The following is a 57,550-nucleotide window of genomic DNA, read 5'->3' on the forward strand; positions in this document are numbered from 1 at the left end:
AACGCGGCGGCGCAGCCGGTGAACCCGACCGCGACGCCACGCTCGAAGCTGCCCGGAGGCGCGCGCCGCAGCGCGTCCGCGGACCGTCGGCGCACCTCGCCGCCGTCAGGGGCGGGGCTGCCCGGTGAGGTGGGTCAACGAGCGGGCGACGAGGTCGTCGCGGGCCGCCGGGGGCAGACCCTCCAACCCGAAGCCCAGGTACACCGTGTCCCCGGTGACCACCACCGAGCCCTCCTCGAACGCCTGCTGGCTGCGCGACCAGTCGTTGGCGTTGCCGGCGGAGCCGGGCGGTGGGCCGGCCACCGTCCAGCCACCCAGGTCGGCCGACTCGAACGAGGTCTCCGCCACGGTGGACCCGTCGACAAGCACCCGGGCGTCGTCCACGAAGACGCCGAGACCCTGGGTGCCCCAGTCCGAGGCGTACGTGATCGACACCTCGACCTGCTTACCGGCGTAGCCCGACAGGTCGGCCACGAACTCCTTCCAGCCTCCCGATGACCCGCTCGCCGCGTTCCAGCTGCCGGTGCTCCCGGTGGGGGAGCAGTCAGCGCCCTGGTAGTGCGCGAGGAACGGGTGCAACTGCGACCAACCCTCGACGCAGCTGTCCCCGGTGACAGTGCTGGTCTTGCCGTTGGCGTCCGGCAGGGTCGTCCAGTCGTCGCTACCCACCTCGTGCGCCTCGACGAACATGAAGTCCCAGTCCTGCTCGATCTCGTAGGAGGTGAAGAAGCGCAACTCCGCGCTGCTCGCCCCGGTGAGATCCACAGTGCGCGTGAGCCGCTTGTACGACTCGTCGGTCTGCCCGCTGTACAGGTACCACTCACCCGTACGCGGATCGAACGGCGCGCCGCCCGGTCGGGTCCAGCCCACCGGCGCGGAACTGGCGAACTGCGGGAACTCGTCCGGCGGCAGGAAACTCGACGTGGTCAGGAACGAGGCGGTGTGCGCCTGGTTCTCCGCCGAGCCGGCGGCGTTGAGCTGCCCGTCGAAGCCGGTGAACGCCGCGTCGGTCCCGGCGACCGGGTACGGCTCCCCGTCCGGGCTGGTTCCGCCGTCGCTGACGTAGGTGTGCGCGCCCAGCCAGTACTGCTGGAAGTCGTTCAACAGCGGCAGACAGCTGGCGGCCTCGGCGTCGGCGCACTCCGGTGGCGCGTCCGGGTGATAGACGTACGACCCGTTGGCGCCCTGCGCGAACAACGCGTACTGGCCGCTGACGAGCAGTTTGCCGCCCTCGTTCAGGTAGTCCCGGACGGCCAGCTCGGTTTCCAGTGCCGCCCTGGCCGTCGTGCCGGCCACCTGACCGGGGGAGCGCAGGATCACGTCGTCGCCGGTCTCCCAGACCACCGCCTTGTAGTGCGACAGCACGCCGAGCGGGTGCGGCGCCTTGCGGCCCATCGCGTCGAAGTCGTACACGTCGCTGCTGCGCCCGGCGGCGCCCAGCGACGCCGCGACCTCGTCGGCGTACTTCGCGGTGGTGCCGGTCTGCGCGGGGCTGAGGCCGGTGACGTCCTCCACCGCGAGGACCAGCACGTCACCGCCGATGTCGTTGTGCACCCGATAGGTGAAGTGTTCGCTGGCCACCACCCCGGCACGCGGTTTGTTCCCGGTGAACCAGACCTCCACCCGGTCGCCCGGCTTCGCCCCGCTGACAGTGCCCCGTAGCTCGGCGTAGTAGTCGTCGTGGGTGTCGCCGTACCGCTCGCCACCGCGCCACTCGCGGACCGCTACCGTCTTCGGCCGCGCACCGTTGACCGTGTAGTGCATCCGCACGTTCTTCAGCGCCCGACGGGTGATCGAGGCGACCTGCTGGGTGCGCCCGTACGAGGTGTCGAAGGCGTCGACAACGAAGTCCGGGGTGCTCCGACCGACCACCGAGACCGGGTCGTCCGGGTCCGCAGCCGACCGGGCCACGGCCAACGCGAACGGCAGGTTCTTGCTCACCTCGCCAGCGATCAGCGCCTCGTCGTCGGGGAAGATGAAGCCGCTGACGCAGTCCTCGGGGCGCCACTGGTCGTCCGGGTCGACGGCCGAGGCGGCCTCGCAGGTGGACATCTCCGGGGTGAAGCCCAGCGTGCCGTACCTGACGGTGGCGTGACTGTCGGTGTCACCGTTTGTGGTGTACAGCTCCGCGGAGATGTCCGGGTCGTAGCCGGGCACCGCGGGGTGCGCGTCGTCCCCGACCATCGCCTTGTAGATCTCGTCGTCCGGGCTGGGGGTGCTCACCTGCCAGCCGATGCCGTAGAGCAGCAGTTCGGCCGCCGAGTGGTAGTTGACGAAGAACTCGAACCCGACCCGCTTGAAGAGCCGGTCCAGCGCCTTGGTCTCCGGCTCGGAGTTGGGGCCCGGGCCCCGGTAGGTCTCGCTGTTCGGCTCCGGCGACGAGCCCTCGTTGTCGTACCCCCACTTGTAGCTGAAGTTGCGGTTGAGGTCGACGCCGTCGCCGGAGCCGACCTGCCCGTCGCCGTTGTTGTCCCGCAGGTTCTTGCGCCACAGACGGTTGCCGGGGGTGAACGTGAAGTCGTAGCCGTCCGGGTTGGCGACCGGCAGGAACCACAGCTCGGTCGTGTCCAGCAGTCGGGTGATCTCCCGGTCGGTGCCGTAGCTGTCCAGCACGTGATGCATCAGCCGGCGGGTCATCTCCGGTGTGATCCACTCGCGGGCGTGCTGGGCGCCGGCGTAGAGCACCGCCGGTCGCCGGCCGTCAGCGACGGTCCGCGCGTTCTTGGTGACCTTCACGGCGACGATCGGTTGCCCCTGCTGGCTGCGACCGATCGTCTCCACCTTGGTCAGCTTGGGATACCGGGCCGCTGTGGCGTTCAACTCGTCTCGCAGGCCGCCCGGCTCACCGTAGGGCCGGAAACTCGTCCAGCCGGCGGCGGCCTGCTCCCGCAGCGCCTGCGACGCGTCCCTGCCTCGCACCTTCTTCACCGACAGCGGTACGCCCTTGTCGGTCAACCGCTTCGCCTGCCGTCTGCTGAGGACCGTCTCGACAGTGGTACGGCCGGACGCGTCCGCCTTCGCGTCGTGTCCGAGGTCGACCCCCGCCGCGCGCAGTTGCTCCCGCTGTTTCGCGTCGACAGTGCCGACGTACACCTCCAGGCCGTCGCGGACGCCCGGGTCGGACGGCGGCCGCGCGCTGGCCGGTGGGGTCAGTGCCAGTGCGCCGAGCAGGGTGACCACGCCGGCGATCGCCAGTCGTCTCGGTCTCATCGCGCCTCCTTGGGTGAAGGACCTGTAGGCGCGAGCCTTCGGTGTGCCGCTATCGATGTCAATCAGTCGATGGGAGCTTCGTTGCTGACCGTGTCGACTTTGGTGCCGGGTGTGACGCTCAACGCGAGGCGGACCCGCGTCGCGGGCGGTCGCTCGTCGGACCACCTCGCGGTGATCGAGTCGGCTCGGCAGGCCGTGCCCCGCAGGCGCGTCGAGGATCCATCCCCGGACGCCACCTGCGGGGTCGGCGTCGACTCAGCTCGCGCTGGGTGCCGGAGCTGTCGACTTGACGGCCTGCTGCGCGACGATGCCGGTCGACTGGCCGCACAGCCACGCCAGGCGGTCGATGATCTTCTCTGGGTCTTCGAACGGGTCCAGTGTGGTGATCTCGATGGGGTCGAGTGGGGGCACCGCCACGTGCGAGATGAGCGGGTGCAGCGGGCGGAGGTCCCGCTCGCCAGCGCCGATCAGAGCCTCGTGGAGTTTCTCGCCCGGCCGGAGCCCGGTGTAGACGATCTGGACCGGCCCGGGCGCCTGGCTCGCCAACTGGCGAGCGATGTCGTCGATCCGTACCGGCTCACCCATGTCGAGGACGAGCGCCTCGCCGTCGCGGCCGATGCCGGCGGCCTGCAGCACCAGGTGCACCGCCTCCTGCACTGTCATCAGGTAGCGCGTCACGTCGGGGTGAGTGACGGTGATCGGCAGTCCCGCCTCGATCTGGGCCCGGAACGCCGTGACCACCGACCCTCGGCTGGACAGGACGTTGCCGAAGCGGACGCTGAGGAACGTGCCGCCGTGCGTCGCGGCGGCGTTCGCTGTCAACCGCTCCGTGATCCGCTTGGAGTAGCCGAGAACACTGACCGGGTCAGCTGCCTTGTCGGTCGAGATGTTGACGAACCTCGCCACGTCGCGGCACGCGTTGAGCACCGTCTGCGTGCCGAACACGTTCGTCTTCACCGCCTCGCCCGGGTGGCGTTGCAGCAGTGTCAGGTGTTTCAGGGCCGCCGCGTGGAACACGATGTCGGGCCGGCGTTCCGCCATCACCCGCCGGATCCGTTCCTCGTCGCGCAGATCGGCGAGAATCAGCTCGGGGCTGTCCAACATCGCGCGACCCGACATCGACAGTTGCAAGGCGTGCAGGGCCGACTCGTCGCGGTCGAGCATCATCAGCTCGCCCGGATCGGCCCGCATGATCTGGCGGCACAGCTCGGAGCCGATCGACCCACCGGCGCCGGTCACCAGGATCCGGCGTCCGCGCAGCTGGGACTCCGCATCCCGGAGGTCGCCGATCACCTGTCGTCGTCCGAGCAGGTCCGCCATGTCCGGGTCGCGAACGTCGCTCACCGTGATCCGATGGTCGACCAGTTCCCGTACCGAAGGAAGGATCTTGAACGTCGCTCCGGTCTTCAGTGTGCTCTCGCGGACCTCGTTGATCAGTTCGGAGTCGGCGTTGGCGGCGGAGAAGATCACCATTTTCGCGCCGGTACGCCGCACGACAGTGTCGATGTCAGAGCGAGAGCCGAGCACGCGCACGCCCGCCAGCGACAGGTGGCGTTTCTGCGGGTCGTCATCGAGCATCCCGACCGGCAGGAACTGCCCTGCCGGATCACTCAGCATGGCTCGCAGGAGCCCCTGACCGGCCGAGCCCGCGCCGAAGAGCAGGACCGGTTCCGCTCGGCCGGCGTCCGGGCGCAACGTCCGGTCGCTGCGGCTGCGGTACGCCAGACGGGTGCCGAGCATGACGGTCAGCGCGATCGCCGCGCCGACGAGTGGCGTGCTCGCGGGCACCGGTCGGGACGTCATGGGCACGAGAGCGATCAGCAGGAGCACGCCGGTGGTCAGGGCCGTGTTGGCGAGCCCCTGCATCTCCTCGACGCTGCCCAGGGGGTGCCGGCCGGACAGGTTGCGGCGAACGGCGGACACTGCGACGTGCGCGGCCGCGGCGACCACGCCCATGCCGATCGCGCGGGCCAGGGCGGGGCCGGTGAGCGAGAACTCGAAGCGCACCCACGCGGCGACGGCGAAACCCGCGATCCAGGCGAGGGCGTCCGCTGCGAGGAGGCCGCCGGCCAGTCGGACGTGGCGATGCGACCGACCGAGGCGTGTGGACTCGCTGGGGCTTGTCCCCAAAAGTGGCATGTGGAAACTCCTGCTGCGATAGCGGCCCATCCCGGGGAAAACCACCAAGATGGTCTTATTAACGTCCTACCAAAACTAATCACTTTATGACTGGTTTTTGGTCATTCACGAAGTTTGTCCCGCTATTGACCTGGCCGGCTGTCGTGGCACCACCGCCCCCCGCAGCACGTCCTCGAACCGTTCGAAGAGCAGGTCGCGGTCGAACTCGTTGGCCGCGACCACCCGCGCCGCGGTCCGCGCCGCGGCGGTCCTGGCCGGATCGGTGACGAACGCGCCAGCGAGCGTCGCCGCGGCGGCGGGATCTCCCGCGGGCAGCACGATTCCGGCCCCGCTGCGGCGCAGGATGTCGGCGATCCACCCCTCGTGGTTGACCGCTACCGGCCGACCGGCCGCCCACCCGTCGAAGACCTTGTTGGCCGAGTTGGCGTGCAACGCGGGCTCGTCGCGCACCGTCGACACGGCGAGATCGCAAGCACCGAAGAACGCCACCACCTCGGCCTTCGGCACCTGGTCGACCATGAACAGGTTTCGGTCCAGGACGTCGGACGCGGCTGCCTGTGCGCGCACCTGTGCCGCCTCCGCGCCCTGCCCGACGAGAGCGATCCGCACGTCGGGGTGGTCACGACGCAGCGTCGCGGCCATCCGCACCAGATAACCCACGTCGTTGACGAACCCGAGCGTCCCCGCGTACAGGATCAGCGGACGGTCGCCCAACCACGGCGTGCGATCCCGTAGCGCCCGGCCGGCAGCGTCCGCGTCGGCGAACAACTGACGGTCGCAGCCGTTGGGAATGACTGTCACCGCAGCCCCGGGGTGCCGCGCCCGAACGCCCGCCGCCATCCCCGGCGACAGCGCCAGGATGTGAGCGGCATTGCGGTAGGCCCATCCCTCCAGGCCGGTTGCCGCACGCCGCGTCAGCGGCGACCGCAACGCGCCCAGCGCGATCGGCACCTCCGGCCAGAGATCGCGTACCTCCAGCACCATCGGCGTCCGGCGGCGGCGGGCGGAGTAGACAGCGGGCAACGCGATGGTCAGCGGCGTGCTGGTGGCGAAGACGACGTCCTGCTCCAGCGACGCCGCGCGCGGAGCCGCCAACCGGGCGAACTTCCCGAAAGCCGAGATGCGTTCCCGGATGGACATCGCGTTGCGATAGGGGACGGCCGCCCAGTGCACCACCACGCCCGCCTCGACAGTGGTCCGCCAGGTCTGCCTGGCGTCCGACGAGGACTCGGTGTCGCTGGTCACCACGTGCACGTCGTGGCCGTTGCGGACCAGACGCCTGGCGAACTCGTAGGACCGGGTGCCCCCGGACATGGCCGGTGTGCGGAAGTACTGGTGCAGGTAGACGATCCTCACCGGGCAGCCCCGTCCCGACGTCGTTCAGCTCGGTCGGCGCTCAGCCGCCGGTAGCACTCCTGCACCACGGAGACCTGGCGTGACCAGGACTCCGACGTCTCGATGAAGCGCCGGTTGCGCTCTTGCAGAGTCGGCTCCAGCGGGCGGGCGGCCATGAGCTGTTCCGCCAGCGCGGTCTCCAACGGCCCGCTGAGGATGTCGGCCGCCATGCCGTCCTCGACCATCTCGCGATACGGCGGCAGATCCGCGAGCAGAAGCCGGCAACCGGCGAGCGCCGCCTCCAGCACGGTGCAGCTGCGCTGGTCGAAGCGAGGAACCGAGATGCTCACCTCACTTGCCCGCATCAGCCGGAAGGTGTCCTCAGGTGTCAATGACCGGTCCACTACCGTGACCCGTCCGGGTAGGCTCGCGGCGAGTTCGTGGGCTTCCGCGACGCACCGCCGCTGCGCCTGAGCTGCCGCTGCCTCGGCCGGACGGTGCCCGGCCAGGACGACGAGGTGAAGGTCGGGACGAGCGGCGGCCACCCGGGCGAACGCCCGCAGGACCTCGGGCGTGCGGTAGACGGGACCGGCCGTCCGGGCGGCGAACAGCACTGTCGCGTCGGCCGGGATGCCGAATTCGGCCCGCACCGACGCTGGCGTCACGGTGTCCCGGAGCGCGAACAGCTTGTCGTCCACGCCCCACGACACGGTGCGGGTGCTCTCCGCCGGTATCCGGTAGCGCTCGATGATCTCCGTACGGACCGACTCCGCGGTGGGGAGGACGAGGTCGGAGCGGCGCAGGGCGGCCCGGGCGACCCATCTGCGGACCCTGGACCGGCGCGCTGACTGCAGGTCGACCCCCCAGGGCGTGACCACCCGGGCGGGTCGACGCGGGGCCAGCAGCGAGAGCAGACCCGCCATCCCTACCGAGTGCACGTGCAGCACGTCGGGGCGAGCCTCGCGAGTCTGCCGGCGCAGCCACCAGCCGGCGGCGGCGAGCTGCCACACCGCCCCCCACCGCCCGTTGCGGGTCCGGCCGGTCCCGGGCGCCACGCGCAGTTCGACGCCGTCGATCGGCTCCGCGTCGATCCAACTGACGGCGATGACCGGATGACCACGTTCCGCCAGTGCGACAGCCCACTTGCGGGCGTGCAGCGAACTCGCGCCGCAGAGCAACATCACTGACGGAAGTACGGGCGTGGGGGCCGAGCCCGGGACGGCCCGCTGCCGACGCGGCTGGTCGTGGCTCTCGACCCTCGGTGTGTCGGGACGCGTCGCTGTCACCTTCGTCTCCTTCATGATCACGTCAGGACCTTGTCGGCGGTGGACCGTCCGCGGCGTGCGCCGTAGCCGCTCTGGCCGGGCGTCCAGGCCGGTCTGGTCCGCACCGAGTGCTTCGCCCCGGCGGGACGCCTGTCGGTCACGCGTTTCGGCTCGGCCTGCGAACGGGCAGTGGCGACGGCAAGGAGGAGCACGAACGGGATGAGTACCGGGAGGGTGAGCAGCGGCTCTCCGAAGAGGCTGCACCCACCGACCGCGGCCATGCCGAGCACTGCCGCCTCGGCGCTCTGGTCGCCGTCGCGCAGGCGTCGACGGGTCTGGCGGATCACGATGAACAGGAGCCCGCCCACCAGGAGGACGCCGACCAGCCCGGTCTGGGCCAGCACCGTGAGGTAGGTGTTGTGCGCGTGGTTGAGGCTGTCGAGCTGGACGTCGACGGCGGCCACTGTGACCTCGGGCTGGAAGTACTCCGGCAGGTGGGTCCGGAAGTTCTGGAAACCCACGCCGGCGAGAGGATGGTCGGCGGCCATCCGCAGGGCACTGAGCCACAGGTCCAGGCGTACGCTGCTGGAGCTGTCCAGTCGTCCGTCCACTGTGGTGTACGCGATCCGCTCGGCCACCTGATCCGGCACCAGTTGCACCCCGGTCAGGCCGACGGTGAGGACGACGACGATGCCGGTGAGGGCCAGGGCCACCGTGCGCCGTCGCTGGATCACGAAGCAGAGCAGGAGCAGCGCTCCGCCGATGTACGTCGAGCGGCTGTACGACAGCACTACGCTGACGACCACGGCGGCGATCCCCGCGACTGTCAACACGCGGGCTGTGCCCGACACGCCCGGTCGCAGCCTGGCCAGCAGCACGGCGAGCGCCAGCAGCAACATCGGCCCCCACGCGTTGTGGTTCAGGCTGCTGAGGGATTCGGCGAGGGCCGGGTTCTCCTCGGCAAGCACCGGTGTTCCGATCAGGGCGAGCGCGGCGTGGAACAGGCCGACGCCGGTCGCCGCGACCGCGAACACGAGGAGGACGGACCGTGAGCGGGCTCGGGCGGTGTCGATCAGCGGTATGCAGGCCAGGGGTATCGCGATCGCGGCCACCGACCGGAACGCCTGGTTGGGTTGGCCGCCGACCGTCACACCGAGAGCGAGGACGCAGGTCAGGCCGGCCACGATGAGGACGGCGGGGGTGCTGCGGCGGGTGGTGCGGCCGCGGAGCAACGTGCCGACCAGAGTGCAGAGGATCAGCGCCAGCAACGGCGTGGTGCTGCTCGCCGCCGGGGCGATGGGCAACTGCGATGCGGGCACCGCCAGCGCGATGCAGTAGAGGCCGAAGCCGGGCACTGTGATGACGAGCACCACCACTGCGAGAGCGGCCAGCCGGAGCAGGAGCGACGTGTCCTGCACCGCCACCACACCGGCGGCCACCCCGGCGACGAGCACGCCGGCCGCTCGTCCCCACGCCGGCAGCAGGGAATCGCGGTCCCGTGTCGTTGGCCTCGCGTGCCGGCCGCCGCGTTCAGTCGTCATTCTGGTCGGACCGTTTCTCCGGCCCTGCACGGGCCGGTGATCGAGGAAGGCCCAGCCGACGACCAGGCCGTAGAGGACATATCCGGCCGACACGGCGAAGCCCGCGCCGAGCGTGCCGAAGCGTGGGATCAGGACGACCATGGCGAGCAGCCCGCCGATGGCGGCGCTCACGGCCGCCAGGGTTGGCGGGCCCGGACGGTCGACGGCCGTCAGGTAGCTCTGCGCGGTGCGGGCGACCGCGAGCACGATGAGGCCGGGCAGCATCGCCCAGAGCACCGGTACGGCCTCGGCGAACTGCCTGCCGAACAGCAGCGGGAAGGCCAGCGGCGCGACCGCGGCCAGCAGCCCCGCCCCGACGGCGGTGATGAGCAGTGTCTGCACCGACATCCGACGGACCGTGTGCCAGTCGGCGCCGCCGTGCGCGACTGCCGGCACCAGGATGAGGCTGAGCGCCACAGGGAGCACCAGGAGCATCTCGGCGAACGGCACCGCCACCGAGTAGACGCCGACGGCGCCCGCACCGGCCACCAGATGGATGGCGGGGACCTGGCTGCGCACCATCGCGAACTGGGCCAGGTTGGGTGCGTACACCCGGCGGGCGAACGCCCGGTACGCGGCAGCGTCCTGGGGTGTGCCGGGGTGGCGGCTCAACGGCAGAGCGCGGACGAGCAGCACCGCCGCGGCGCACACCTGGCCCACGAGGTACGCGCCGATGACGGTGTCGGTGTCCGCGCGGTCGGTCACCGCCAGGGCGACGAGCAGCAGGCCGTAGACGAGCAGCCCTCCGATGACTGTCCAGTTGTAGACCGAGGCGCGACTGCGGCCGATCTCGGCAGTGCCGAGCAGGGAGGAGAGCAGCACCACGGGGCCGAGGCTGAGCGCGAGGGCGAAGGTGACCGGGTCGAGCCCGATCCGAACGGCTGGCCCGACCACCAGCGCCAGCGCCCCCCAGGCGGCTGCCACGCCGACTCCCACCGTTGCGACGTGGCGCAGACTCCACCACACGGTTCGCCGGTGGGCGGCGACCGAAGCGCCCGCGTAGCGGAGGTTGGCCGTCTCCATTCCCACTGTGAGGAGCGCTCCGAAGATCGCCGCACAGGCGAGCACGACCGCCACCACGCCGCGGTCGTGCGGGCCGAGGACCCGGGCTGCCAACACCCCGGTCGCCAGGCTGATGGCCAGGAGCACGACCCTGGTTCCGACGGACCCGGCGGCAGCGGCCGACACACTCTGCTCCGAGACCCGCGCCGAAGCGCCCGGACCGGTGGTGGGTCGGCCGCTTTCGGCGACGTCCCGACCGCTTGTCACCGCCGGCCCGGCATCCGTACCGGGATTGGCGCTCGGACCGAGGGGCGGCGTCGCGGCCGTCATCGGGCCACCTCGGACAGGCGTCCGGCCCGCGGCAGTGGACGACCGTCGAGCGCCGCCCGGTAGATCGCCTCGACGTCGGCGACCGTCCGCTGAATGTCGAACAGGTCCAGGCAGCGGCTGCGCCCGAGCCGAGCCATGGCAGCCCGCCGCTGAGGGTCCTCCAACAGGTCGGCGACGGCGTCGGCCAGCGCGTCCGGGTCCGCCGGAGGCACCAACAGGCCGCTCTCGCCATGTTGCACGGTGTCCGGCAACCCGCCGACGTCGCTGGCCACCACGCCGCGCTCCATCAGCAGCGCCTCGATGGTGGCGTACGACGCGGACTCCTCGAGCGACGGTGTGACCGCCACGTCGAGACCGGCCAGAACGCCCTGCACGTCGCTCCGGCGACCGGTGAAGTGCACGCGCTCGGCCACGCCCAGTCGGACGGCGCGTTCCTCCAGCTCACGTCGGTAGCCCACGTCACCGGTGAACTCGTCGCCGACGACGAAGAGGTGGGCCGCCGGCACCCGGGCCAGCAGGCGCGGGGCCGCGTCGAGGAAGACCTCGTGGCCCTTGAAACCGATGTCCTGGAACGCCTGGAGTCGGCTGCGGTACATGTGGGCGAGCATTCCGACGGTGGGGGTGCCGGCGGCCAGCCCGAACTCCGCCCGGAAGGGTTCCCCGCTCGCGGTCGGGTCGAGCCGGTGCACGTCACACCCGTAGTGACTGACAGTCACCGCCCGCGCGCCCAAGCGCCGGTACTGTTCGGCGAACGCGTGGCACGACCCGATCAGGACGTCCACCCGGCGCACTGTCGCGCTGTCGATTCTGTTGAACAGTGGGCTGCGCAGGTGGACGACGCCGGCGATCTGGTTGACAAGCAGCGGTCGGCGGGCGGCCAGACTGGCCAACCGGCAGACGATGTTGGCCTTCACCAGATGGCCGTGCACCACGTCGGGGTCGAAGCGCCGGACCAGGCGGACGAGACGCAGTTGCGCCGCTGCGACCCGGGGGAGCTGCCGCGGGCGCCAACCCGACATCGACACGATCTCGGTGCGGACCCCGGCCGTCCGGAGGCGGTCGGTGAGCGGACCCTCGCCCGGTACGACAGCGCAGACGTCGTGCCCCAGCCGCGCCAACCCGGTCACCTGGTCGTAGAACCAGTCACCGCCGACGGCCGTGCTTGTCACCTGGAGAACGCGCAGTAGCCGGTTGCCGGCACTGCGGCGGTTTGTGCTCACGTCCTGCTCCTCGTGCCGGACCACATGGGCGCGCGGCGTCGGTGTCGATCCCGTCTGGTCTCGGTCAGTGCTGGTCAGCGCGCCGGTACGCCCTTGACCACGGCATCGGCGGGAACGTCTCTGGTCACGCAGGCGCCCGCGCCGACTGTGGCGTCGCTACCGACGCGCAGCCCCTGGAGCACTGCCGCGGTGGTGCCGATCAGCACTGCCTCGCCGAGCTGGCAGTCGCCCGAGACGGCAGCGAGTGGGTTCACCGAGACGAAGTCGGCGAGAGCGGTGTCGTGGCCGACCGTCACGTTCTGGTTGAGGTGCACGTGCCGGCCGATTGTCACGTTCGTGGTGACCCGTGCCCCGGCGAACGCTACGAACCCGGGGCCGTGTTCCGTGTCCGGCCCGATCGTCGCGGCCGGGTGGATGAGGCTGGTCGCCGGAGTCGCGTAGGCGTCGACGCGCTGGGCCACGGCCCGTCGGATCCGAGGGTCCCCGATGCCGATGACGTGATGGGTGTCGGCAGGGGCGTCGCGCAGCCACGGCAGCCCGCCGAGGTACGGCACGTCCAGTTTCTGCACCCGTTTGAGGTTTTCCTCGCTGGGGCGGTCGTCGACGAAGCCGACCAGGTGCCATTGGGGTCGGCCTGCGGCGGCGTTCATCGCTCGGGCGATGCCCAGCGCTTCGCGGCCGTGCCCACCGCAGCCGACGATCACCAGTGGAATCGTCATGCCGCCCGTACCCCGCTGTGGCTGGTCAGGAACTCGTCGATCGCCTCGAAGACCCGCCCGACCTGTCGCTCGGTCAGGGCGCTGCCGCTGGGCAGGGCGAGCCCGTTGGTGAAGAGTCGGTCCGAGGCCCCGGTGAGCAGACTTTCGGCGCCGGCGAAGACGGGTTGGCGGTGCATCGGATTCCAGACGGGCCGCGTCTCGATGCTGCCGGTGGCGAGGTGGGCTGCCAGGTCGGCGGCCCGCCAGCCACAGTGCTCCTCGTCCACCGTGATGACGGTGAGCCAGCAGTTCGAGTCGACGTCGTCGACGCCGACCAGCTCGACGCCGGGCACCGGTGCGAACACCTTGGCGTACTGGTCACGCAACTGGCGTCGGCGGGCGATCATCCCGTCCAGCCGGACCAACTGCGCCCGGCCGAGCGCGGCCAGGAGGTTGCTCAGTCGGTAGTTGTAGCCGGTCTCGCGGTGCTCGTAGTGCGGCGTCGGTTCCCGCGCCTGTGTGGCGAGGTGGCGGGACTTGGCGAGCAGTGCCGCGTCGTCGGAGACGAGCATCCCACCGCCGGAGGTGGTCATGATCTTGTTGCCGTTGAAGGAGAGCGCCGCGACCTGCCCGAAGGACCCGGCCGAGCGGCCTCGATGGTGCGAGCCGAGCGCCTCGGCGGCGTCCTCGACCACCGGGATACCGGCCTCGGCGCAGAGCGGGACGAGTCGGGTGTAGTCGGCGCAGCTGCCGAACATGTCGACAGGCACGACAGCGCCGACCCGCTCACCGCGGGAACGCAGCCGTCGCACCAGGTCGTCGACAAGGCCCACGTCCACGTTGCCGGTGCGGGGATCACAGTCGACGAAGACCGGACGGGCTCCGATGTAGCGGACCGCGTTGGCGGTGGCGATGAAGGTCAGGGTAGGCACTATGACCACGTCGCCGGGCCCGACGCCGACGCCGAGCAGCGCCAGGTGCAGGGCGGCCGTCCCGGAGTTGACGGCGACGGCCCCTCCGGTGCCCACCCGCTCGGCGACATCGTGTTCGAACGCCTGGAGATCGGGGCCGACGGGGGCAACCCACCCCGAGCGGAGGGCTGCGACCAGGTACGACTCCTCCAGCGGCCCGATGTCCGGCGGGGACAGGTACACCGTGTCACTCATCGGGCACCACCCGAGCCTGTGGTCGCGGTGTTCGAATTGCTGCGTGGGGGCGGCGACCAGTGCGGCGTACCCGTGAACTCGGGAGCCGTGACGAACCCTGCCGCGGAGATCCCCTCGCGACGCAGCACGGTCCGCACGGTCGCGGCGAGAATCGACAGATCGGTTCTCATGTTGTGGCTGTCCACGTACCGCACGTCGAAGTCCAGCTTCTCTTCCCAGCTGAGGCTGTTGCGTCCCCGCACCTGGGCCAGCCCGGTGATGCCGGGCCGCACCTCGTGCCGTCGGGCCTGGTGGGGTGAGTAGCGACCGAGGTATTCGGGCAGCAGTGGCCGTGGACCGACCAGGCTCATGTCGCCACGCAGCACGTTCCAGAGCGTGGGCAGTTCGTCAAGGCTGCTGGCGCGCAGCCAGCGTCCGAGCGGAGTGAGTCGGTCCCCGTCGCCGAGCAGGCCGAGGCTCAGGTTGGGTGGCCGCATGGTGCGGAACTTGACCATCTCGAAGGGCTGGCCGTGCAGGCCGGCGCGGCACTGGCGGAACAGCACCGGGCGACCGAGGCCCACCGCTACCAGCACCGTCACCACGATCAACGCCGGTGACGCCAGGATGAGAAGGACCGCCGCCACGACGATGTCGATGATTCGTTTTCCCCGCTCCGGGCTGGTCCGGGGCAGCGACAGGTCGTCGTCGACGAGACCACCAGGCACCGGCACGTTGTGACCTCCCACGCGATCCAAAAAAGGTATGTATTCGTCATACCAGGACAGACCGTACGTCGGTGCTGATTAGCGACGGTCGGTCCGCATTCCCCCGATCAACCCCGAAACCCCGTAGTCGGACACGGCCAGATCCGTGACCTTGTGCAGCTCCTGCCGCCAATGGACCGAGCGGTAGAGTCGCGGCGGCCGGTCGGGCGAGGGAAGAACTAGCCGGTCGGGCGAGGGAGATGACGTGCTGCACCTGAGGGTTATCGCCCCGGTGGACCGGTCGGCGGAGGTCGTCGACCTGCTCGCCGAGGAGGCTGGGGTAACTCACCTGGCCGTGCTGCCCGGTGCCGCCCGGCAGCCACCGGGCGACCTGATCCTCTGTGACGTGGTGAGGGAGAGCGCCGACCGCGTACTGCGGCAGTTGCAGCAGATCGGCGTCGACACCACCGGCGGCATCGCGGCCGAAGACGTCGAGTTGACCGTCTCCGCGGCGGCCGACCGGGCGGCGGACAGGGCGCCGGGCAGCGGCGCGGACGCGGTGGTCTGGGACGAGATCGCCGCGAAGACCGGCGAGCAGACCGAACTGTCCGGCACCTACCTCGTGCTGATCGTGGTGGCCACCATGATCGCCGGCATCGGTGTGCTGCTGGACCAGCCGATCCTCATCGTCGGGGCCATGGTGGTCGGCCCGGAGTTCGGCCCTCTCGCCGCGCTGTGCGTGGCGCTGTTGCGCCGCCAACTCGGGGTGGTCGGCCGCTCGGTGCAGGCACTCGCGGTCGGCTTCCTGGCGGCCATGGTGGCGACCGTGCTGAGCACCTGGGCGCTGACCGCCGTCGGTCTGGTCAGTCGGGAGATGCTGCTCGCCGAACGTCCGCTCACCGACTTCATCTGGCGGCCGGACGCGCTGTCCTGGGTGGTCGGGTTACTCGCCGGCGTCGCCGGCATGCTTTCGCTGACGTCGAAGAAGTCCGGCAGCCTGGTCGGCGTGCTGATCTCGGTCACCACGGTTCCGGCGGCGGCGAACGTGGCGGTAGCGGCCGCCTACGGAGTGTGGGACGAAGCGGGCGGCTCGGCCCTCCAACTGGTGATCAACCTGTCCGCGATCGTCCTCGCCGGCCTGCTCACCCTCGTGGTGCAGCAGGCCTGGTGGTGGAGTCTGGCCCGCCGGACCCGTCGCCCAGCAGCCGGTTGAGCAGCGTCCGCAGCGGAATCGACTCACCGTCGCGGCCACCCGCTCCGACGACCAACGGCGCCGGGCTGGGCTGCGGGTCGACGCCGAACAGCCGAGCCCGCAAACCGCCGGGCACGGTCAGCAGGTGGAACCGGCCGTCCACGTCCACCGCCCGGGTTTCGGCCCGGTCGACGTACCAGCCGGTCAGCCCGGTCCGGTAGCGCCCACGCCCGTCGTAACCCCGGGCGACCAGCCGGGTGGTGGGCAGCCCTCGCCGGGTCGCCTCGGCCACGAACCAGGCCACCAGCTCCGCCGCCTCCGCGTGCTCGGCGGCGCGCCGCCGAGCGTCCGCGTCGGCGTGCGCCCGCACCGCGTGCCGCTGCTGATCCCGCCACGTCCGGCCGTCCGGCTCACTCACGACGCCGACGGTACGCGAGCCGACTCAGTCGAGCACGGCCCGCAGGGTGTGCCGGGCGATGCCGGCCATCACCGGGTTGGTCTCCACGTAGTACGGCAGCGCGTTGATCGCCTGCTCCAGGGCCCAGCCGCGACCCCGCTCCCAGGTCGCGTCGTCCACGCCCAACGCCCGCCGGTACGTCTCCCGGGAAGCCGCGTCGAACAGGTTCCACGCCGGCATCAGGTCCACCGCCGGGTCCCCCACGGCCACCGAGCCCAGATCGATGACGGCGGCCAGCCGGCCGTCGCGGACCAGCAGGTTGCCCGGCATCAGGTCACCGTGGATCCACAGGTCGGCCGGGTCGTCCCGGGGCGCGTCCCGGCACCGCTCCCACACCCCGGTGAGCGCGGCGGTGTCGGTGAGCGCGCCGCTGACCGCGAGTGCCGCCCGTACGTCGGTGTCCGCGGCGGCCAGCCGCCCGCCGCGCCCGGTCCCGGACCAGACCCGCCCGCCGGTGTCGATGCCGCGCAGGGCCGTCACCACCTCGGCCAGGTCACCGGCGAAGACGTCGAGGTCGCCGATCCGGTCGAGCTGGGCCGTCTCGCCAGCAATGAACTGGTACGCCGTCCACGGCCCCGGATACCCGTCGCCCGGCTCGCCGAGGCCGAGGGGTTCGGGCACCGCGACCGGCAGGTGCGCGCCGAGCAGCACGGCGTGTTCCTGCTCGCGCCGCAGCTCGGCGCGCAGCTCGGGGCCGGTCGAGGGGAGCAGCGGAAACCGCAGCACGATGTCCGGGCCGAGCCGGAACAGTGCGTTCACGGTGCCGGTCGACGGGAGCGGCCGGACCGGCCGGCCCCGCCACTGCGGAAACTGTTCGGCCACCAGCGCGGAAACCACGTCCACGCTCACGTCCACCTGATCGGCGTGCATCTTCACCGCGAGATCATCACCCCGACCCTCGCGACCACGCGATCAAATTTCCCGCCGCCCGCCGCCCGCCGCCCGCCGCCCGCCGCCCGCCGCCCGCCGCCCGCCGCCCGCCGCCGCCCCGCCGCCCGCCGCCGCCGCGCCGGTCGCGGCCCGTGCCGCCGTCCCAGGCCGTCTGCGGGCTGTGGCCCGTGCGGCCGTCCCGGCCGGGGTTCGCCTCGATGACTCCAGATCTTGGACAGTTTCCGTTCAGATGGAACGGAAACTGTCCAAGATCTGCTGTGGCTGGGCGTTCCGGTGGCGGGCGCCTCGCTGACGGGGTCAGGCCAGTCCGGCGCGGCGCAGGGCTTCCGCCATCGCGTCATTGGCCGGCGCCGGCGCGCCCTGCCGCTGCTGCCCGCCACGACCGCCCTGGCCGCCGCCACGACCGCCCTGCTGCGTGCCTCCGCGACCACCCTGCTGCGTGCCTCCGCGACCACCCTGCTGCCCGCCGCCGCGACCACCCTGCGGGCCACCGGACGTGCCCTGCCCGCCGCGACCGCCCTGCGGCGCACGCTGCGCCGGGCCACCACGCCCCTCCTGGCTCGTCCGACCACCACCACCACCGGCGGCGGGCTCGTCGTCGAGGCGCAGGGTCAGCGAGATGCGCTTACGGGGTACGTCCACGTCGAGCACCCGGACCTTGACCACGTCACCGGACTTCACCACGTCGCGGGGGTCCTTCACGAAGGTCCGGGACAGCGCCGACACGTGCACGAGACCGTCCTGGTGCACCCCGACGTCGACGAACGCGCCGAACGCGGCCACGTTGGTGACCACGCCCTCCAGCACCATGCCCGGGTTCAGGTCGCTGATCTTCTCCACCCCTTCGACGAAGGTGGCGGTGCGGAACTCCGGGCGGGGGTCGCGGCCCGGCTTCTCCAACTCGGCGAGGATGTCGGTGACGGTGGGGAGGCCGAACCGGTCGTCGACGAAGTCGGTGGCCCGCAGCCCGCGCAGGATGCCGCTCTTGCCGATCACCGAGCGCAGGTCCTGCCCGGTGGTGGAGAGGATGCGGCGCACCACCGGGTACGCCTCGGGGTGCACGCTGGAGGAGTCCAACGGGTCGTCGCCGCCGGGGATGCGCAGGAAGCCGGCGCACTGCTCGAACGCCTTCGGTCCGAGCCGGGCCACCTTCTTCAGTTCGGTACGCGTCCGGAACGGCCCGTTGGCGTCCCGGTGCAGCACGATGTTCTCGGCCAGGCCGGCGCCGATCCCGGAGACCCGGGTCAGCAGCGGCGCGGAGGCGGTGTTGACGTCCACGCCGACCGCGTTCACGCAGTCCTCCACCACCGCGTCCAGCGACCGGGACAGCTTCACCTCGGACAGGTCGTGCTGGTACTGGCCGACGCCGATCGAGCGCGGGTCGATCTTGACCAGCTCCGCGAGGGGGTCCTGGAGGCGGCGGGCGATGGAGACCGCGCCGCGCAGCGACACGTCCATCCCGGGCAGCTCCTGTGAGGCGTACGCGGAGGCGGAGTAGACCGACGCGCCGGCCTCGGAGACCATCACCTTGGTCAGGTTGAGCTGCGGGTGCCGGGCGATCAGATCACCGGCGAGCTTGTCGGTCTCGCGGGAGGCGGTGCCGTTGCCGATCGCGATCAGCTCCACCCCGTGCGCCCCGGCCAGCCGGGCGAGGGTCTCCACCGAGGCGTCCCACTGCCGGCGCGGCTCGTGCGGATAGATCGTGTCGGTGGCGACCACCTTGCCGGTGGCGTCCACCACCGCCACCTTCACGCCGGTCCGCAGGCCCGGGTCCAGACCCATTGTGGGCCGGGTGCCGGCCGGCGCGGCGAGCAGCAGGTCCCGCAGGTTGGTGGCGAAGACCCGGACGGCCTCCTCCTCGGCCGCCTGCCACAACCGCATCCGCAGGTCCGCGCCGAGGTGGATGAGGATCCGGGTACGCCACGCCCAGCGGACCGTGTCGGTCAGCCACCGGTCGGCCGGGCGGCCCGCGTCGGACACCCCGAACCGGCCGGCGATGGCCGCCTCGTACCGGGTCGGGCCGGTCGGTGCGGCGTCCGCCTCACCAGCCTCCTCCGACTCCATGGTCAGGTCGAGCACGCCCTCCTTCTCGCCCCGGAACATCGCCAGGATCCGGTGTGAGGGCAGCTTCGGGTACGGCTCGGAGAAGTCGAAGTAGTCGGCGAACTTCGCGCCGGCCGTCTCCTGACCCTCGCGTACCCGGGAAACCAGCCGGCCCCGCGACCACATCTGCTCGCGCAGCGTGCCGATCAGGTCGGCGTCCTCGGCGAAGGTCTCGATGAGGATGGCCCGCGCGCCCTCCAGCGCGGCGGCGGCGTCGGCGATGCCCTTCTCCTCATCGACGAACCCGGCGGCGGTGGTCCGCGGGTCCTGACCGGGGTCGGCCAGCAGCGTCTCGGCCAACGGGGCCAACCCGGCCTCGCGGGCGATCTGCGCCCGGGTCCGTCGCTTCGGCTTGTACGGGAGGTAGATGTCCTCCAGCCGGGACTTCGAGTCGGCGGCCATGATCTGCGCTTCCAGGGCCTCGTCCAACTTGCCCTGGCCGCGGATCGACTCCAGTACCGCGGCCCGGCGCTCGTCCAGCTCGCGCAGGTAACGCAGCCGCTCCTCCAGGGTGCGCAGCTGGGTGTCGTCGAGCAGGCCGGTGGCCTCCTTGCGGTAGCGGGCGATGAACGGCACTGTGGCGCCGCCGTCGAGCAGCTCCACGGCCGCCCGCACCTGACGCTCGGCCACGCCGAGCTCGTCGGCGATCCGCTGATGAACAGACTGGGTCACGATCTCGATCCGCCTTCAACTCGATCCGCCTTCAAAGAGCGGGTACCGCCTGCATTCTGCCGGGCGGCCCCCAGCGCTGTCGCCGCGCCCGGCCGGGGCGGAGGGCCGAACCGCCGTGTCCGGCCGGGGGTGACCGGCGGCGGTCCCGTCGGGCCTGCGCTAGCGTGGCGATCATGGAATCTGCTGCGGAGCCGCGCGCCCGGCGGCTCTTTGGCGGCAGCGCCCGGGCCCTCGGCGACCTCACGGCCAATCCGTTCCGCGCCGACCGGGACCGGATCGTCGGCTCGCCGTTCTTCGCCCGCCTCGGTGGTGTCACCCAGGTGATCAGCCCGGTCGGCTCCGGGCTGCTGGTGCACAACCGGCTCACCCACAGCCTCAAGGTCGCCCAGGTGGCCCGGGCGGTCGCCGAGCGGTTGACCGCCGACGAGCGGTGGCGTGACCTGCTGGACAAGCTCGGCGGTTGCGACCCCGACGTGGTGGAGGCGGCGGCGCTCGCCCACGACCTCGGCCACCCACCGTTCGGGCACCTGGGGGAGCGGGTGCTGGACCGGCTGGCCCGCCAGCGCCTGGGTCTCTCCGACGGTTTCGAGGGCAACGCGCAGTCGTACCGGATCGTCACCAGCACCGAGATCCGCGGCGCGGCCACCACCGGGCTGGACCTGACCGCTGCGGTCCGCGCGGCAATGCTGAAGTACCCGTGGACCCGCCTGGACCACCCCGACCCGCACCCCCGCACCATGGATCCTCCGCCGCGCGGCGCCACCCCGCCGCCGGACGACCCGGAGAGCGGCTCCTCGAAGTTCGGCGCGTACCGCACCGAGCTGGACGACCTGCGGCAGGCCCGCGCGCCGTTCGCCGGTCGGATCCCGGACTGGCAGCAGACAGTGGAGGCGTCCGTGATGGACACCGCCGACGACATCGCGTACGCCATCCACGACGTGGAGGACTTCTACCGGGTCGGGGTGCTCCAGCAGGGTTCGGTCTCCGCCGAGTTGATGGCCTGGCAGCGCGAGAGCGGGCAGTTGCGGGCGATCACCGACGCGGCGCTGGTCACCGCGGCGCGGCGACCCGGGGCGGCGATCGAGCGGCTACGCCGGCAACTGCACCGCAAGGACGCCTGGATCGCGGACGACGACGCGTTCGCCGCCGCCGTCGAACACGTCCGCGAGGAGTTGGTGGACGGGCTGCTCGCGATGCCGTTCGACGGCTCGATCGAGGCCGAGCAGTACGTGGCGCGGTTCTCCGCCCGCTGGTCCACCCGCTTCGTCGAGGCGATCACTGTCACCGAACAGCCGTCGGTGCGCTCCGGGCACGTGCTGCTGGGCTGCGCCCAGTGGCACGAGGTGCAGGTGCTCAAGTTCGTCCACCACCGGTTCGTGCTGGCCCGCCCGGACCTCGCCCTGCACCAGCGCGGCCAGGCCCGGCTGCTGGGCACCCTGGTCGAGGCGCTCTGGGAGTGGCTGCTCGACCCGGAGGAGGAGTCCCGGCTGCCCCGGCGGCTGCACGACCTTGTCGAGTTGGCCGAGGCGGAGTTGCACCCGCGTACGCCGGACCGGATCGGGCGTGCCCGGGGGCGAGCCATCGTGGACTTCGTCGCGCAGCTCACCGACGGTCAGGCGGTGGCGATGCTGGACGCGCTCTCCGGCCGGTCCGGCGCGCTCTGGACCGACGCGTTCGTGCTCTGACCCGACGTCAGGCCGCGACGGCCCGACGTCGGGCGACGGCCTGCTCGGCCTGAGTCAGGCGGCGGCCTGCTCAGGCACACGGCTTGCTCGGCCTGAGTCAGGCGACGGCCTGCCACCAGCCGTCGACGGCGGGCGGCTCGTCGACCACCACCCGCTCGCCCGGCCGGGGCACGGCGAGGCGCACGTCGCGGGCCTTCGCCTCGGCCCACAGCCGGTCGACCGGCTCGGACCAGTCGTGCAGGGCCAGGTTGAACGTCGCCCAGTGCACCGGCACGAACAGCCCGCCGCGCAGGTCGAGGTGGGCGTCGACCGCCTCCTCCGGGAACATGTGGATCGTCGGCCAGGCCCGGTCGTACGCGCCGATCTGCATCAGGGTCACGTCGAACGGCCCGTGCTCGGCGCCGATCTCGGCGTACCCAGCGAAGTAGCCGGAGTCGCCGGTGTAGAAGACCTTGCGGCGAGCCCCGGCTACCACCCACGAGCTCCAGAGCGTGCCGTCACGGCGCAGCCCGCGTCCGGAGAAGTGCTGGGCGGCGGTGGCGGTGATCTTCAGGCCGGCGACCCGGTGCGACTCGGACCAGTCCAGCTCGATGATCCGTTCGGCGGGGACGCCCCAGCGGTCCAGGTGCGCGCCCACGCCGAGCGGCACCAGGAACGGCGCTGACTGCCCGGCGAGCAGCGCTCGCACGGTTGCCATGTCGAGGTGGTCGTAGTGGTCGTGCGAGATCAGGATGGCGTCCAGCGGCGGCAGCTCGTCGATGCCGACCGGTGGCTCGTGCAGCCGGCGCGGGCCGACCAGGCCCGAGGGGGAGCACCGCTCGCTCCACACCGGGTCGAGCAGCACCCGGCGGCCCTCGATCTCGATCAGGGTCGAGGCGTGGCCGTACCAGACGATGTTGAGCTCGTCGGCGGTGTCGGCGGCCGTCGGCGCGCCGACGCTGGGGCGCAGCAGTGGCACGGCTACGGTCGGACGCCGCTTCTGCTTGCCGAAGATCAGCTCGCGGACCAGGTTGCGCCCCGGCTCGGCGATCGTCGTTCGGGTGCCGGCCCGGTTGTGGAAGGTGCCCTCGCGGAACTGCGGCGAGCGGGCCGCCCGCTCGGCCCGCGCACCGCTGAGCCGGCCACCCAACGCCGCCGGCACATCCCGGGCGACCCAGGCCAGGCCGGCCAGCGCTGCCAGGCCGGCGGCGCCCCGCATCCGCCGCCCGAGCGACCGTTCGACGTCCGTGTTCTGCGCTCGTGCCATTGCCGTCCCTCCGACGTGTCCGCCCTACACGGTAGTCACCCGGACCGACCCGTGCCTCGGTGGTCGCCACGCCGGGTCGGTCGCCGGCAAGCGGCGACCGACCCGGGACGAGCTGACGATGTGTCTCAGCCGCCGTTGCTGGGGCGTCGGGCGGTGATCCGGAACGTCCTGCCAACGCCCGCGATCCGGTCCACGGCGGCCAGGAACTTCGGGCCCATGGCGGCCCGGGCCTGCACGGCCGGGTGGGTCGCGCCGAAGTCCTCCGGGTTGGCCTGCCCGTCGGCGAAGAGGGCGTAGGTGAGCACCGCCGCGCCGGAGCGGTCGAAGATCACGCCGGCCTCGTGCCGGGCGTCGGCGAACCAGCCGGCCTTGGTGGCGATCCGGGCCCGCTCGTCGGAGGACATGGTGCGCCGGATGCCGTCGGTGAACGCCACCGGGGAGCGCAGGATGCCCAACAGGTACGTCGTCGAGGCGGGGGAGAGCAGCGTGCCGGCGACCAGGGCGCGCAGCAGGTCGTGCGTCTCCCGGGGGGTGCTGGTGCCGAGGAAGAACCGGTTCGGGTTGGCCACCGGCTGGACCTGGGTGTTCGGGAAGCCCTTGGCGACCAGGATGGAGTTGATCTCGGCCGCCGGAGCGACCAGCCCGCACAGCCGCACCGCCGTGTCGTCCGAGACGGTCAGCAGGTTGGCCAGCACATGCCCGATGGTCACCAGACTCGGGTACGCGCCGTCCAGGCTGAAGATGCCGTCACCGCCCGGTACGACGATCGCGGCGCTCACCTCGACCTGCTGGTCCAGGGTGAGCAGCCCTCGGTCGACCTTGTCGAGCACCGCCGTGGCGACGGCGATCTTGTTGACGCTGTACGCCTCGATCCGCCGGTCCGCGTCAGCCTCCACCGCTACCACCGGCGCGCCGGCCGGGTCGGCGACGCTGACGTACGCCTGCCAGTTGCCGCCGGCCTCGGCGCTGTGCTTGGTGAAGATGGAGGAGACCCGACGGGCGGCCCGTGCGGGGGTGGTCGGCGACGCCTCGGTGGTCTCGGCGGCACTCGCCGGGGCGGCGGCGCCCAGCACCGTGCCGGCGGTGGCCACAGTGCCCAACCCGAGCGCGGTTCTGCGGTTCAGTCGCATTGTCAATCGTCTCCCCGATCGTGGTGTGCCATAGCGCTTGCTGGCCCACCACCCTAGGCGAGTTGATCGATGCACGATGCCCCCGAATATGTGCCGAACAGTCCCGAACAGGTCAACCGAACCGTCGGCGCAGCGCGTTGCCCACCGCACCCACCGGCCCGGACACGAGTTGCCGCAGGTCGGGCAGGTGGCCGCCGCGGACCGCCTCGCCGGCCGGGTGCGGAGCGAAGACCGAGCCGTCATGCGCGGCGACCGACCGTCCACTCAGGCCGGCGGCCCGCATCAACGGCCCGACGAGGACGTCGTAGACCCCCGGCAGGACGGTGAAGCCGGCCCGCAGCACCACGTTGAGTCGGCCCACCGACACCTCCCGGCGGGGCCGGTCCACACAGTCCACTATGGCCCTTGCCACCCGCTGCGGGCCGGCGACCGGTGGCGGAGGTCGCCCGATCCGGCCCAGATAGTTGGCCGCCTGCTGGTACACGGGTGTGTCCACGCTGCCCGGGTTGACCAGACACAGCCGGATCTTTGGGCTGTCGCGCAACTCCTGCTGCACGGTCCGGGCGAGCCCCTGCAACCCCCACTTGCTCGCCACGTACGCGCTCATGTACGGGGCGGTGATGTGCCCGAGCACCGAACCGGTGAGGATCAGCGTGCCCGCTCCGGTGGCCCGAAAGTGCCGCAGCGCCACCCGCACCGAACCGGCGGCGCCGAGCAGATCGGTCCGTACCACCTGGTCGAAGACCTGTTCCGGCAGCTCGTCGAAGCGACCGTAGGCCATCACCGCCGCCGTGTGCACCCACACGTCGACGCGGCCGAAGCGGTCGATCGCGGCGTGTGCGAGCGCGTCCAGCGCGCCCGGCTCGGTCACGTCGGTCGGCACTGTCAGCACGTCGACGTCGGCGCACTCCGCGCGTACCTCGGCCAGGGTCGTGGTGGCGCGAGCGGCGAGGACCAGGCGGTCGCCGCGCTCGGCGAACGCCCGGGCCGTCGCCCGGCCGATCCCGCTGCTCGCGCCAACGATCACGACCACCCGGCTCACGGCACCGGCTGCGTTCGTGACTGCGGGGCCCGCACCCCCGGCCCACTGCTCGCACTCATGGTTCGAGCACTACCTTGATGCAGCCGTCCTCCTTCTTCTGGAACATCTCGTACGCCTGCGGCGCCCGGGCCAGCGGCAACCGGTGGGTACGCAGGTCCTCCACGCCCAGCGGGTCGTCGTCGCCGGAGAGCAGCGGCATGATCTCGTCGGTCCACCGGCGTACGTGACACTGCCCCATCCGCAGCTGGATGCCGCGGTCGAACATCTCCATCAGCGGCATCGGGTCCGCCTCGCCGCCGTACACCCCGGAGACCGACACGGTGCCCCCGCGGCGAACCCCCTTGACCGCGGCGTGCAGGACTGACAGCCGGTCCATGGCGGCCCGGTCGGTCACCGTCTGGGCCAGCTTGTCCGGCAGCAGCCCGACAGCGGCGTGGGCGAACTTGCCGACCGGCGAACCGTGCGCCTCCATCCCGACCGCGTCGATCACGGCGTCCGGGCCGCGACCGTCGACCAGATCGATCAACGCGCCCGGCACGTCGGACAGTTGGCTGACGTCGAGCACCTCGATGCCGTGCCGGCGGGCCAGCTCCAACCGCTCGGGCACCAGGTCCAGCCCGATCACCCGGCCCGCGCCGAGGTGGCGGCCGATCCGCGCGCAGAACTGCCCGACCGGGCCCAGGCCGAAGACGGCCAGGGTGCCGCCCTGCGGGGTGTCCGCGTACTTCACCGCCTGCCAGGCGGTGGGCAGAATGTCGGACAGGTAGAGGTAGCGCTCGTCCGCGCCGGTCTGCGGGATCTTGATCGGCCCGAAGTGGGCCTGCGGGACGCGCAGGTACTCGGCCTGCCCGCCCGGCACCGAACCGTAGAGCGAGGTGTAGCCGAACAGGGACGCGCCCTTGCCCTCGCTGGTGACCTGGGTGGTCTCGCACTGCGCGTAGAGCTGGCGTGAACACATCCAGCAACTGCCGCAGGCGATGTTGAACGGCACCACCACCCGATCGCCCGGCTTGAGCCCGGTCACCTCCGACCCGACCTCCTCGACGATGCCCATCGGCTCGTGGCCCAGGATGTCGCCGGGCTTCAGGAACGGCCCGAGCACCTCGTACAGGTGCAGGTCGGAACCGCAGATCGCGGTGGAGGTGATCTTCACGATCGCATCGGTCGGTTCCTCGATCCGAGGGTCCGGGACCTCCTCGACCCGTACGTCTCGCTTGCCCTGCCAGGTGAGCGCCTTCATGTCCCTCATCCCTTCTCACTGCCGTCTCGGAAGACTGCTACCCGGGCGCGGGCACTTGAACCGGCCGCGTGGCCCTGGCCTGTCTTCGGCCCGTGGGGGAGCGGGTGGGGCCCTCTCAGGCGGAATCGAGTTGGTCCACTCGCGTTCCTCGAAGTCGCGGTATCCGAGGCCCGGCGACAGGCCGACTTCCTGAAAAGAAGGCCCAAACGCCAGACCGCCGTACCCCCAGGAGAGCGCGGGGTACGGCGGTCTGGCGTGGTGCGGTGGGCCTCAGGAACCGGGGGTGTTGTTGGCTCCCTTGGCGGTGGCCGCGAGGTAGTCGCGGTTGAGCCGGCCGATGGTGTTCAGCGGGATGCCCTTCGGGCAGGCCGGGGTGCATTCGCCGGCGTTGGTGCAGCCGCCGAAGCCGGCCTCGTCGTGCGCGTCGACCATGCCGATCACCCGGGTGTAGCGCTCGGGCTGGCCCTGCGGCAGCAGCGAGAGCTGGGTGAGCTTGGCGGCGGTGAAGAGCATGCCGGAGCCGTTCGGGCAGGCCGCCACGCAGGCGCCGCAGCCGATGCAGGCCGCCGACTCGAAGGCGGCGTCGGCGTTGGCCTTGGCCACCGGGGTGGAGTGGGCTTCGGGGGCGCTGCCGGTCGGCGCGGTGACGTAGCCGCCAGCCGCGATGATCCGGTCGAAGGCGCTCCGGTTGACGACCAGGTCCTTGACCACCGGGAAGGCGCTGGCCCGCCACGGCTCGATGTCGATGGTCTCGCCGTCGGTGAACTGCCGCATGTGCAGTTGGCAGGCGGTGGTGCCGCGCTGCGGCCCGTGCGCGTCGCCGTTGATCATCAGGCCGCACATGCCGCAGATGCCCTCGCGGCAGTCGTGGTCGAACGCCACCGGGTCGTCGCCCGCGAGGATCAGCCGCTCGTTGAGCACGTCGAGCATCTCCAGGAACGACATGTCCGGGGACACGTCGTCGACCGGGTAGGTCACCATCCGACCCTTGTCCTCAGGGCCCTTCTGGCGCCAGATGCGCAGGGTCAGGTTCACTTGTAGCTCCGCTGCGTGGGGTGGACGTATTCGAACTTCAGGTCTTCCTTGTGCAGCACCGAGGGCTCGCCGTCGGCGGTGAACTCCCAGGCCGCCACGTACGCGAACCGGTCGTCGTCGCGCTGCGCCTCACCGTCGGGGGTCTGGTGCTCGGCCCGGAAGTGGCCGCCGCAGGACTCCTCGCGGTGCAGGGCGTCGATGCACATCAGCTCGGCCAGCTCGAAGAAGTCGGCCACCCGGCCGGCCTTCTCCAGCGACTGGTTGAGTTCCTCGCCGGTGCCGGACACCTTCACCCGCTGCCAGAACTGCTCGCGCAGGGCACGGATCTCGTCGATCGCCTTGCGCAGCCCGGCCTCGCTGCGCTCCATGCCGCAGTGTTCCCACATGATCTGGCCCAGTTCCCTGTGGAACGAGTCCACGGTCCGGTCGCCGTCGACAGCGAGCAGCCGCTGGACGCGGTCCTCGACGTCGGTGCGCGCCTCGACGGCCGCCGGGTGGCTGGCGTCGACAGTCTCGAGCGGACCGGAGGCCAGGTAGTTGGCGATGGTGGTGGGCAGCACGAAGTAGCCGTCGGCGAGGCCCTGCATCAGCGCCGAGGCGCCGAGGCGGTTCGCGCCGTGGTCGGAGAAGTTGGCCTCGCCGATCACGAACAGGCCGGGGATGTTCGACTGGAGGTCGTAGTCGACCCACAGGCCGCCCATCGTGTAGTGCACGGCGGGGTAGATCCGCATCGGCACCTCGTACGGGTCCTCGCCGGTGATCCGCTCGTACATCTCGAAAAGGTTGCCGTACTTGGCCTCGATGGCCTTGCGGCCCAGCCGGCCGATCGCGTCGGCGAAGTCGAGGTAGACGCCGAGCTTGGTCGGCCCGACGCCCCGACCCTCGTCGCACACGTTCTTCGCGGCGCGGGAGGCGATGTCGCGGGGGACCAGGTTGCCGAAGGAGGGGTAGATCCGCTCCAGGTAGTAGTCCCGCTCGTCCTCCGGAATGTCCTTCGGGCTGCGGTCGTCACCCTTGGTCTTCGGCACCCAGACCCGGCCGTCGTTGCGCAGCGACTCGCTCATCAGGGTCAGCTTCGACTGGTGGTCGCCGGAGACCGGGATGCAGGTCGGGTGGATCTGCGTGTAGCACGGGTTGGCGAAGTACGCGCCCTTGCGGTGCGCGCGCCAGGTGGCGGTGACGTTGCAGCCCTTGGCGTTGGTGGAGAGGTAGAAGACGTTGCCGTAGCCGCCGGAGGCGAGCACCACGGCGTCGGCCATCTCGGTGCTGATCTCGCCGGTGACCAGGTCCCGGACCACGATGCCCCGGGCCTTGCCGTCCACCAGGACCAGCTCCAGCATCTCGTGCCGGGCGTTCATCTCGACGTTGCCCAGGCCGATCTGCCGCTCCAGGGCCTGGTACGCGCCGAGCAGCAGTTGCTGGCCCGTCTGGCCCCGGGCGTAGAAGGTGCGCTGCACCTGGGCGCCACCGAAGGAGCGGGTGTCCAGCAGGCCGCCGTACTCGCGGGCGAACGGCACCCCCTGGGCGACGCACTGGTCGATGATGTTGACCGACACTTCGGCGAGCCGGTGCACGTTCGACTCCCGGGAGCGGAAGTCGCCGCCCTTGACGGTGTCGTAGAAGAGCCGGTGCACGGAGTCGCCGTCGTTGCGGTAGTTCTTCGCCGCGTTGATGCCGCCCTGCGCCGCGATGGAGTGCGCCCGGCGTGGGCTGTCCTGGTAGCAGTAGGACTTGACGTGGTAGCCCTGCTCGGCCAGGGTCGCGGCGGCGGAGCCGCCGGCCAGACCGGTGCCGACCACGATCACCGTCATCTTGCGGCGGTTGGCGGGGTTTACCAGCTTGGCCTCGAAGCGCCGGGTCTCCCAACGCTTCTCGACCGGGCCGGCGGGAGCCTTGGTGTCGGCGAGCGGGTCGCCCTCGGTGAAGAGTTCCATGTCAGGACACCAATCCGGTGAGTACGGCGAACGGGACCACCAGGTACCCGGCGCAGAGCAGCACGGCGAAGATCAGAGCCGCGGTACGCGCCCTGCGCTCGCCGCGTGGCGTCTGCTGGCCGAGGCTGCGGAACGCGCTGAACGCGCCGTGGCGCAGGTGGAAGCCCACCGCGAGGATGGCGAGGGTGTAGAAGAGCGTGACGTACCAGCGCTCCGGGGCGAAGTCGGCGACGACGTTGCCGTACGGCTTGCTCTCGTTGCCGACCGGGTTCAGCGTCCCCGTGGTCAGGTCCAGCAGGTGGTAGATCACGAAGAGCAGGATGATCACGCCACCCCAGCGCATCGTGCGGGCCGCGTAGCTGCCGTTGACCTTCTTGCGGTGGGCGTACTTGACCGGCCGGGCGGCGCGGGCCCGCCGGGCCAGCACTGTGGCGGCCACGATGTGGGCGACGACAGCCACCACCAGCACGGTGCGCAGGATCCAGAGGAACCAGACGCCGGGCAGCAGTGGCTTGCCGATGTCGCGCAGCCAGTGCGCGTAGTGGTCGAACGAGGTTTCCCCCGTGAACACCTTGAGGTTGCCGAGCATGTGGGCGATGAGGAACAGCGCCAGCAGGATGCCCGTCACCGCCATGACGGCCTTGAGGCCGACGTTCGAGCGGATGGGCGACCGAGTCTTCGTGATTACCACAGGACCGACGCTAGGAGCACTTCGATCAGTCGTCCAATGCATCAAACTCGCAGCGTTGATAGCCGTAAGCTATTTAGATGCAGCTCCATCAGCTCCGGTACTTCGTCGCGGTGGCCGAAGTACGACATTTCACCCAAGCCGCCGACCTGGTGGGCATCACTCAGCCTTCTCTCAGTAAGCAAATTCACGCTCTGGAGGCCGACCTCGGAGCCCCACTGTTCGAGCGGCTAAGGGGCAACATCGCGCTCACCGCGGCGGGTGAGGTGCTGCTGCCGTTGGCCACCCGGATCCTCGCCGACGTGGAGACAGCGACCCGGGAGGTCCAGGAACTGGTCGGGCTGCGGAGGGGCCGCGTCCGGCTCGGGGCCACCCCCAGTCTGGCCACCTCACTCGCCCCGCCGGTGCTGCGCCGCTTCCGCGACGCGCACCCCACCATCGACCTGCGCGTCGAGGAGGGTGGCTCCCAGGACCTGGTCCGCGACCTGCTCCGCGGCGACCTCGACCTGGCCCTGATCATCATGCCGGCGCAGGGGGCCGACCCTGGGCTGCGGGTCGACCCGATCCTGCGGGAGAGCCTGGTGGTGGCCTCGGTGGGGGAGGTGGCGACCGCGTCGACGACAGGGGAGCTGCGCATCACCGACCTGCGGGACCAGCCGATGGTGATGTTCCGGGAGGGGTACGACCTGCGCGACGCGACCATCCAGGCGTGTCGGGAGGCGGGCTTCGAACCCACCTTCGCCGTGGACGGCGGCGAGATGGACGCGGTGCTCAGCTTCGTCGAGGCGGGGCTCGGCATCGCTCTCGTGCCCGGCATCGTGCTGGCCCGCCGGCCGGGCGTGCGGATCACCCCCCTCGCCCCGCCCGGGGTGCGGCGGACCATAGCGGTGGCCCGTCGGCGCGACGTCGTACCCACCCACGCTGGTCGGGAGCTTCGGCGCATCCTGCTCGACTACATCCAGTCGGCGATCGACCTCGGCGAACTGCCCCCGGGCGTCGAGCCACTGACCTGACCCCCGACCGGGCTCGGGTCAGCGGCCCTCGGCGTCGTCCATCGCCCGGTAGATCCGCTGCTCGGAGACGGGGTACGGGGTGCCCAGCGCCTGGGCGAAGACGTTCACCCGCAGCTCCTCGATCATCCAGCGGATCTGCCGGACGGCCGACTCCTGGCGGCGGGCCGGCGACAGGTTGGCGAGCAGATCGGCGTACTCCTTCTGCACCACGGCGATCCGGTCCTGCTGCTGGCGGTCCCGCTGCGGGTTGCCGCCCAGCCGTTCCAGTCGACGCTCGATGGCGGTGAGGTAGCGCAGCAGGTCGGGCAGGCGCGCGTACCCGGTCTCGGTGATGAAACCGGCGTGCACCAACCCGGCGAGCTGGTTGCGGATGTCGGCCAGCGCCGCCACCACGGCGAGGTTGCGGGTCGCACCGAGCCGCTGCTCGACGGCGTACGCGGCGGCGAGGACCTTGCGGACCCGCTCCATCACCTCGACGACGGTGTCGACCAGGTCGGCGCGGACCTTCTCGCGCAGAGCCGCGAAGCCGTCGGCGTCCCACGCCGGCCCGCCCGCCAGACCGATCAGCCGGTCGATGGCGGCGCCCGCGGCGTCCTCGATCAACTCCTGCACGCCGCCGTGCGGGTTGCGACTCAACGCCAGCTTCGCCTCGTTGTCCAGCCGCCCCTGCAGGAACCGCGCCGGGGACGGCACTGTGAGCCGTAGCAGCCGGCGGGTGCCGGCCCAGTGCGCCGCCTCCGCCTCGGCGGGGGAGTCGAACACCTTCACCCCGACCGTGGCGCCCTCGTCGACCAGCGCCGGGTACGCGGTGACCGCGTAACCGGCGCGGACCTGCTCGATGGTCCGGGGCAGCGTGCCGATGCTCCACTCGCGCAACCCGGTGCGGGCGATCTCCGGTGCGGCGGCCGCCACCACCTGGCGTACCTCCTGGCGGAGTTGGCGTTGCAGGGCCGGCAGGTCCTTGCCCTCGGCGACCGGCTTCTCGTCGTCGCCGAGGATCCGGAAGGTCACCCGCAGGTGCGCCGGGAGCCGGCCCGGCTCCCAGGCGTCGCGGGGCACCGTCACACCGGTCATCCGGCGCAGCTGACGGGTGAGCGCGTCCAGCAGCGACTCCTCGCCGGGGGTGATCGCCGCCAGGGCGGCCCGGGCGTAGTCCGGCACCGGGACGAAGTTGCGGCGGATCGCCTTGGGCAGCGAGCGGATCAGTGCGATCACCGTCTCCTCGCGCAGCCCCGGCACCTGCCAGTCGAAGGTCTCCGCCGGCACCTGGTTGAGCAGCGGCAGCGGGATGTCCACTGTGACGCCGTCGTCGGGCGTGCCCGGCTCGAACCGGTAGGTCAGCGGCAGGCTCACCCCGTCGGCCTGCCACTCGTCCGGGTAGTCGTCCTCGTCCACCCCCGGTCGGCCGTCGTTGATCAGCAGGTCGCGGGTGAAGGTGAGCAGGTCGGGTTGCTCGCGGCGGGTCTTCTTCCACCAGCTGTCGAAGTGCCGGCCGGAGGACACGTCGGCCGGGATCCGCTGGTCGTAGAAGCCGAAGATGGTCTCGTCGTCGACCAGGATGTCGCGGCGTCGGGCCCGGCTCTCCAGCTCCTCGATCTCGGTGAGCAGTCGTTTGTTGTCCGCCCAGAACTGGTGGTGGGTCTGCCAGTCGCCCTCGACGAGGGCGTGTCTGATGAACAGCTCCCGGCTCAGGGTCGGGTCGATCCGCCCGAAGGTGACCTTGCGGGAGGCGACCAGCGGGACGCCGTACAGGGTGACCTTCTCGTAGGCCATCACCGCGGCCTGCTTCTTCTCCCAGTGCGGTTCGCTGTAGCTGCGCTTGACCAGGTGCTGCGCCAGCGGCTCGACCCACTCCGGCTCGACCCGGCCGGCGATGCGCCCCCACAGCCGGGACGTCTCCACCAACTCGGCGGCCATCACCCAGCGCGGCGGCTTCTTGAACAGCGCCGAGCCGGGGAAGACCGCGAATTTCGCGCCCCGCGCCCCCAGGTACTCGTGTTTCTGGGCGTCCTTGAGGCCGATGTGCGACAACAGGCCGGGCAGCAGCGACTGGTGCACCTTCGGGGTGTCGATCTCCTCCGGCAGGTCCGCGCCACCCCGGCGACCCCGGCCGGCGTCCGCGTCGTCCGAGCTGTCGCGCGCCGGCCGCCCACCACGCCGATCGCCGTCAGTCGGGGTACGCAACACCTGGCGCAGCTGGCTGACGATGTCCTGCCACTCGCGGATCCGCAGGTAGTTCAGGTACTCCGCCTTGCACATCCGGCGGAACGCGCTGGAGGACAGCTCCCGCTGCTGCTCGCGCAGGTAGCGCCACAGGTTGAGGTACGCGACGAAGTCGGACTCCTTGTCGGCGAACCGGGCGTGCGCCTGGTCGGCCTGGGCCTGCTTCTCCGCCGGTCGCTCCCGCGGGTCCTGGATGGAGAGCGCGGCGGCGATCACCAGCACCTCGGTGGCGCAGCCGTTGCGTTCGCCCTCGACCACCATCCGGGCCAGGCGCGGGTCGACCGGCAACTGGGCCAGCCGCCGGCCGAGCGCTGTGAGCCGCTTCGCCGGGTCGGCCTCGGTCGGGTCCAACGCGCCCAGCTCGTGCAGCAGGTTGACGCCGTCGGTGATGTTGCGCTTGTCCGGTGGGTCGATGAACGGGAACGCGGCGAGGTCGCCGAGCCCGATCGCCGTCATCTGGAGGATGACCGACGCCAGGTTGGTGCGCAGGATCTCCGGGTCGGTGAACTCGGGGCGGGATCCGAAGTCCTGCTCGTCGTAGAGGCGGATGCAGATGCCGTCCGAGGTACGGCCGCACCGGCCCTTGCGCTGGTTGGCCGACGCCTGGGAGATCGGCTCGATGGGCAGCCGCTGCACCTTGAGTCGGCTGGAGTACCGGGAGATGCGAGCGGTGCCCGGGTCCACCACGTACTTGATGCCGGGCACTGTCAGCGAGGTCTCCGCGACGTTGGTGGCGAGCACCACCCGGCGCGAGGAGTGCGCGGCGAAGACCCGGTGCTGCTCGGCGGAGGAGAGCCGCGCGTACAGGGGCAGGATCTCGGTGCCGAGTAGCGTTCGCTTCTTCTGCACCAGCTTGCCCAGCGCGTCGGCGGTGTCCCGGATCTCCCGCTCCCCGCTGAGGAAGACCAGGATGTCGCCGGGGCCCTCGGCCGCCAGCTCCTCGACGGCGTCGCCGATCGCCTGGATCTGGTCGCGGACGGTCTCCTCGTCGCCGTCGCCGTCCTCCTCGCCCTCGGCGAGCTCGACGAGGGGCCGGTAGCGCACCTCCACCGGGTAGGTGCGCCCCGAGACCTCGACCACCGGCGCTGGCACGCCGTCGGGCTCCTCGGCGGTGGGCGGCCCGGCGAAGTGCCTGGCGAACCGGTCGGTCTCGATGGTCGCCGAGGTGATGATCACCTTGAGGTCGGGTCGTCGGGGCAACAGCTCCCGCAGGTACCCGAGGATGAAGTCGATGTTGAGGCTGCGCTCGTGCGCCTCGTCGATGATCAGCGTGTCGTACTGGCGCAGCATCCGGTCGGTCTGCAACTCGGCCAGCAGGATGCCGTCGGTCATCAGCTTCACCAGGCTGCGCTCGCTGACCTGGTCGGTGAAGCGCACCTTGTAGCCGACCACGTCGCCCAACTCGGTGCCCAGCTCGTCGGCGATCCGGTCGGCCACCGTCCGGGCGGCCAACCGCCGGGGCTGGGTGTGCCCGATCAGGCCGTGCACCCCGCGCCCCAGCTCCAGACAGATCTTGGGGATCTGGGTGGTCTTGCCGGAGCCGGTCTCGCCCGCCACGATCACCACCTGGTGATCGCGGATGGCAGCGGCGATGTCGTCCTTGCGCTCACTGACCGGCAGACCCACCGGGTACGTGATCACGGGCACCGCCGCCTGCCGGGCGGCGAGCCGCTGCTCGGCCCGGACCAGGTCGGCGGTGATCTCGGTCAGCGCCGCCTCCCGACGCTGCGGGTCGCGCAGCCTGCGGGCACCGTCCAGTCGCCGCTGGAGCCGGCGCTGGTCGCGGAACATCAGAGGTGTGAGGCGGCTGTGCAGCTCGCGAACGGGGTCGGACGCGACTGGGGCGGTTGGATTCTGCATGTCGTGCCCAAGGATAGGCAGCCCGGCGGCGCACCGCCCCTGGGTTACCGCGCGGCCGGCTCTCCGACGGCCACCTCCGGTCCCTCGACGGCCATGACCGGGCCCTAGAGTTGGCGGCCGACGTCGAGCGCTGGGGGAGCCGGATGGAGATGCGCGACACCGACCGCGCGTTGGTGCAGGCCGCCACGGCGGTCTCCAAGCTGCGCTGCCGCAGCCAGCACCACACTGTCGCGTCGGCGGCCCGGACCGCGGACGGGCGGGTCTTCACCGGCGTGAACGTCCAGCACGCCACCGGGGGTGCCTGCGCCGAACTTGTCGTGATCGGCACGGCCGCCACGCAGGGCGTCACCGCGCTGGAGACGATCGTCACTGTCGCCGACCGTGGCCGCGAGGTCGTCGCGCCCTGTGACCGGTGCCGGCAGGTGCTGCGGGACCACTTCCCGCAACTGCGGGTGATCGTCGGCCCGATGGACGCCCTGCGGGTGGTCCCACTCGGTGAGTTGTCGGCGGAGGCTGGCAGCGGCTCGGCCGGCTGACCGGTCAGTCCCCGGAGGCCGCCTCCAGCATCGACTGCGGCACCGGCACGCTCTCGAACCGCAGGGTGCCCTCCGGAAGCAGCCACGACGTGACCCGCGCGACAAGGTGACCGGCCCGCACGGCGGGGTCGTTGGCGAACAGCCCGCGCGCCTCGTCCGGGGCGATGGACAGCACCACGAAACCACGCAGCTGCTCGTCGTCGGGGTGCAGGAACGGTCCGGCCGCGAGCACCAGCCCCTGCTGCACGAGGCCCGCCTGGTGGGCCAGGTGCGCGTCCCGCAACCGGTCGATCGCGTCCTGCGGCAGCTCCGGCGGGTCCGATGGCCGGCTCAGCAGGACGACCGTGTGCTGGTCGAATCGCATGTCCCCCACCCTATGAGGGGAATGTCCCCCTTCTGGGTGTCATCCGCTATCTGTCCGCCCTGTGGTCGTCCGCGAATCTCATTCTCATATCGAGGTTCGAAGCGATTGGGAGGTGCGGCATGGTCACCAGACGTGGGCTGCTCGCGGCCGGCGCCACCGGCGGCGCGGCGGCGCTGATCCCGGCGGGCTGGGCGGCCTCGGGCCGGGCGCTCGCCGCGGCCGCGTCGCTGGACGCCCGGGACATCCCGAAGTACGTCACGCCGCTGCGGATCCCCCCGGCCATGCCGACGGTGGCGACCGATCCCGAGCGCGACACGTATGAGATCGCGGTGCGACAGTTCCGCCAGCAGATCCTGCCGCCGTCGTGGCCGCGCACCACAGTGTGGGGTTACGGCTCCACCGCGCATCCGGGCAGCTTCGGCTACCCGGCGCCCACCATCATGGCGCGGGTGGGACGCCCGGTACGGGTGACCTGGGTCAACCAGCTCGTCGACGAGCGGGGCGACTACCTGCCGCACCTACTGCCGGTGGACCCCACAGTGCACTGGGCCAACCCGGCCGGTGGCATCGAGCACCGGGACCACCACGGGCAGTGGGACGGCAGCCCGCAGGGCTATCGCGGCCCGGTGCCCCAGGTGGTGCACCTGCACGGTGCGCACAGCACGCAGGAGAGCGACGGACACTCCGAGGCGTGGTACCTGCCGGCTGCCCGTGACCTGCCGCCCGACTTCGCCGTTTCCGGCAGCGCGTACCGGGAGTTCCGGTCCCGCTTCGCCGAGCGGTCCGGCCTGCGCTGGGCGCCGGGCTCGGCCACCTTCGAGTACGCGAACGACCAGCGGCCGTGCACCCTCTGGTACCACGACCACGTGCTCGGGCTCACCCGGGAGAACGTCTACGCCGGGTCGGCAGGGTTCTACCTGCTCGGTGGTGGGGACGAACCGCCGGAGGGGGTGCTGCCCGGCCCGGCGCCGACCCGCGCCGATGCGCCGAACACCTCGTACCGCGACATTCCGCTGATGATCCAGGATCGCAGCTTCACCGCCGAGGGTGAACTGCGCTATCCAAAGAGGTACTCCGGCGGCAGCGACGGGCCACCGACCTCGGTGCCCGGGTTCTCCGCCTCCACGATCGTGGTCAACGGCGGCACCTGGCCCTCGCTGACGGTCCAGCGCCGGCGCTACCGGTTCCGGCTGCTCAACGCCTGCAACAGCCGCTTCCTGCTGCTCAGCGTGGCCGCGAACGCCACCGCACGGCCGGCCCGGCCGGTGCTGCCGGTCTGGCAGATCGGCAGCGACGGCGGTCTCCTGCCCGAACCGGTGCCGCACGAACGCGTGGCACTCGGCCCGGCCCAGCGGGTCGACGCGATCGTCGACTTCACCGACGTTCCGGTCGGCACCGAGCTGTACCTGGTCAACGAAGGGCCGGACGGGATGTACGCAGGCGGTCGGCCCGGGGTGGACTTCGACCCCGCCGACCCGCACACCACCGGGCAGGTGCTGCGCTTCGTGGTCACCGAGGCGGCCGGCGCGGATTCGAGCGTGCCACCGGAGCAGCTACGGCTGCCCTCACACCCGCGCCTCGGCCCGGCCCAGCGGGTACGCCGGTTGTCGCTCAACGAGCGGATGTCCGGCGGGTCGATGATCATGCTGCTGGGTGTCCTCGACGAGCGCGGCCGGGGTCTGCCGTTGCGCTGGAGCGACCCGGTGACCGAGCAGCCCGTCCTCGGCGACACCGAGGTGTGGGAGGTGCGCAACTTCACCCGGCACGTGCACCCGGTCCACCTGCACCAGGTCCAGTTCGAGCTGCTCGGCCGGGGGCGTTCGGGCCGGTCGCTGCCGGGCTCGGGGGAGCGGGGGTGGATGGACACGGTGCTCGCGTACCCGTGGGAGGTGACCCGGATCAAGGCGCACTTCGACCTGCCGGGTCGCTACGCCTGGCACTGCCACCTACTGGAGCACGAGGACAACGAGATGATGCGGCCGCTGAACGTCCTGCCACGCGCTGCCGCGGCGGCCGGGGACGGTGGCTCGCGGGGCGCACCAACGGAGCCCGGGACGGTATCGACAGACGCCAGTTAGGCCCCTTTCTGCAGCTCGGCTAAGGTTAGGCGAACCTAAGCATGGACGTGCAGGAGATTCGTGACCACCCTCGCCACCCGGCCGACCCCGGCCCGCAACCGGCCCGGCACCCGCACCGGTCGGCGAGTCGCTGTCACCGTCGGGGCCGCGCTGGTGCTGCTGCTCACAGTGCTGGCCAGCTTTGCGTTCGGCAGCCGACAACTCGGCGTCGACCAGGTCTGGCACGCGCTCGTCGCGCCGGACGGCGGCGACGCCAGCACCATCGTCCGTGAGCTGCGGATGCCCCGGACCGCGCTCGGCCTCGCCGTCGGGCTCGCGCTCGCCGTGGCCGGGGTGCTGTTCCAGGCGCTCACCCGCAACCCCCTCGCCGAGCCGCGCATCCTCGGCATCAGCGCGGGCGCGTCGTTCGGTGTGGTGCTCGCGATCTCCGTGTTCGGCGTCGGCACGCTCGCCGGCTATGTCTGGTTCGGCATCGCCGGGGCCCTGATCGCCGGGCTGCTGGTCTTCGCCATCGCCACCCGCGCCCGCGAGGGCGCCAGCCCGGTGACCCTCGCGCTGGTCGGCGCGGCGCTCGACGCCAGCCTGGCCTCCGGGGTGTACGCGCTCCTCAGCATCGACGCCCGCACCTTCGAGGAGTACCGCTTCTGGGTGGTCGGCGGGCTGGCGGGCCGGGACCTGTCGGTCGCCGCGCAGGTGCTGCCGTTCGTCCTCGCCGGCCTGGTCCTGGCGGCCCTGGTGGCCCGGGGCCTGGACGCGCTGGCCCTCGGCGACGACGTGGCCCGTGGTCTCGGCCACCGGATCGGTCTGGTCCGCCTCGGTGGCGGCCTCGCCGCCGTGCTGCTGACCGGCGCCGCGGTGGCCGCCGCCGGCCCTGTCGCATTCGTCGGGCTGGCCGTGCCGCACCTGGCCCGCGCCCTGGTCGGCGCGGACCACCGCTGGACCCTCGCCGTGTCCGCACTGCTCGGGCCGGCGCTGCTGCTCGCCGCCGACATCGTCGGTCGGCTCGTCGCCCCGCCGGGCGAGATCCCGGCCGGGATCGTCACCGCGCTGATCGGCGCGCCACTGCTGGCAGTGCTGGTCCGCCGTGCCCGGGTGGTGACCGCGTGACCACCACCCGCCGTTCCTCCGGCCCCGCTGACCCGCCCAGCCCTGCCGGCCCGGCTGGCCCCGCTGACCCGCCCGGCTCGGCTGGGTCCGCTGGCTCGTCGACCGTCGTGCCCGCCGGCTCGCCTGGTGCCGACGGTGCCCGGCTGGCCGGGCGGTCGCTGCTGCGGATCGGTCCGGTCAGTCTGCTGATCCGCCGCCGGGCGGTGCTGGTGGCCGCCGTGCTGACAGTGCTCCTCCTGCTGGCCGTCGTGCTCAGCCTCTCGCTGGGCACCCCGTACGTCGCACCGGCCGACGTGCTGCGTGCCCTCTCCGGGGCCGGCACGCCGTACGACCTCGTGGTCTTTGACCTTCGGCTGCCCCGGGTCGTGCTGGCGGCGGTGGCCGGCGCGGCCTTCGGTGTGGCTGGCACGCTCATCCAGAGCGTGGCCCGTAACCCACTCGCCAGCCCGGACGTCATCGGCATCACCCAGGGTGCCGGCCTCGCCGCGACGGTGGCCCTGACCAGCGGAATGGCAGCGGTGCTGGTCGCACCCACCGCGCTGGTGGGCGGGTTGCTCGCGGCGGCGGTGCTGTTCGCCCTCGGTGCCCGGCACGGGCTGGCCGCACAACGGTTCGTGCTCGCCGGGGTGGCGGTCGCGTTCGCCTTCCGGGCGCTCACCGAGGTCGTCATGCTCACCGCCGATCCGATCGACGGTCTCCGCGCGCAGATCTGGCTGATCGGCACCCTGGCCGGCAAGGGCTGGACCGAGGCGGCCTGGATCGCCGGCACGCTGCTGGTGCTGCTGCCGGTGCTCGCCTGGGCCGGCTGGGCGTTGAACAGCACCGCCCTGGACGACGACACCGCCCGGGGGGTCGGACTGCGCCCGGTGGCCCGCCGGATTGGCCTGGCCGGCACCGGCGTACTCGTCGCCGCGATGGTCACCGCCCAGGTCGGCGCCGTCGACTTCGTGGCCCTGGTCGCCCCCCAGGTGGCCCGCCGGTTGGTACGCGCCGAACGACCACCTCTGGTCTGCGCCGCGCTGCTCGGCGCGTTGCTGCTGGTGCTGGCCGACCTGGCCGGCCGACGCCTGTTCGCACCCACCCAACTGCCCGCCGGTGTGCTGACCGCCGCGATCGGCGGCCCGTACCTGATCTTCCTGTTGCTGCGCGGCCGGCGGCGGTCGTCGTGACGCCTCAAGGAGTCGTGTGATGCTCTCCACCCGCGACCTGGTCGCCGGCTACGACGAGCGGACGGTGCTCGACGGGCTCGACCTGGACCTGCCGACCGACGCGTTCACTGTGATCGTCGGCCCGAACGCGTGCGGCAAGTCCACCCTGCTGCGCACGATGGCCCGGCTGCTCAACCCGCGCCGGGGCACGGTGCTGCTGGACGGCACCGCGATCCGCGACCTGCCGACCCGGGAGGTGGCCCGTCGCCTCGGCGTCCTGCCGCAGAGCCCGCTGGTGCCCGAGGGCGTCACAGTCGCGGACCTGGTCGGGCGCGGCCGGCAGCCCTACCAGCGCTGGTGGCGGCAGTGGTCGTCGGAGGACGGCGCGGCGGTCGACCAGGCGATGGTCCTGGCCGACGTGAGCGACCTGGCCGACCGGCCGGTGGACAGCCTCTCCGGCGGTCAGCGGCAACGCGTCTGGATTGCCATGACGCTCGCCCAGGACACCGACGCCCTGCTGCTGGACGAGCCGACCACCTTCCTCGACCTGGCCCACCAGGTGGAGGTACTGGACCTGCTGCACCGGCTGCGCTCCGAGCGGGGCCGCACCGTGGTCGCCGTCCTGCACGACCTGAACCAGGCCGCCCGCTACGCCGACCACCTGGTCGCCATGCGCGCCGGCGCGGTGGTCGCCGCCGGCCCACCCCGGGAGATCCTCACCGCCGACCTGGTCCGCGACGTCTTCGGGCTGGCCTGCGTGGTCGTGCCCTGCCCGGTGACCGGCGCACCGCTGGTGGTTCCCGCGTACACGGGTGGTAACGCTCCGGCTCCGGCCGTCGCTGGTGACCACTCCCCGTCGACGGCGTCCGTACCGGTCGCCCGACCCTCCACCGGCGACGCGGCCAACCCGCTCGCCGGCTCGCACCCCTCGAAAGGACTCTGATGCGTCGTCTCGTCGCAGCTCTCGTCGCGGCCGTCGCCCTCGGCACCAGCCTCACCGCCTGCGGTGAGAGCGACCCGGTCGCCGGCTCCACCACCGGGGAGACCCGGGAGATCACCCACGCCATGGGCACCACCAAGGTCCCGGCCGAGCCCAAGCGCGTCGTCGTGCTCGACACCGACAAGATCGACACGGCGCTCTCGCTGGGCATCACGCCCGTCGGCGCGGCCACCGCCGGTGAGGCGAAGAGCTGGCCCACCTACTTCGGCGCGGACAAGCTCGCCGGCATCAAGGAGGTCGGGGTGCTCACCGAGCCCGACCTGGAGGCGATCAACGCGCTGAAGCCGGACCTCATCCTCGGCAGCAAGTTCCGCCAGGAGAAGTTCTACGACGAACTGGCCGCCATCGCGCCGACCGTGTTCACCGACAAGGTGGGCATCACCTGGAAGGACAACCTCCTCCTCGACGGCAAGGCACTCGGCCGCGAGCAGCAGGCCAAGGATCTGCTCGCCACGTACGAGAAGCGGGCCAAGGACTTCGGCGCGACGCTCGGCGACGCCTCCGCGCGCAAGGTCTCCATCGTGCGGTTCCTGCCCGGCAACATCCGGGTGTACGGCCCGGACTCGTTCTCCGGCATCGTCATCGGCGACACCGGCCTGGGCCGCCCCGAACGGCAGCTGCTCGCCAACAAGGAGGACAAGCGTTTCGACCTGGTCAGCCCCGAGCGGGTCAACGAGGTCGACGGTGACGTCATCTTCGTGACCGCGTACGGCGACAAGGCCGCCGCCGAGCAGACCAAGGTCGCCGGCGGGACGCTGTGGAAGGGCCTCGGCGCGGTCAAGGCCGGCAAGGCGTACCCCGTCTCCGACGAGGTCTGGATGACCGGCATCGGCGTCGGCGCCGCCAACAAGATCCTCGACGACCTGGCCAAGTACCTCCCGGCCGCCTGACACCCTGCCCCGCGCCGCCCGCGCCCGAAGGCGCCCACCCCGCGTGCCGGCACGCACCGCGCACCCCGCGCGCCGGCTCGCACCCCGCGCCCCGGCACGCACCGCGCACCCCGCGCGCCGGCTCATGATCGTGCTCGATCCAGGAAGTAGTGGCCTCCCCGTCTAGGGAGGCCACTACTTCCATGTTCGAGCGCGCTCATCGTCAGCGGGGGGAGCGCGAGCGTGCCCGCAGAGCGGCCCGGACCTCGGCGAGGAACCCATCGAAGTCGTCCCGGAGGCGCTTGGCGGTCAGGTGCAGCACGATCCACTCGCCGCCGAGCAGTCGGTTGAGGCGTTGCCGGTCCCGATGGAACTGCTCGGGGTCGTCGTGCCAGAGGCCGTCGTATTCCACCGCGACCTTGAACTGCGGCCAGGCCAAATCCAGGCGGGCCACGAATCGGCCCTGCTCGGCCACTACCCACCGAGTCTCCGGCCTCGGCAGTCCGGCAAGCACCAGCCCGACACGGGTGCGGGACTCCTGAGGGGACTCAGCTCCCGCGTCGGCGAGGTCGACCGCGCGTAGCAGCGATCGCCAGCCGCGTCGACCGGCCCGGCTGAGCGCGTACTCGCGCAGGTCTGGAACGGTCGTCAGCCGCTTGGCCAGCATGGCGTCGATGACGACCACCGCCTCGATCACATCAAGCCAACGGGCCAGGTCCCAGCAGGTACGCGCCGGGCTGGTCACCGTGACGCCGGCCCGGTCCACGGTGTCGCCGGAGCCGATCTCCCCGTGGTGGACCCGGATGCCGGCGCTCGGGCCGATCCGGCTGGCGGCGGGAACGAGGACGTCGACCGGCTCGCTCGCGCTGGGCTTCCCACAGCCGTACAGGCCGGCGGCAGCGCGCCCTGCGATGGCCGCACCGGGTGGGACCAGCCAGCGTCCGACGGCGGTGCATCTGATGGTGTGGGTGACCGCGATCTGGGCATCGGCGTAGACGTCGCGGAAGAGCGGTCGCCACGCCGAGCTGCGTAGCTCATTGCGGGTCAGCAGGCCTCGCGAGACGGCGGTCGAGCCACGGAAGACCCGACCCCGTAACTGCGGCGGCCGACGAGGAATTTTCGGCATGGGCCTCAGGCTGGCCGAACCTCCCCGCGTCACGCTGCCCCTGTGGATAACCACAGTCACCACACCGGTGCCGGTGCGCGTCGTTATCCCCATGATCGCGCTCGAACATGGATGTAGTGGCCTCCCGAAAAGCGGAGGCCACTGCATCCTGGATCGAGCGCGATCTTGCCGGGCGGGCGCGTGGTGCGCGGCGCGTGGGCGTGGGGCGTGGGCGTGGAGCGCATTGGCCGTGGCCCGTGGGGCATGGGCGTGGCGCGTGGAGTGCGTTTGGCGTGGGCGTGGAGGGTGTTTGGGGCGTGGGCGGCGTTGGGGCGTGGGCGTGGCGCGTGGGGCGTGGGGCGTGGGGGCGGGTTAGGCGGCGGTGGACCAGATGGCGCGGAAGGCGGCGGCTTCACCGGAGAGCCATCGTTCGATCTGGTCGGGCTTGGCGTCGGTGGGCATGCGGTGGGCCAGGCCACGGCGGACGTCGACCAGGACCGGCTCGGCGTGCGGGAGCACAGCGTCCATGTGTCGGGCCATCAGGTGCAGGGTGGCGAGCACAGACTCCTCGCTCGGTGGGGTCTCGTCGAAGTGCAGGCGGACCGCTTCGGCGCGACCGTCGGCGTGGCGTACCCCGAAGTGGGGGTTGATCTTGACGGGCAGGTCGCCCAGCATGGCCAGGGCGTCGCGGGTCTGGGCGAGATCGACAGCGGCCGGCTCGCCGAGGGAGTGCAGCCAGGTGGTGGCACCGGGAACGAGCGCCTGGTAGAGCGGGCGCCACCGTGGCTTGACGATGTCGGCCACCCCGGCAAGGTGCGTGCCGCCGGTGTGGAAGGCGATGTCGGCCTTGAGCGCCTTGACGAACTGGCCGTGCGGGTTGAAGCCGGACCGGCTGGCGCGCTGCTTGCGCAGCCCGCCCACGAAGGTCGCCTTGGTGGGGCCGGTGCGGTCGACGTAGCGGGTGAAACCGAGCAGTGTGGCGTAGGGGGTGAGGGGCGTGGAGGCGGGAGCGGTCACGGGCGTCCTCCCGGATCGTAATCCTGCAGGTCAGGAACTCGATTAGTACATACATTCTAATCGACAGGTCTGACATCGCCCAGCGAAAGAAGGGGTGCGGAAGACGCGACAAAGGGGGCCGTCCGGCGTTCGGACGACCCCCTTTCGAGACGCTTGCTAGAGCTGGCCGACGTCGGTGATCCGCACGACGGCCGCGCCGACCTCGTCCGAGGCCACCAGGTCGATCTCGGCGCTGATGCCCCAGTCGTGGTCGCCGTCCGGGTCGTCGAAGATCTGCCGTACGGTCCACCGCTCCCGGCCCTGCTCGATCATGAGCAACGCCGGACCGCGGGCGTCCGGCCCGACCCCGATCGAGTCGTACGCCTCGAAGTACGGCGCCAGGGCGTCGGCCCACGCGTCGTAGTCCCAGCCGTCCTCGGCGTCCAACTCGGCGAGCAGGTCCCAGCGGCGTAGCGCGGCCAACTCGACGCGGCGGAACAGCGCGTTGCGCACCAGCACCCGGAACGCCCGCGCGTTGCGGGTCACCGCCGGTGGTCGATCGGTCAGGGCGGCGTGCGCCTGGGCGACCTCGGCCACGTCGGACGGGTTGCGCAGCCGCTCCCACTCGTCGATGAGGCTGGAGTCGACCTGGCGGACCAGCTCGCCCAACCACTCGATGAGGTCGATCAGCTCCTCGGTCTTGGCGTCCTCGGGCACTGTCTGGCGCAGCGTCTTGTACGCGTCGGCCAGGTAGCGCAGGACGAGGCCCTCCGAGCGGGTCAGCCCGTAGAACTGCACGTACTCGGTGAAGGTCATGGCCCGCTCGTACATGTCGCGGACGACGGCCTTGGGGGAGAGCTGGTGGTCGGCGACCCAGGGGTGACCCTGCCGGTACATCTCGTACGCGGCCTCCAGCAGCTCGGCCAAGGGCTTGGGGTGGGTCACCTCGTCGAGCAGTTCGAGGCGCGCCTCGTACTCGATGCCCTCTGCCTTCATGGCGGCGACCGCCTCGCCGCGCGCCTTGAACTGCTGCGCGGAGAGAATCTGCCGGGGGTCGTCCAGGATCGACTCGATGACGCTCAGCACGTCGAGCGGGTACGACGGGGACTCGGCGTCGAGCAGCTCGATGGTGGCCAGCGCGAGGGGGGAGAGCGGCTGGTTGAGGGCGAAGTCGAGCTGGAGGTCGACGGTGAGCCGGATCCGCCGGCCGGTCTCGTCCGGCTCGGGCAGCTCCTCGACGACCCCGCCGGCACGCAGGGCCCGGTAGATGGCGATCGCCCGGCGGATGTGCCGACGCTGCGCGGCCGGCTCCTCGTGGTTGTCGGTGAGCAGGTGCCGCATCGCGGTGAACGCGTCGCCGGGCCGGCCGATGACGTTGAGCAGCATCGAGTGGCTGACCTGGAAGCTGGAGGTCAGTGGTTCCGGCTCGGCGTCGACGAGTCGGTCGAAGGTGGGCTGGCCCCAGCCGATCGAGCCCTCCGGCGGCTTCTTGCGGACCACCTTGCGCCGCTTCTTCGGGTCGTCACCGGCCTTGGCGAGAGCCTTCTCGTTGTCGATGACGTGCTCCGGGGCCTGCACCACGACCCGGCCGATGGTGTCGTAGCCGGCCCGGCCGGCCCGCCCGGCGATCTGGTGGAACTCCCTGTTCTTCAGTAGCCGGGTACGGACCCCGTCGTACTTGGACAGGCCGGTGAACAGCACAGTGCGGATCGGCACGTTGATGCCGACGCCGAGGGTGTCGGTGCCGCAGATGACCTTGAGTAGGCCGGCCTGGGCGAGGGTCTCCACCAGGCGGCGGTACTTGGGCAGCATGCCGGCGTGGTGCACGCCGATGCCGTGCCGGACCAGTCGGGACAGCGTCTTGCCGAAGCCGGCGGTGAACCGGAAACCACCGATCGCCTCGGCGATCATGTCCTTCTCGGCGCGGGTGCAGACGTTGACGCTGGTCAGCGCCTGGGCGCGCTCCAGCGCGGCGGCCTGGGTGAAGTGCACCACGTACACCGGGGCCTGCTTGGTCTCCAGCAGCTCCTCCAGCGTCTCGTGCAGCGGCGTCATCGCGTACGAGAAGATGAGCGGGACCGGCCGTTCCGCAGTGCGCACGACGGCGGTCGGCCGCCCGGTGCGCCGGGTCAGGTCGTCGACGAAGCGGGTGGTGTCCCCCAGAGTGGCGGACATCAGGATGAACTGGGCCTGCGGCAGCTCGATGATCGGCACCTGCCACGCCCAGCCCCGGTCGGGCTCGGCGTAGAAGTGGAACTCATCCATGATCACCTGGCCGACGTCGGCCTTCGTGCCCTCGCGCAGCGCCAGGTTCGCCAGGATCTCTGCGGTGCAGCAGATGATCGGGGCGTCGGCGTTGACGCTGGCGTCGCCGGTGAGCATGCCGACGTTCTCGGCGCCGAAGACCTCGCAGAGCGCGAAGAACTTCTCCGACACCAATGCCTTGATCGGCGCGGTGTAGAAGGTCGTCCGGCTGTCGGCGAGGGCCGCGAAGTGCGCGGCGATCGCCACCAGGCTCTTACCCGAGCCGGTGGGCGTGTTCATGATCAGGTTGGCGCCGGAGACGATCTCGATGACCGCCTCTTCCTGATGGGGGTAGAGGTCGAGGCCGCGCTCCTTCGCCCAGCCGGCGAACGCGTCGAAGAGGGTGTCGGGGTCGGCGCTTGTCGGCAGCGCGGCGGTGAGCGTCATAGCCTGTCCATGGTGCCTGGATCATGCCCCGGTACGCCAACCCGGCCCGCACCGGACCCCCGTCCGGGCGTCCCGAATGCGCCGCCGCGTTCCGGTTCGGGCGTTTCGCCGGTCACCGTCGGCGGTACAGCAGGTCGGCGACCGGCCGACCGGCCGTGATCGCCCGCCGCTCGAACTTCGTCACCGGGCGGTGCGCCGGCCGCGGCGCGAAGCCGCCGTACGCGTCCACCAGCTCCGGGTCCGCCTCCAGGGTCTCCCGCATCGCCTCGGCGTACTCGGCCCAGTCGGTGGCGCAGTGCAGCATGCCGCCGGACCGCAGCCGGGACCGCAGCAGCGCCACGTGCGCCGGCTGGATGATCCGCCGCTTGTGGTGGCGGGTCTTCGGCCACGGGTCCGGGAAGAAGATGTGTACGGCGTCCAGCACACCCTCGGGCAAGCCGCTGACCAGCGACAACGCGTCGCCCTCCGCCACCCGTACGTTGCGCAGGCCGCCGCGCTCCACCAGGTCGAGCAGGTTGGCGATTCCCGGCGTGTGCACCTCCACCGCCAGATAATCTCGATCCGGGTCGGCGGCAGCCATCGCAGCGGTGCTGTCGCCCATGCCCGAGCCGATCTCCAGCACCACCGGCGCCCGGCGACCGAACAGGTCGGCCAGGTCGACGGGCAGCACAGGTCCGTCCGGCACGTCCAGGCCGTACACGGGCCAGAGCCGGCTCAGCGCGTCGGTCTGCCGGTCGCTCATCCGACCCCGGCGGGGGTGGAACGTGCGGATCGTCCGGCTCGCGGGCGGGACGGCGGGGTCATGGTCGGTGGCTGTCACAGCGACCCGAGCGTACGCGACGCCGCCGGCGGATCGGATGTGATGTGCGACCGGAAATGAGAGGATCCAACTGGTACGGCAGGTCGGGTGTTCCACCGCCCGACCCGGCCGCACGGCGTCGAGAGGGGGCATCGTGACAGTGACCCGCGGCGTCGTGACCCTGTCGCTGGTGACCGTGCTGGCCGGCCCCCTGTTGACCTCCACGCCCGCCCTCGCCGCGCCTGCCGCAGTCGCTCTTACGTCCCCGTCTGCCGTCGCCGGTCTTGCCGTGCCCGAGCGGGCCGTCGCCGTCGGGCTTGCGCCGCAGCCCGGAGGGCCGCCCGGCGGAGCGCCCCAACCGACGCCGGCGGTGGACATCTTCGTCGAGGTCAGCCCCAGCACTGTGCAGCCCGGTTACCTGGTCGGCATCCGGGCCAGTTGTCGGGACAACTCGGTGGGCGCCACGGTGGTCTCCGACGCCTTCGGGGCGGTCGGCGTGCAGCCGCAGCGCGGGGTGCTCACGGCCGCGCCGATGGTCCGCGAGCGCACCCGCCCCGGCAACTACCGGGTCAAGCTGGAGTGCCGCGACGGCGAGACCGCCTCGACGATGCTCCAGGTGGTGAAGAAGGTCCCCGTCCAGCCCAGCCGTGGTCCGGCGACCGGCTTCGGGGGGAGCACCGGCGGGATGACCGGCAGGCTGCTGCTGCCCGGCGGCGCGGCACTGATCATCACCGGTCTGATCGTCGCCGTGATGGCGCTGCGCCGCCCCCGAGCCGCCGCACGTCGCTGAGGCCGCCATGACGATCTTCCGCCCCACGCCGCCGCCGGCCGGTTCACGCCCGCCGTCGCCTGGCCGCCCCGCCTCGCCGCCGGACGCTGCCCGTCAGCCGTTCGCCGGCCGTCCCGCCTCGCCGCCCGATGACGTTCGGCTGCCCTTGGACGACGGTTGGCCGGGCGACCGCCCGCCAAGGCCCCACCGCCCGCCGGATCCCCACCGCCCGCCGGATCCCGACCGCTCGCCGGATCCCGACCGCCCGTCGGTGGCCGCGCGTCCGCCGACCGCCGTCGCCCCCCGGCGTAGTCGTCCCTCCGGCCGCAGCCCCTGGTCCGTACCGTTGGCTGTGGTGTTGGTGTTGGCCGGGGTCTTCGCCACCGGGGCCGGGCTGGGCCGTTCGGTGGGCCCGTTCGACCTGGCCCCGACCGGCGGCGACCGGCCGGCCCGCACCGAGTCGGTCGGCTTGTCGGCCAGTCGGCCGGTGCGCCTCTCGGTGCCGGCGATCAAGGTGACCGCGCCGGTGGCGCCCGTCGGGCAGGCGCGGGACGGCTCGATCGCCGTACCGCCGTTGGAACGCCACAACGAGACCGGCTGGTACGACAGGGGCCCCACGCCCGGTGAGCCTGGCCCTGCGGTGATCGTCGGGCACGTGGACACGAAGACCGGCCCGTCGGTCTTCTACGACCTGGGCAAGCTGCACCCCGGCGACCTGATCGAGGTGGCCCGGGCGGACGAGTCGGTGGTGGTGTTCCGGGTCGACACCGTGGAGCACTTCCCGAAGGACCAGTTGCCCGCCGAGCGGATCTACGGCCACGACGGGCCACCCGGGCTGCGGTTGATCACCTGCGGCGGGCAGTTCATCGGGGGCCGTACCGGCTACGCCGACAACGTCATCGCCTTCGCGACCCTCCAGTCCTCCCGCAAGCCCTGAAGCCGATCGGGGCACGTGATCCACTCGCGTTCACGGAAATCGGGGTAACCACGTCACCCGGACACCCCGACATCAATGAACCCGAGTGGATCAAGAGCTGGGTGGGCGGTCCGGTGGGTGGAGGGCGGCTACTCGGCCTCGGCGTCGGCGGGTCGGCCAGGCGTCAGCTCAGGAACGCCAGGAGTTGGCTGGTGGTCTCGTCGGGGGCTTCCTCCGGAATGAAGTGCCCGACCGGGACCGGCTCGCCGCGTACGTCGTCGGCCCACTCCCGCCAGATCGCCAGCGGGTCGTCGTAGAGCTTCGCTACCTGGCCGCGTTGGCTCCAGAGAAACAGCACCGGGCAGGCGATCTTCCGGTTTCCGCGATCCGCCTCGTCCTGCTGGTAGTCCAGCGTCGCTGCGGCGCGGAACTCCTCGCAGATCGCGTGCACAGTGGCGGGGTCGCTGAACTGCTTGACGTACGCCGCCCGGACCTCGGCGGGGAAGGCGTCCTTCACCTCGGGCCAGGTGTCGAGCATGAAGTCGACGAGCACCGTGGGCGCCGCGTCGATGAACTGCTCGGGCACCGGCGCCGGTGCCGCCAGGAAGGACCAGACCCAGTAGGAGAGGCTGAACGTCCGGTCGGCGCGGTCGTAGACGTCGCCGATGGGGACCACGTCCATCACTGCCAGTCGGGTGACGGCGTCCGGTTCGTCAAGCGCGAGCCGGTACGCGCAGCGCGCCCCCCGATCGTGGCCGACGAGTCGGAACTGCTCGTGGCCCAGGCTCCGCATCACCGCGATCTGGTCGCGGGCGATGGCGCGCATGCTGTACGGCTCGTGATCCGCAGTGCTCGGCGGCTTGCCGCTGTCACCCCAGCCCCGAAGGTCGGTGGCGACGACTGTGTAGTGCTCGGCGAGCCGTGGCGCGACCTGGTGCCACATGAGGTGTGTCTCGGGGATGCCGTGCAGCAGCAGAACGGGCGGCCCGCTTCCGCCGCGGCGTCCGTGGATCGTCGCGCCGGGCGTCTCGATGTCGAACTCTTCGAAGCCGTCGAACATGACCAGGGTCCCCCGTGCCTTGGGATGCGCCCTGAACGAACGGCGTGGAATGGCTGGCAGGGCGACTGGTGGCCGAATACCGCTCGGTCTGCCTCGACGCTATCAACGGCGACAGCCGGTCCGGCGCGATTCGGCTGCGGTGCTGGCTTGGGCACATCTGTGGGTGTGGCGGCGTGGTTGCGACGTACCGGTGAACCTCGCCATCGATCTCCCGACTTCCGCTTGACTTCAACCAGCATTCAGGTCCTAGCGTCGCTGACACGAGGTACGGAAGCGGGTCCGAAGCACTGGACCGCGGCTGATCGGAGACATACGTGCGGGCGATCCAGGTTTCTGAGTACGGGGGGCCAGAGGTTCTGATCCTGGTGGACCTGCCCGATCCGCAAGCCACGGAGGGGCAGGTCATCGTTCGGGCCGAGGCCGTGGACACGATCTACCTGGAGACTCAGATCCGCCGTGGCTGGGGTGGGATGTTCGGTGTCACCCCGCCGTACGTACCGGGCGGCGCAGCGGCGGGAACGGTGGTCTCCACCGGTCCAGGCGTCTCTGGGTCCTGGCTTGGCCGCCAGGTCGTTGCGGGTGCCGGGACGCGGGGTTCATACGCTGAACTGGTTCGGGCCAGCGTCGACCGGCTGGTGCCGGTCCCCGACGGACTGAGCCTGCGGGAAGCGGCTGCTCTCGCACACGACGGCGTGACCGCCATGGGCATCATCGACGGTGTCGGCGTCAAGCCGGGCGACCGGGTCCTGATCCTGGGGGCCGCGGGCGGCATGGGAACGCTGCTTGTTCAGCTCGCCCACCGTCTCGGTGCGCAGGTCGTGGGAGCGGCCCGTGGCGCGGACAAGCTCGCACTGGTACGACGGCTCGGCGCCGACGCTGTCGTCGACTACGCGGGTGACGGGTGGACCGACGCGGTACGCGAAGCCCTCGGCGGTCTGTCCGTCGATGTGCTGCTGGACGGTGTCGGGGGAAAACTCGGCAGCGACGCCTTTCACCTGGTGGCCGACGGCGGGCGGGTGTCGGCCCATGGGGCGGCGAGTGGCGAGTTCGCCACGATGGACCTGTCGAGTTCGCGGGCGCGCGGCATCGACCTGCACGGCATCGCGGATGTCCAGTTCGAGGCGCCGGAGATGGTGCGGCTCGCGAGCAGGGCCCTGACCGAGGCGGTGGAGGGGCGGATACGCCCGGTGATCGCACGCGAGTACCCACTGTCCTCCGCGGCTGACGCTCACCGCGCGATGGAGGCGCGCTCGATTCCGGGCAAGGCCCTCCTCATTCCGTGAGGCGGGTTGCGTTGCTCCCGGGGTTGATCGACACGGGATCCTTGATGTCGGGGTGTCCCACTGACGCGGACACCCCGGCTTCAGCGAAACGGAGTGGATCAAGCCGCGTTGGCGCCCGGAGGCGGCGCTCCTAGGGCTGGGGGACGTGCAGCGCCACCTCGAACTCCAGCAGGCTGGCACCGGTGGAGACCGGTGGGCGGGGCTTGTCGCCGGGGGTGGCGGCGTGGGCGGCGCGTGACGGGCCGGCGGCCCACGCCTGGAATGCTTCTTCGCTCTCCCACTTGGTGTAGACGAAGTAGCGGGTCTCGCCGGCCACCGGGCGGAGGAGTTCGAAGCCGAGGAAACCGGGGGAGTTCTCCACAGCGCCGGCCCGCGCGGCGAACCGCTTCTCCAACTCCGCGCCGCCACCGGGCGGGACGTCGATTGCGTTGATCTTCACGACTGCCATCTGCCCACCCTAGCCACTCAGAACGCCTCGACCGCCGGGACCAGGTCCACGTCGACAACGATCGGCGCGTGGTCGGAGGGGCCCTTGCCCTTGCGGGCCTCCCGGTCCACGTACGCGGAGCGGACGGCGCGGGCGAACGGCGCGGACGCGTACACCAGGTCGATTCTCATGCCCTTGTTCTGGTGGAACATGCCGGCCCGGTAGTCCCAGTAGGTGAAGGGGTGCGGGCCCTTCATCGGGGTCGGCACGACGTCGCTGAGGCCCAGGTCGCGCAGCGCCGCGAGGGCAGCCCGCTCGGCCGGGGTGACGTGCGTGGAGTGGGTGAAGACCGCCGGGTCCCAGACGTCGGCGTCGGTCGGGGCGACGTTGAAGTCGCCGCAGACCGCCAGCGGCAACTCGCTGGCCAGTTCGGTGTCCAGCGCGTCGCGCAGGGCCGCGAACCAGGCCAACTTGTATGCGTAGTGCGGGTCGTCCGGCGTCCGGCCGTTGGGCACGTACACCGACCAGACCCGCACCCCGTCGCAGGTGGCGGAGATGGCCCGCGCCTCGGGCTCGGGGAAGCCGGGTTCACCGGCGAACCCGACCCGGACGTCGCCCAGCCCGACCCGGGACAGGATGGCCACCCCGTTCCACCGGCCGTCGCTGTGGCTGGCCACGGTGTAGCCCAGCGCGCCGACCTCGGTCACCGGGAAGGCGCCGTCAGGGCATTTCGTCTCCTGCAGGCAGACGACGTCCGGCCCGGTGTCGGCCAGCCACTCCAGCAGCCGGGGTAGGCGGGCCTTCACCGAGTTGACGTTCCAGGTCGCCAGGCGCATGCCCCCAGCCTGCCGTATCCGCCGCCGCGACGCCCTGTCAGCTGCCCGGGGTGTCGCCGGGACGGGTCTGTTCGGCCAGGAACCGTTCCAGTTCGGCGCCGAGTTCGTCGGCGGTGGGCAGCGGGCCGGCATCCGGGGCGAGCAGGCTCTTCTCGCCCCGACCTCGGGCGAACGCGTCGTACTGCTCCTCCAGGGCCTGGACCAGGGCCGCGGCGTCCTCGGTCTGCGCGACCTGCCGGTCGATCTCCACCCGGACCACCTCGGCGGCCGAGCGCAGCCCGTCGCCGGGCAGCAGCAGGCCGGTGCTGCGCGACACCGAGGTGAGCAGCACCTCGGCGGCCGCCGGGTATTCGGTCTGCGCCACGTAGTGCGGCACGTGGGCGGCGAAGCCCAGCGCGTCGCGGCCCTGCTCGCCGAGGCGGAACTCCAGCAGGTGACCGACGCTGCCGGGCACCTGGACGCGCTGCAACCAGGGCTCGTAGCCGGCGATCAGCTCGGGGCGGGTGGCGTGCGCTGTCACTCCGGTCGGCCGGGTGTGCGGGACGGCCATCGGGATCGAGTTGAGCCCCACTGTGAGTCGGACGTCCAGCCGGGCGGCGAGCCCGGCCACGGCGGCCACGAAACGTTCCCACTGCAGGTCCGGTTCGGGGCCGGTGAGCAGCAGGAACGGGGTCTCGTCGTCGTCCTGTAGCAGGTGCAGCTCCAGCTTGGGCGCGTCGACGCTCTCCCAGTGGTCCTCGACGAAGGTCATCACCGGTCGTCGCGATCGGTAGTCGAAGAGCTGGTCGACGTCGAACGTGGCGATCGGCCGACCCTCCAGCGAGGTGAGTAGCTGCTCACGCGCCAGTCGGCTGGCGTTCCCGGCGTCCACGAACCCGGTGAGGGCCTGGATCAGGACCGGCTGCCCGAGGTCGGGCAGATCGTCGGTGAGCTGGTAGAGCTCGTGTGGGTCGAGCACCGGTGCGGACCTCCCTGAAATGTGCCTGCGGGGCGCCGTCGCGACGGAGGGCACCCGTTCGGGCAACGTACCCGCCATCCTGGCGCATTCCTGCGTCGGGCGATCCGTTGGCCGGGTGGTGGGCGTGACCGGACTAATCGGCTGTTTACGCCTCCAGGTCGAGCCTCGTGGCCGAACGGCCGAGGGGCGGTTCGGCCCAAAGGCCGAGTTTGTCGATCATGTCAGGCTCGGCGGTGGAATGGTGGGTTCTGTCCGGACCCGTGCCGGTCCGCGTGCGGCGCCAGCTTCATCCGGTACGCGAGGTCCGTTCCCCGGGCGGGTCACCGCGCCCCGCTCGTCCACCAGTACGGCTCCGATCTGTGTCGAGTGCCACGTGATCACCGTGCGTGATCAGGGTTTCCACCTGCCTAGCCTCGGTTGATGCGTGACGACGGCACCCTCGACGACCCGTACGCCCCGAGCAGGCCCACTGCCGATACGGAGGATGGCACCTCAACCGAACGGACAACCGCCGCGAGCCGGCTCCGGGCGTACGCCCGGGACCTGAGCGGTCGACGCCGGGCACAGTTGGCGCTGGCCACCGGTGTGGTGTGCTGCCTCGGTCTGACCGCCGTCGTCCAGGTTCGGAACGACGACGCCGACGCGGCGACCCGAAGTGGATCGCTTTCCAGCTCCGAGTTGGCGCAGCGCGCCGAGCAGCAACGTGCCTCCCGTTCCCTCGACCGCACGGCCGCGCCGAGCGCGTCTGCCGCCGCCCCCACGGCGAGCCCTGCCGACCCGGACACCACCGCGTCGGCCCGCACTGCCGCTCCGGCTCGCCCGACCGACCCGGCCCCCGTCGCCGGGCTGGACGAGGACCAGATGGAGAACGCCGAGGCGATCGTCCGTACCGGCCGCAAGATGGGTGTGCCGCGCCGGGGTCTGGTGATCGCGGTGGCCACCGCCATGCAGGAGAGCAATCTCTACAACGTGGCCAGCGGCGTCCTGCCCGAGTCGCAGGACTATCCGCACCAGGGCGTCGGCTGGGACCACGACTCGGTCGGGTTGTTCCAGCAGCGTTCCAGCAGCGGTTGGGGCCCGGTGGGGCGGCTGATGGACCCCGAGTTCGCCACCCGGCAGTTCCTCAGCGCGCTGGAGCAGGTGCCCGGCTGGCAGCGGATGCGGCTCACCGACGCCGCCCAGGCGGTACAGGTCTCCGCGTATCCCGAGCACTACCAGCAGCACGAGTGGCGGGCCGCCCGGGTCGTTGACGCCATCGTGCCGGCGGGGCGGTAACCTACCGCCCACTATGGACGGCCAGGGTTGGGGCTGTCGCATCCCGGGTACATGTGTTGCGGGTTCGGGGTACACATGACTACGGGACCATCGACAGGAGGACGCCATGTCACTGATGCAGCGGATCACCACGTTCCTGAGATCGCCGAAGGGGCAGCAGTTGGTCGAGCGGGGTCGTCGAGAGATGGCCAAGCCGGGCAACCAGCAGAAGCTGAAGGGGTTGGCGGCTCGACTGTCCAACCGCCGCCGCTGACCGCTCCATCGGCCGCCCTGTCCACCGTTTCCACCCCTGGGGAGACCTGGTGACCGACACTCCGCCCGTCGGCGGTCAATCCGCCGCCCCTACTCCGCAGCCGTCCGTCGACCTGCCGGCCGGGCCGGTGGACGCCCCCGAGGGTCCGCCGGCCCGGCTCTGGGACCGGATGCGTGACGACCCGCAGTACGCGCCGGAGCACCTTGCCCTGGAGGCGGTGCGCCGCCTCGGGCCGGAAGCCGTGCAGTGGGCCGCCCGTGCCCGGGCCGAGCAGCCCGGGGTTTCCGCCGACGTCCTGGCCGACCAGGCGGCCCGCAAGTTCGTCAACCTGGCCCGACTGTCCGGCGCGGTCTCCGGCGCGGCCGGGCTGCCCGGCGCCGTGATCGACGTGGGCGTGCTGGCCTGGACCCAGGCGCGGATGGTGCTGCACATCGCCGCCGCGTACGACGTCGACCCCCTGCACAGTGACCGCGCCACCGACCTGCTGGTGCTCCAGCGGGTGCACAAGGTCGCCGAGAGCGCCCGGCTGGCGCTCGGCGTGGCTGCCGGCCGGGAACGCGCCGACGCGCTCTTCGGCCTGGGCGGCCAGCGTCCGCTCGGTCGGGTCATGCTGCAACTCGGCGTCCGGCTGGCCCAGATGGCCGGCGTCCGGGCCGCGAAACGGATGGTCGCCAAGATCGTCCCCGGTGCGGCCATCGTGCTCGGCACCTGGGCCAACTCGTCGGCCACAAAGGACCTCGCCCAGCGGTCCCGGGCCCTCTACGGCACCCGCGGCAACGCCGTCCCCGAGCCGCGCCAACCCTGACGGACCCGTCCGGGGTCGTCAGCTGGCCAGGCCGGAGGAGCGCCAGGTCACTTCGGCGATGCGGCCCTGGCCGGTGGCGTTGGGGTGGAACCAGTCCAGCGGGTTGAGCAGGTCCAGGGTGAACCGGACCTTGTGCAACGCGCCGCCGTCGTGCCGGCACCGGGATCCGTACGCCCGGCAGGCCGCCTTCAGCTCGGCGTTGTACGCGTCGATCCGGTCCCGGACGGCGGCCCGGCGCGCCCGGTCGGCCGGAGCGGTCGAGGTCGCCTCGGCCAGCAGGGCCGGGCAGATGCCCCGCCGCCACGCGCGGGTCGCCCGGGCGTCGTCGTGCCCGACCTCCCAGAGCCGGTACAGGTCGGGGATGCTCACCACCAGCACCCGGGCCTTCGGCCGGCCGGTCCGTAGGACCCGCAGCCCGCTGTCGACGTCGGCCCGGAACTGCGCCACCGGCGTCATCGCGTCCACCCCGCCCCGACAGACGTCGTTGGCGCCGATCAGCACTGTGACGTAGTCGGCGCGGTCGCGTACCGCAGCCTGGGCCTGACCAACGAGAGCGTCCGCGCGGGCGCCGGGACGGGCGTGGTTGTACGTCCGGTCGCGGATCGCCGGGTTCTGTTCGAGCAGCCGCCGGTAGTGGCTCTGCACCCGCAGCCCGTCCCCGGTCGACCAGGAGTTGCGTTCGCAGGAGGTGAGCACCAGGCAGGAGGCGAAGCCGGTGCTGATCGAGTCGCCGAGGGCGGCGATGCCGCCGGGCCCGCTCGACGGCCTGGCGCTCGTGGTGGGGCGGGGTTCCGCGGAGTTGCCGCCCTCGCAGGCCAGTGCGACAAGCGCCGCGAGACAGGCCAGGGCGGCGACCCAGCGTCGAGGCATGACGTCTCCCGTTCCCGCAGCACAGAGCGACAGCGCGGTAACTCTATGCGCAGGATCCGGGTAGCCGGGAAGTTGCTGTCGGGTATGCGGCAGAGTGCCGACGCACGAGCCGTCGGGGTGCTATGCGTCCCGCCACGGTGCCCGCTGACCGTGCAGCCACCAGTGCAACGCCCGGGTGATCCGGGGCAGCACCAGGTAGGTCATCAGCGGGGTCAGGCAGAGCGTCATCAGCAGCACCCGGGCCGCCAGCGGCACCGCGTCGAGGAAGCGGCTCGTCAACAGGGTGGCGGTCAGACTCAGGGGGAAGAACGCCAGCCAGATGGTCACCGCCTGCTTCCAGCGGGGCGGCGACGCTGGCGGGGCCGG

46 protein-coding genes (1 of these 46 running past the window's edge) are annotated in these 57,550 nt (G+C 71.6%); 15 read left to right on the top strand and 31 right to left on the bottom strand.

Translation table 11 applies throughout. The features are described 5' to 3' along the window. Positions 1-105: 105 nt before the first annotated feature. From AB0B98_RS06310 to AB0B98_RS06350, 9 genes are all read right to left on the bottom strand, one after another. Positions 106-3,210, bottom strand: a complete 3,105-nt coding sequence (locus tag AB0B98_RS06310) for a M14 family zinc carboxypeptidase (RefSeq protein WP_357361261.1) — start codon at positions 3,208-3,210, stop codon at positions 106-108. A 255-nt stretch (positions 3,211-3,465) separates the two neighbouring features. Beyond that, entirely contained in the window at positions 3,466-5,349 is a 1,884-nt protein-coding gene (locus AB0B98_RS06315; RefSeq protein WP_238671680.1) for a nucleoside-diphosphate sugar epimerase/dehydratase, read from the bottom strand. Positions 5,350-5,454: 105 nt separating this feature from the next. Then, a complete protein-coding gene (locus AB0B98_RS06320; protein ID WP_357361262.1) occupies positions 5,455-6,705 on the bottom strand; it encodes a glycosyltransferase family 4 protein in 1,251 nt (416 codons plus the stop codon). Beyond that, positions 6,702-7,970, bottom strand: coding sequence for a glycosyltransferase family 4 protein (locus AB0B98_RS06325; protein WP_357361263.1), 1,269 nt, complete (start codon positions 7,968-7,970; stop codon positions 6,702-6,704). Before AB0B98_RS06325 ends, AB0B98_RS06320 begins: the two co-directional genes overlap by 4 nt. Before the next feature lie 17 nt (positions 7,971-7,987). Beyond that, the gene (locus tag AB0B98_RS06330) at positions 7,988-10,861 is read right to left on the bottom strand and encodes an O-antigen ligase family protein (RefSeq protein ID WP_357361264.1); all 2,874 of its coding nucleotides are present in this window, start codon (positions 10,859-10,861) and stop codon (positions 7,988-7,990) included. Next, complete coding sequence (locus AB0B98_RS06335) at positions 10,858-12,081, bottom strand: glycosyltransferase family 4 protein (protein ID WP_357361265.1); 1,224 nt, start codon at positions 12,079-12,081, stop codon at positions 10,858-10,860. The genes AB0B98_RS06330 and AB0B98_RS06335 overlap by 4 nt, the downstream gene beginning before the upstream one ends. Positions 12,082-12,155: 74 nt before the next feature. Then, positions 12,156-12,800 carry an acetyltransferase gene (locus AB0B98_RS06340; protein WP_357361266.1) on the bottom strand — a complete coding sequence of 215 codons (645 nt, stop codon included), beginning with the start codon at positions 12,798-12,800 and terminating at the stop codon, positions 12,156-12,158. Beyond that, positions 12,797-13,945, bottom strand: coding sequence for an aminotransferase class I/II-fold pyridoxal phosphate-dependent enzyme (locus AB0B98_RS06345; protein ID WP_357361267.1), 1,149 nt, complete (start codon positions 13,943-13,945; stop codon positions 12,797-12,799). Before AB0B98_RS06345 ends, AB0B98_RS06340 begins: the two co-directional genes overlap by 4 nt. Continuing rightward, positions 13,942-14,655, bottom strand: coding sequence for a sugar transferase (locus tag AB0B98_RS06350; protein WP_357361268.1), 714 nt, complete (start codon positions 14,653-14,655; stop codon positions 13,942-13,944). Before AB0B98_RS06350 ends, AB0B98_RS06345 begins: the two co-directional genes overlap by 4 nt. Before the next feature lie 238 nt (positions 14,656-14,893). Here AB0B98_RS06350 and AB0B98_RS06355 point away from each other — a divergent pair, with 238 nt between their 5' ends. Continuing rightward, the gene (locus AB0B98_RS06355; protein ID WP_238671674.1) at positions 14,894-15,841 is read left to right on the top strand and encodes a DUF389 domain-containing protein; all 948 of its coding nucleotides are present in this window, start codon (positions 14,894-14,896) and stop codon (positions 15,839-15,841) included. Here the strand turns inward: AB0B98_RS06355 and AB0B98_RS06360 are convergent. The 3 genes from AB0B98_RS06360 to AB0B98_RS06370 form a co-directional block, all read right to left on the bottom strand. Beyond that, entirely contained in the window at positions 15,771-16,238 is a 468-nt protein-coding gene (locus AB0B98_RS06360; protein WP_357361269.1) for a hypothetical protein, read from the bottom strand. The two genes, AB0B98_RS06355 and AB0B98_RS06360, sit on opposite strands and share 71 nt — an antisense overlap. Positions 16,239-16,262: 24 nt before the next feature. Beyond that, positions 16,263-17,147, bottom strand: coding sequence for an aminoglycoside phosphotransferase family protein (locus AB0B98_RS06365; protein ID WP_357361398.1), 885 nt, complete (start codon positions 17,145-17,147; stop codon positions 16,263-16,265). A gap of 318 nt (positions 17,148-17,465) precedes the next feature. Further along, the gene (locus AB0B98_RS06370) at positions 17,466-19,943 is read right to left on the bottom strand and encodes a Tex family protein (protein ID WP_357361270.1); all 2,478 of its coding nucleotides are present in this window, start codon (positions 19,941-19,943) and stop codon (positions 17,466-17,468) included. 173 nt (positions 19,944-20,116) lie between these two features. Here AB0B98_RS06370 and dgt point away from each other — a divergent pair, with 173 nt between their 5' ends. Next, positions 20,117-21,628: a dGTP triphosphohydrolase gene (gene dgt, locus AB0B98_RS06375; protein WP_238672000.1), complete on the top strand. Its 1,512-nt coding sequence runs from the start codon at positions 20,117-20,119 to the stop codon at positions 21,626-21,628. 97 nt (positions 21,629-21,725) lie between these two features. Here the strand turns inward: dgt and AB0B98_RS06380 are convergent, their stop codons facing one another. From AB0B98_RS06380 to AB0B98_RS06410, 7 genes are all read right to left on the bottom strand, one after another. Next, positions 21,726-22,826: an MBL fold metallo-hydrolase gene (locus tag AB0B98_RS06380; protein ID WP_357361399.1), complete on the bottom strand. Its 1,101-nt coding sequence runs from the start codon at positions 22,824-22,826 to the stop codon at positions 21,726-21,728. Between the two features lie 173 nt (positions 22,827-22,999). Next, the gene (locus AB0B98_RS06385) at positions 23,000-24,004 is read right to left on the bottom strand and encodes a serine hydrolase (protein ID WP_238672002.1); all 1,005 of its coding nucleotides are present in this window, start codon (positions 24,002-24,004) and stop codon (positions 23,000-23,002) included. A gap of 112 nt (positions 24,005-24,116) precedes the next feature. After that, positions 24,117-25,046, bottom strand: coding sequence for an SDR family NAD(P)-dependent oxidoreductase (locus AB0B98_RS06390; RefSeq protein ID WP_357361271.1), 930 nt, complete (start codon positions 25,044-25,046; stop codon positions 24,117-24,119). Positions 25,047-25,101: 55 nt separating this feature from the next. After that, complete coding sequence (locus AB0B98_RS06395) at positions 25,102-26,286, bottom strand: zinc-dependent alcohol dehydrogenase (RefSeq protein WP_357283656.1); 1,185 nt, start codon at positions 26,284-26,286, stop codon at positions 25,102-25,104. 270 nt (positions 26,287-26,556) lie between these two features. Next, positions 26,557-27,321, bottom strand: a complete 765-nt coding sequence (locus tag AB0B98_RS06400) for a succinate dehydrogenase/fumarate reductase iron-sulfur subunit (protein ID WP_357361272.1) — start codon at positions 27,319-27,321, stop codon at positions 26,557-26,559. Then, positions 27,318-29,255, bottom strand: coding sequence for a fumarate reductase/succinate dehydrogenase flavoprotein subunit (locus AB0B98_RS06405; protein ID WP_357361273.1), 1,938 nt, complete (start codon positions 29,253-29,255; stop codon positions 27,318-27,320). Before AB0B98_RS06405 ends, AB0B98_RS06400 begins: the two co-directional genes overlap by 4 nt. 1 nt (position 29,256) lies before the next feature. Continuing rightward, positions 29,257-29,940 (bottom strand): succinate dehydrogenase cytochrome b subunit, encoded by a 684-nt coding sequence (locus tag AB0B98_RS06410; RefSeq protein ID WP_308193583.1) that lies wholly within the window; start codon positions 29,938-29,940, stop codon positions 29,257-29,259. An 83-nt stretch (positions 29,941-30,023) separates the two neighbouring features. Here AB0B98_RS06410 and AB0B98_RS06415 point away from each other — a divergent pair, with 83 nt between their 5' ends. Further along, positions 30,024-30,956 (top strand): LysR family transcriptional regulator, encoded by a 933-nt coding sequence (locus AB0B98_RS06415; RefSeq protein ID WP_357283662.1) that lies wholly within the window; start codon positions 30,024-30,026, stop codon positions 30,954-30,956. 18 nt (positions 30,957-30,974) lie between these two features. On the opposite strand, the gene hrpA is transcribed toward AB0B98_RS06415, so the two are convergent. Continuing rightward, positions 30,975-35,039: an ATP-dependent RNA helicase HrpA gene (gene hrpA, locus AB0B98_RS06420; RefSeq protein ID WP_357361274.1), complete on the bottom strand. Its 4,065-nt coding sequence runs from the start codon at positions 35,037-35,039 to the stop codon at positions 30,975-30,977. A gap of 143 nt (positions 35,040-35,182) precedes the next feature. Between hrpA and AB0B98_RS06425 the strand changes: the two genes are divergently transcribed. After that, positions 35,183-35,575 (top strand): cytidine deaminase, encoded by a 393-nt coding sequence (locus AB0B98_RS06425; protein WP_238672008.1) that lies wholly within the window; start codon positions 35,183-35,185, stop codon positions 35,573-35,575. A 4-nt stretch (positions 35,576-35,579) separates the two neighbouring features. Here AB0B98_RS06425 and AB0B98_RS06430 read toward each other — a convergent pair whose 3' ends face one another. Then, positions 35,580-35,939 carry a YciI family protein gene (locus AB0B98_RS06430; RefSeq protein WP_357283676.1) on the bottom strand — a complete coding sequence of 120 codons (360 nt, stop codon included), beginning with the start codon at positions 35,937-35,939 and terminating at the stop codon, positions 35,580-35,582. A gap of 119 nt (positions 35,940-36,058) precedes the next feature. Here AB0B98_RS06430 and AB0B98_RS06435 point away from each other — a divergent pair, with 119 nt between their 5' ends. Genes AB0B98_RS06435 through AB0B98_RS06455 form a run of 5 tightly spaced genes read left to right on the top strand, consistent with a single transcriptional unit; the run spans position 36,059 to position 42,162 of the window. Next, positions 36,059-38,017 carry a multicopper oxidase domain-containing protein gene (locus AB0B98_RS06435; RefSeq protein WP_357361275.1) on the top strand — a complete coding sequence of 653 codons (1,959 nt, stop codon included), beginning with the start codon at positions 36,059-36,061 and terminating at the stop codon, positions 38,015-38,017. Between the two features lie 60 nt (positions 38,018-38,077). Continuing rightward, positions 38,078-39,124: an iron ABC transporter permease gene (locus AB0B98_RS06440; protein ID WP_357361276.1), complete on the top strand. Its 1,047-nt coding sequence runs from the start codon at positions 38,078-38,080 to the stop codon at positions 39,122-39,124. Continuing rightward, positions 39,121-40,293, top strand: coding sequence for an iron ABC transporter permease (locus tag AB0B98_RS06445; protein ID WP_357361277.1), 1,173 nt, complete (start codon positions 39,121-39,123; stop codon positions 40,291-40,293). Before AB0B98_RS06440 ends, AB0B98_RS06445 begins: the two co-directional genes overlap by 4 nt. Before the next feature lie 19 nt (positions 40,294-40,312). Further along, a complete protein-coding gene (locus tag AB0B98_RS06450; protein WP_357361278.1) occupies positions 40,313-41,215 on the top strand; it encodes an ABC transporter ATP-binding protein in 903 nt (300 codons plus the stop codon). Next, the gene (locus tag AB0B98_RS06455) at positions 41,215-42,162 is read left to right on the top strand and encodes an iron-siderophore ABC transporter substrate-binding protein (protein WP_357361279.1); all 948 of its coding nucleotides are present in this window, start codon (positions 41,215-41,217) and stop codon (positions 42,160-42,162) included. The genes AB0B98_RS06450 and AB0B98_RS06455 overlap by 1 nt, the downstream gene beginning before the upstream one ends. 202 nt (positions 42,163-42,364) lie before the next feature. Here the strand turns inward: AB0B98_RS06455 and AB0B98_RS06460 are convergent, their stop codons facing one another. The 4 genes from AB0B98_RS06460 to trmB all read right to left on the bottom strand — a co-directional run bounded on the left by AB0B98_RS06460 (position 42,365) and on the right by trmB (position 47,675). After that, positions 42,365-43,267, bottom strand: coding sequence for a hypothetical protein (locus AB0B98_RS06460; RefSeq protein ID WP_357361280.1), 903 nt, complete (start codon positions 43,265-43,267; stop codon positions 42,365-42,367). Between the two features lie 351 nt (positions 43,268-43,618). Beyond that, positions 43,619-44,263, bottom strand: coding sequence for a hypothetical protein (locus AB0B98_RS06465; RefSeq protein WP_238669877.1), 645 nt, complete (start codon positions 44,261-44,263; stop codon positions 43,619-43,621). A 156-nt stretch (positions 44,264-44,419) separates the two neighbouring features. Continuing rightward, on the bottom strand, positions 44,420-46,933 hold the full coding sequence (locus AB0B98_RS06470) for a DUF3516 domain-containing protein (RefSeq protein ID WP_357287196.1): 2,514 nt from the start codon (positions 46,931-46,933) through the stop codon (positions 44,420-44,422). Positions 46,934-47,045: 112 nt separating this feature from the next. Continuing rightward, positions 47,046-47,675 carry a tRNA (guanosine(46)-N7)-methyltransferase TrmB gene (gene trmB / locus AB0B98_RS06475; protein ID WP_357361400.1) on the bottom strand — a complete coding sequence of 210 codons (630 nt, stop codon included), beginning with the start codon at positions 47,673-47,675 and terminating at the stop codon, positions 47,046-47,048. A 208-nt stretch (positions 47,676-47,883) separates the two neighbouring features. Between trmB and AB0B98_RS06480 the strand changes: the two genes are divergently transcribed. Both AB0B98_RS06480 and AB0B98_RS06485 read left to right on the top strand, forming a co-directional pair. Next, entirely contained in the window at positions 47,884-48,522 is a 639-nt protein-coding gene (locus tag AB0B98_RS06480; protein ID WP_357361401.1) for a hypothetical protein, read from the top strand. 250 nt (positions 48,523-48,772) lie between these two features. Beyond that, on the top strand, positions 48,773-49,438 hold the full coding sequence (locus tag AB0B98_RS06485; protein WP_357361281.1) for a class F sortase: 666 nt from the start codon (positions 48,773-48,775) through the stop codon (positions 49,436-49,438). A gap of 163 nt (positions 49,439-49,601) precedes the next feature. Here AB0B98_RS06485 and AB0B98_RS06490 read toward each other — a convergent pair whose 3' ends face one another. Next, positions 49,602-50,477, bottom strand: coding sequence for an alpha/beta hydrolase (locus tag AB0B98_RS06490; protein ID WP_357361282.1), 876 nt, complete (start codon positions 50,475-50,477; stop codon positions 49,602-49,604). A 365-nt stretch (positions 50,478-50,842) separates the two neighbouring features. On the opposite strand from AB0B98_RS06490, the gene AB0B98_RS06495 reads away from it, so the two are divergent. Beyond that, positions 50,843-51,760 carry a zinc-binding dehydrogenase gene (locus tag AB0B98_RS06495; protein ID WP_357361283.1) on the top strand — a complete coding sequence of 306 codons (918 nt, stop codon included), beginning with the start codon at positions 50,843-50,845 and terminating at the stop codon, positions 51,758-51,760. Between the two features lie 130 nt (positions 51,761-51,890). Here AB0B98_RS06495 and AB0B98_RS06500 read toward each other — a convergent pair whose 3' ends face one another. Genes AB0B98_RS06500 through AB0B98_RS06510 form a run of 3 tightly spaced genes read right to left on the bottom strand, consistent with a single transcriptional unit; the run spans position 51,891 to position 53,981 of the window. Next, complete coding sequence (locus AB0B98_RS06500; RefSeq protein ID WP_238669882.1) at positions 51,891-52,208, bottom strand: antibiotic biosynthesis monooxygenase; 318 nt, start codon at positions 52,206-52,208, stop codon at positions 51,891-51,893. Positions 52,209-52,225: 17 nt separating this feature from the next. Continuing rightward, positions 52,226-53,023 (bottom strand): exodeoxyribonuclease III, encoded by a 798-nt coding sequence (locus tag AB0B98_RS06505; RefSeq protein WP_357361284.1) that lies wholly within the window; start codon positions 53,021-53,023, stop codon positions 52,226-52,228. 37 nt (positions 53,024-53,060) lie between these two features. Next, the gene (locus AB0B98_RS06510; RefSeq protein ID WP_091401570.1) at positions 53,061-53,981 is read right to left on the bottom strand and encodes a PAC2 family protein; all 921 of its coding nucleotides are present in this window, start codon (positions 53,979-53,981) and stop codon (positions 53,061-53,063) included. A 420-nt stretch (positions 53,982-54,401) separates the two neighbouring features. Between AB0B98_RS06510 and AB0B98_RS06515 the strand changes: the two genes are divergently transcribed. The 3 genes from AB0B98_RS06515 to AB0B98_RS06525 all read left to right on the top strand — a co-directional run bounded on the left by AB0B98_RS06515 (position 54,402) and on the right by AB0B98_RS06525 (position 56,314). Continuing rightward, complete coding sequence (locus AB0B98_RS06515; RefSeq protein ID WP_357361285.1) at positions 54,402-55,256, top strand: peptidase M23; 855 nt, start codon at positions 54,402-54,404, stop codon at positions 55,254-55,256. A gap of 106 nt (positions 55,257-55,362) precedes the next feature. Continuing rightward, positions 55,363-55,509 carry a hypothetical protein gene (locus AB0B98_RS06520; RefSeq protein ID WP_167457721.1) on the top strand — a complete coding sequence of 49 codons (147 nt, stop codon included), beginning with the start codon at positions 55,363-55,365 and terminating at the stop codon, positions 55,507-55,509. 49 nt (positions 55,510-55,558) lie between these two features. Beyond that, the gene (locus AB0B98_RS06525) at positions 55,559-56,314 is read left to right on the top strand and encodes an EcsC family protein (RefSeq protein WP_357361286.1); all 756 of its coding nucleotides are present in this window, start codon (positions 55,559-55,561) and stop codon (positions 56,312-56,314) included. 18 nt (positions 56,315-56,332) lie between these two features. On the opposite strand, the gene AB0B98_RS06530 is transcribed toward AB0B98_RS06525, so the two are convergent. Further along, positions 56,333-57,184 carry a GDSL-type esterase/lipase family protein gene (locus AB0B98_RS06530; protein ID WP_357361287.1) on the bottom strand — a complete coding sequence of 284 codons (852 nt, stop codon included), beginning with the start codon at positions 57,182-57,184 and terminating at the stop codon, positions 56,333-56,335. Between the two features lie 120 nt (positions 57,185-57,304). After that, positions 57,305-57,550 carry the final stretch of an antibiotic biosynthesis monooxygenase gene (locus AB0B98_RS06535; protein WP_357361288.1) on the bottom strand. The gene runs 348 nt beyond the window's last position, so the window shows 246 of its 594 coding nt (coding positions 349-594); the start codon falls outside the window, past its right edge — the gene reads right to left on this strand; its stop codon occupies positions 57,305-57,307.

The organism is Micromonospora sp. NPDC048947 (genome assembly GCF_040649495.1).
GTDB lineage: Bacteria > Actinomycetota > Actinomycetes > Mycobacteriales > Micromonosporaceae > Micromonospora > Micromonospora alfalfae.

Excerpts from the sequence above, each read along its gene's own strand:
- AB0B98_RS06310 (WP_357361261.1), bottom strand. The coding sequence starts at position 3,210 with ATGAGACCGAGACGACTGGCGATCGCCGGCGTGGTCACCCTGCTCGGC.
- AB0B98_RS06315 (WP_238671680.1), bottom strand. The coding sequence starts at position 5,349 with ATGCCACTTTTGGGGACAAGCCCCAGCGAGTCCACACGCCTCGGTCGG.
- AB0B98_RS06330 (WP_357361264.1), bottom strand. The coding sequence starts at position 10,861 with ATGACGGCCGCGACGCCGCCCCTCGGTCCGAGCGCCAATCCCGGTACG.
- AB0B98_RS06340 (WP_357361266.1), bottom strand. The coding sequence starts at position 12,800 with ATGACGATTCCACTGGTGATCGTCGGCTGCGGTGGGCACGGCCGCGAA.
- AB0B98_RS06345 (WP_357361267.1), bottom strand. The coding sequence starts at position 13,945 with ATGAGTGACACGGTGTACCTGTCCCCGCCGGACATCGGGCCGCTGGAG.
- AB0B98_RS06365 (WP_357361398.1), bottom strand. The coding sequence starts at position 17,147 with ATGCACGCCGATCAGGTGGACGTGAGCGTGGACGTGGTTTCCGCGCTG.
- dgt (WP_238672000.1), top strand. The coding sequence starts at position 20,117 with ATGGAATCTGCTGCGGAGCCGCGCGCCCGGCGGCTCTTTGGCGGCAGC.
- AB0B98_RS06380 (WP_357361399.1), bottom strand. The coding sequence starts at position 22,826 with ATGCGGGGCGCCGCCGGCCTGGCAGCGCTGGCCGGCCTGGCCTGGGTC.
- AB0B98_RS06385 (WP_238672002.1), bottom strand. The coding sequence starts at position 24,004 with ATGCGACTGAACCGCAGAACCGCGCTCGGGTTGGGCACTGTGGCCACC.
- AB0B98_RS06395 (WP_357283656.1), bottom strand. The coding sequence starts at position 26,286 with ATGAAGGCGCTCACCTGGCAGGGCAAGCGAGACGTACGGGTCGAGGAG.
- AB0B98_RS06405 (WP_357361273.1), bottom strand. The coding sequence starts at position 29,255 with ATGGAACTCTTCACCGAGGGCGACCCGCTCGCCGACACCAAGGCTCCC.
- AB0B98_RS06415 (WP_357283662.1), top strand. The coding sequence starts at position 30,024 with ATGCAGCTCCATCAGCTCCGGTACTTCGTCGCGGTGGCCGAAGTACGA.
- hrpA (WP_357361274.1), bottom strand. The coding sequence starts at position 35,039 with ATGCAGAATCCAACCGCCCCAGTCGCGTCCGACCCCGTTCGCGAGCTG.
- AB0B98_RS06425 (WP_238672008.1), top strand. The coding sequence starts at position 35,183 with ATGGAGATGCGCGACACCGACCGCGCGTTGGTGCAGGCCGCCACGGCG.
- AB0B98_RS06430 (WP_357283676.1), bottom strand. The coding sequence starts at position 35,939 with ATGCGATTCGACCAGCACACGGTCGTCCTGCTGAGCCGGCCATCGGAC.
- AB0B98_RS06435 (WP_357361275.1), top strand. The coding sequence starts at position 36,059 with ATGGTCACCAGACGTGGGCTGCTCGCGGCCGGCGCCACCGGCGGCGCG.
- AB0B98_RS06450 (WP_357361278.1), top strand. The coding sequence starts at position 40,313 with ATGCTCTCCACCCGCGACCTGGTCGCCGGCTACGACGAGCGGACGGTG.
- AB0B98_RS06455 (WP_357361279.1), top strand. The coding sequence starts at position 41,215 with ATGCGTCGTCTCGTCGCAGCTCTCGTCGCGGCCGTCGCCCTCGGCACC.
- AB0B98_RS06460 (WP_357361280.1), bottom strand. The coding sequence starts at position 43,267 with ATGCCGAAAATTCCTCGTCGGCCGCCGCAGTTACGGGGTCGGGTCTTC.
- AB0B98_RS06470 (WP_357287196.1), bottom strand. The coding sequence starts at position 46,933 with ATGACGCTCACCGCCGCGCTGCCGACAAGCGCCGACCCCGACACCCTC.
- trmB (WP_357361400.1), bottom strand. The coding sequence starts at position 47,675 with ATGAGCGACCGGCAGACCGACGCGCTGAGCCGGCTCTGGCCCGTGTAC.
- AB0B98_RS06490 (WP_357361282.1), bottom strand. The coding sequence starts at position 50,477 with ATGTTCGACGGCTTCGAAGAGTTCGACATCGAGACGCCCGGCGCGACG.
- AB0B98_RS06500 (WP_238669882.1), bottom strand. The coding sequence starts at position 52,208 with ATGGCAGTCGTGAAGATCAACGCAATCGACGTCCCGCCCGGTGGCGGC.
- AB0B98_RS06505 (WP_357361284.1), bottom strand. The coding sequence starts at position 53,023 with ATGCGCCTGGCGACCTGGAACGTCAACTCGGTGAAGGCCCGCCTACCC.
- AB0B98_RS06515 (WP_357361285.1), top strand. The coding sequence starts at position 54,402 with ATGCGTGACGACGGCACCCTCGACGACCCGTACGCCCCGAGCAGGCCC.
- AB0B98_RS06520 (WP_167457721.1), top strand. The coding sequence starts at position 55,363 with ATGTCACTGATGCAGCGGATCACCACGTTCCTGAGATCGCCGAAGGGG.
- AB0B98_RS06530 (WP_357361287.1), bottom strand. The coding sequence starts at position 57,184 with ATGCCTCGACGCTGGGTCGCCGCCCTGGCCTGTCTCGCGGCGCTTGTC.